Origin of the sequence: Streptomyces vilmorinianum (genome assembly GCF_005517195.1) — a bacterium.
Lineage (GTDB): Bacteria > Actinomycetota > Actinomycetes > Streptomycetales > Streptomycetaceae > Streptomyces > Streptomyces vilmorinianum.
The window spans coordinates 956,904-1,007,500 of the sequence record NZ_CP040244.1 but is presented as its reverse complement, the minus strand read 5'-3'; the positions used below and the strand labels follow the sequence as shown (position 1 = coordinate 1,007,500).

Sequence of the window (50,597 nt, the reverse complement as noted above, 5' to 3'; positions counted from 1 at the left end):
TGTTATCCGGTATTAGACCCCGTTTCCAGGGCTTGTCCCAGAGTGAAGGGCAGATTGCCCACGTGTTACTCACCCGTTCGCCACTAATCCACCCCGAAGGGCTTCATCGTTCGACTTGCATGTGTTAAGCACGCCGCCAGCGTTCGTCCTGAGCCAGGATCAAACTCTCCGTGAATGTTTACCGGTTATCCGGTGCACACCACGAGAGCGGAACGACCAGTCGGAATAGGACCAGTCGTTCACAGCGTCCTCGCTGTGTTGTTGCCTACCCGCCGCATGGGCCGGTAGGACTTTCAAAGGAACCTCGCCATCCGAAGATGGACGGGGTATCAACTAATCTGGCGTTGATTTTTGGCACGCTGTTGAGTTCTCAAGGAACGGACGCTTCCTTCGTACTCACCCTCTCGGGCTTTCCTCCGGGCTTTTCCCTTCGGTCTTTCGTGTTTCCAGCTTAGCAGATCCGTTTTCCGTTTCCGCCACCCGCTGGAGCGGGCTGCCGGGCCGTTCTTCGCTTTCGCGTTTCCCTTTCCGGCGATTCCGACTTTATCAGATTCATTTCGGCCGACCTAATCGGTGGCTTCGTGATTCGAATAAGGAATCGGAGTGGCTCCGTGGAAATCAACTTCCCGACCGGAGCGAGAGAGACTCTAGCTGCTGGCCTTCGAACTTGTCCAGTCCGAGGCAACCAGTTGAATCTACCTCCCCACGTCGACCGTGTCAACGGTTTTTGTGGGCGAAGAGGAGACTAGCAGGTCAGCGGGGTGGTCCGCACATCAGGCAGCGGTCGGCTGGGCGGCGCTGCGGTCGGTCTCCTCGACGTCGCCCGTGTCACCCGCTCGGGCGGCGCGGCCGCCCAGGATGTAGACGTAGGCGAGAAATGCCAGTTCAGCTGCGACGCCGATGGTGATGCGGGCCCAGGTCGGGAGGCCCGACGGCGTGACGAAGCCTTCGATGAGGCCCGAGAGGAAGAGGACCAGGGCCAGGCCGATCGCCATTCCCACGGCCGCGCGGCCCTGCTGGGCAAGGGCGGCTCGGCGGGTCATGGGGCCGGGGTCGATGAGGGTCCAGCCGAGGCGGAGGCCGGTGCCGGCGGCGACGAAGACCGCTGTCAGTTCGAGCAGGCCGTGCGGGAGGATCAGGCCCAGAAAGACGTCGAGGCGGCCCGCGGAGGACATGAGGCCGATGCCGACGCCCAGGTTCAGCATGTTGAGGAAGAGGATCCAGAGCACCGGGACGCAGAGGAACGCGCCCAGGACCAGGCACATGGCGGCGGCCTGGGCGTTGTTCGTCCAGACCTGGGCGGCGAAGGAAGCCGCCGGGTGGCTCGAGTAGTACGTCTCGTACTGGCCGCCCGGGCGGGTCATCTCGCGCAGTTCGGCGGGGGCGCCGATCGCGGACTGGACCTCCGGGTGCGTGCCGATCCACCAGCCGATGATCACCGCGAGGAGTGTGGAGAGGACGGCTGTCGGGACCCACCAGTGGCGGGAGCGGTAGACGGCCGCGGGGAAGCCGGCCGTCAGGAAGGCGGCCGCGTCGCGCCAGGAGGAGCGTCGGGTGCCGGTGACCGTGGCGCGGGCGCGGGCGACGAGCTGGGTGAGGCGGGCCGTGAGCATGGGGTCCGGAGCGCTGGACTGGATCAGCGAGAGGTGGGTGGCCGCCCGCTGATAGAGGGCGACGAGTTCGTCGGCCTCGGCGCCGGTGAGCTTGCCGCCTCGGCGCAGGAGGTGGTCGAGGCGGTCCCACTCGGCTCGGTGGGCGGTGACGTAGACGTCGAGGTCCATGATCGGCTGCTGCTCCAGGCACTGGGTGCGTACGGGTCCGTACTACTGCGGCGCGCTGCGGGTCAGCTTGGCAGACTGTCGTACTGAGGGGTCGGGAAGGCCGGAGAAGGGTGGGCGCCGTGAGCGGGGTTGTGACGGGGGACGCGGTCGTACTGGGGTTGCAGCCGGCGCGGCTGCCGAGCCGGGCGCTGGCGCTGTTTCTCGATCTTCTCGTGGTGTGGGCGGCCTACCTGCTGATCTCGATCGGGCTCGTGGTGGCCACGGCTTCACTGGACGAGGCCGCTCAGATGGCGATATCGATCGCCTCCTTCCTGCTGATACTGGTGGGGGCGCCGATCGCGGTGGAGACGCTGTCGCACGGGCGGTCGCTGGGGAAGATGGCCTGCGGGCTGCGGGTGGTGCGGGACGACGGGGGACCGATCCGGTTCCGGCACGCGCTGGTCCGCGGGGCGATGGGGGTCGTGGAGATCCTGATGACGTTCGGGGTCGTCGCCTGTATCGCCTCGCTGGTGTCCGAGCGTGGGCGGCGGATCGGGGACGTGTTCGCGGGGACTCTGGTCGTACGGGAGCGGGTGCCGGCGGCTCGGACCGCGGCCGTGCCTCCTCCCCCGCCGTGGCTCGTGGGACGGTTCGCGGAGCTGGATCTGTCGGCCGTGCCGGACGGGCTGTGGCTGGAGATACGGCAGTACCTGACGCGGATGCGGCAGCTGGACCCGGGCGTGGGGAGGCGGCTCGCGGAGCGGCTGGCCGATGAGCTGGTGGCGCGGACGGGGACGCCCCCGCCCCCGGGGGTGCCCGCGGCGGCGTATCTGGCGGGGGTGGTCGGCGAGCGGCAGGCGCGGGAGGCGCGTCGGGCTTTCGCCGCCTCGGCCGGGCATGGTGGGGGCGAAAGCGGTCCCGGGTTCGTGGCTCCCGCCGTTCAGACCGTGCCGCCCGTCCAGCCCGTGCAGCCGGTGCGGACCGTGCAGCAGGCGCAGCCCGAGCGGGTGGCCGGGCAAGGGGAGTCGCGCGGCGCGCGGACCGGGTTCGCTCCTCCCGCCTAGGGGAAGACGGACGGCGGGGTCTCGAGGGCTTCGAGTTCGATGCCGGGGGCCGAGAGGACCACGTCGCCGGCGATGTGGATCGTGTGCTGCTCCCCCGTGTCCAGTGCGTTGACCTGGTACTCGTCCACGATCAGACGGCCGTTGTCAGTGGGGTGCGCTTCACTGTTCACCAGGGCCCAGGACTGGTCGATCGTGAGGGGGGCGAGGACGGGATCCGTGAAGGCGACGAGCCGGATGCGGGTCGCGGGGGAACCGGGGGTGAGACGCAGCAGTCGCGTGATGGCGACGAGGAACGCCGGTGAGGTGCCGGTGAAGGCATGGGCGCGCACATTGCCTTCCGTGGCATGGGTGCCGGTGGGGTCCGTACGGACCCAGGTGACGCCGTCGAGTGCGGCGCCGCGGACCTGCCAGCTCGCGGCGTGGAGTTCGAGACGGATGGGGCGGCCGAGTTCGTCGATGGCCAGGTCGACGGAGCCGGCGTGCTCGCCGGAGGGGGTGGTGATCTGTGAGACGTAGCGCCAGCCGGAGGGGCCGGGCGCGCAGTTGAAGTGCTCTTCACCGAGGGGGGTGTGATCGTGCGGATCATGGAGCGAATAGCGGCCGCGGGGCATGGGTCCTCGGGGTGCTCTTTGGGGCGGTAGGTCCGCGTGCGGGCCTGACGGACGAGGCAGGCCCCCGACACGGGGGTGCGGGGGCCTGCCTTATTCCTCTACGGGTCGCGGGGACGGGCGTGCGTCAGTGCACGGGCGCCGTCCGGTCTCGCGATCAGTAGCGGTAGTGGTCCGGCTTGTACGGACCCTCGACGTCGACGCCGATGTACGCCGCCTGCTCGGGACGCAGGGTCGTGAGCTTCACACCCAGCGCGTCGAGGTGGAGACGGGCCACCTTCTCGTCCAGGTGCTTGGGCAGCACGTACACATCGGTCGGGTACTGCTCCGGCTTCGTGAACAGCTCGATCTGGGCCAGAGTCTGGTCCGCGAACGAGTTCGACATCACGAAGGACGGATGCCCCGTCGCATTGCCCAGGTTCAGCAGCCGGCCCTCCGACAGCACGATGACCACCTTGCCGTCGGCGAAGGTCCAGGTGTGCACCTGCGGCTTCACCTCGTCCTTCACGACCCCCGGGATCCGCGCCAGGCCCGCCATGTCGATCTCGTTGTCGAAGTGACCGATGTTCCCCACGATCGCCTGGTGCTTCATCCTGGCGATGTCCGACGCCATGATGATGTCCTTGTTCCCGGTCGTCGTGATGAAGATGTCGGCCGTCTCCACGACATCGTCCAGCGTCGCGACCTGGTAGCCGTCCATCGCCGCCTGCAGCGCACAGATCGGGTCGATCTCGGTGACGATCACACGCGCGCCCTGGCCACGCAGCGACTCCGCACAGCCCTTGCCGACATCGCCGTACCCGAACACGACCGCCGTCTTCCCACCGATCAGGACGTCCGTGGCACGGTTGATGCCGTCGATCAACGAGTGACGGCAGCCGTACTTGTTGTCGAACTTCGACTTCGTCACGGCGTCGTTCACATTGATCGCCGGGAAGAGGAGGGAGCCGGCCTGCTGCATCTCGTAAAGGCGGTGGACACCGGTGGTGGTCTCCTCCGTCACGCCGCGGATCTCGGACGCGAGCTGGGTCCACTTCTGCGGGTTCTCGCCGAGGGTGCGGTTGAGGAGGCGGAGGATGTGGCCGTACTCCTCGCTGTCCGCGGTGGACGGGTCCGGGGCGGAGCCGGCCTTCTCGAACTCGACGCCCTTGTGGACCAGGAGCGTGGCGTCACCGCCGTCGTCCAGGATCATGTTCGGGCCGCCGGTGGGCGTGTTCGGCCAGGTCAGCGCCTGCTCCGTGCACCACCAGTACTCCTCCAGGGTCTCGCCCTTCCAAGCGAAGACCGGGACGCCCTGCGGGTTCTCGGGGGTGCCGTTCGGGCCGACGGCGATGGCCGCGGCGGCGTGGTCCTGGGTGGAGAAGATGTTGCAGGAGGCCCAGCGGACCTCGGCGCCGAGGGCGACGAGCGTCTCGATGAGGACGGCGGTCTGCACGGTCATGTGCAGCGAGCCGGTGATCCGGGCGCCGGCGAGCGGCTGCTGGTCGGCGTACTCGCGGCGGATCGACATCAGGCCGGGCATCTCGTGCTCGGCGAGGGTGATCTCCTTGCGGCCGAAGACGGCCAGGGAGAGGTCGGCGACCTTGAAGTCCTGCTGGTGGGCGGCAGTCGTCATGACTGAGCTGCTCCTCGTGGATCGGGTTCGAGGGTCGGTTGGGCGCCTGACACCGCGACCTGGGGTAGCGCGGGCACACGAATGCCCGGGTACTCCCGCGGTGCAGTCGTCGGAGGCCCTCTCTCCCTCGGCCGGTCCGTGGGACCGCCCGACCGCCATCAGCAGCGACGTCTGGCTGGTCACGAATCTACACCGATCAGTGCGGCGAAGGACACGATGCCGGGGCAACGCACAGGGGCCCGGGGTCGTCGTGACCCCGGGCCCCTGATCGCCCACGTTGCTGTGAAGCGTGTCAGTGGCTCGCGCCGCCCGGGGACTTGGCCGGGTCGACGCCCGCCGCGGCCGCCGTCTCGCTGTAGATGTCCGGCTCCAGGTAGATGACCCGGGCGATCGGGACGGCGGCGCGGATGCGGTCCTCGGCCGCGTTGATGGCGCTCGCGACCTTGGCGGCCGTGTCCTCGTGGGGGACGGCGACCTTGGCGGCGACGAGGAGCTCCTCCGGGCCGAGGTGGAGCGTACGCATGTGGATGAGGCGGGTGACGGTCTCGCCGTCGACCATCGCCTCCTCGATCTTCTTCACCTCGTCGATGCCCGCGGACTCGCCGAGGAGCAGCGACTTCGTCTCGGCGGCGAGGACGATCGCGATGAGGACGAGCAGGACACCGATGCAGACGGTGCCGATGCCGTCCCAGACGCCGTTGCCGGTGAGGAGCGCGATGCCGACACCGCCGAGGGCGAGGACCAGGCCGACGAGGGCGCCGAGGTCCTCCAGGAGGACGACCGGGAGCTCCGGGGCCTTGGCGTGGCGGACGAACTCCTTCCAGGACTTCGTTCCGCGGATCTCGTTCGACTCCTTGATGGCCGTACGGAACGAGAACGTCTCGGCGATGATCGCGAAGACGAGGACGCCCACCGGCCAGTACCAGGCCTCGATCTCGTGGGGGTCCTTGATCTTCTCGTAGCCCTCGAAGATGGCGAACATGCCACCGACGGAGAAGAGCACGATGGAGACGAGGAAGGCGTAGATGTACCGCTCGCGGCCGTAGCCGAAGGGGTGCTGCGGGGTCGCCTCGCGCTGGGCCTTCTTGCCGCCGAGGAGCAGCAGTCCCTGGTTGCCGGAGTCGGCGAGCGAGTGGACGCTCTCGGCCAGCATCGAGGACGAACCGCTGAAGAGGAACGCCACGAACTTGGCTACCGCGATCGCGAGGTTCGCGGCGAGTGCCGCCACGATCGCCTTGGTTCCGCCTGACGCGCTCATGGGTGTACGTGTTCCCTTCGTCGGTGCTCCGGCACGGTTGCCGCCATTCGGCCGGTCATTGTTGCATCAGGCCACGACGGTCGCGCGAAAGACCGTGCCCTCACCGGACAGTTCGGTCGTTTCGCCCGCGGGTACGAACACCGACTCGCCGGGCGCGAGGGTCGTTTCGCCCGCCTTCGGGCGGCCCGCGACGGCGAGCAGGATCTGCGGGGTGGTCGCGGTGACGTCGGTGGGGGCCGCGCCCTGGGCCCGTACGAAGCGGGAGAGTCGGAACTCGTCGATGGGGGTGTCGTAGACCTCCTCGCCCGACGGGGACGCCTCGGGGCGCAGGACGGCCGGCTCGGTCGGCTCGAAGCGGACGATCCGCAGCAGCTCGGGGACGTCGACGTGCTTGGGCGTCAGTCCGCAGCGCAGCACGTTGTCGGAGTTGGCCATGATCTCGACGCCGAGGCCGTCGATGTAGGCGTGCGGGACACCCGCGCCGAGGAAGAGGGCTTCGCCCGGCTGGAGTTGGACGGGGTTGAGCAGCATGGCGGCGATGACGCCGGGGTCGCTGGGGTAGTGGTGGGCGAGGCCGGCGTAGACGGCGTGGGCGCCGCTCAGGCGGGCGGCGGCGGCCGCGGCCTCGGCGACGGTGTGCGCCATCTCCTCGCGGTCGGCGGACAGCAGGGCCGTCAGGACCTCGCGCAGCGCGGCCTCTTCGGGGTGGGCGTGCAGCAGGTCGACGTACGGCTTGAGGGAGTCGACGCCGAGCGCGGCGATGACGTCGGCGGCCTCGACGGGGTCGCGGAAGCCACAGAGCCCGTTGAACGGCGTGAGGGCGCAGATCAGTTCGGGCTTGTGGTTGGCGTCCTTGTAGTTGCGGTGGCCCGCGTCGATCGGGACTCCGGCCGCCTCCTCGGCGGCGAATCCGGCCTTCGCCTGGGCGAGGTCCGGGTGGACCTGGAGGGAGAGCGGGGCGCCGGCGGCGAGCAGTTTGAGGAGGAAGGGCAGGTGCGGGCCGAACTTCTCGACGGCCGCCGCGCCCAGTTCGCGTACGGGATCGGCGTCGACGACCTCGTTGAGCGGTCCGCGCTCCGTGCGGGAGGGGGCGCCGGGGTGGGCGCCCATCCACATCTCGGCCTGGGGCTCACCCGTGGGGGTGGTGCCGAGCAGTTCCGGGATGGCCGTCGTGGAGCCCCAGGCGTAGGGGCGGACGGTGTTGACGAGGCGGTCCATGGAGCCTTCCAGCTTTCCTGTGCGGAGACGGGGTTGGGGGCGTCGTGGGACGTGGCGGCGTCATGACGTGCGTGGCGCGGGGGTGGGGCTGGGGTTGAGGCTGGGGCTGGGGCTGGGGGTGAGGCTGGGGCTGGGGCTGGGGCGTCAGGGGGACGCCGGGGGTGGGGCGATCCCGGTCGAGGCCAGGGAGAGGTAGACGGCGGCGAAGTCGGTGACGGCGAGGAGCTCGGCCAGGGTCTCCAGGAGCTCGTTGCCCTCCTCCGGCTCCACCTCGCTGATGGCCGTGCCGTGGCTGAGGGCCAGTTCGCGGGCGGCGGGGGCGGCGGTCAGGGTGCCGACGTCGACGGGACGGTCGCGCAGCAGCACGACCCGGGCGCGCAGGGCCTGCTGCTCCTCCACCCGGTCGCGGAAGAAGTCGTCGGGGTCGGCGCCGGCCGCGTAGTCGCCGGCGAGGAGGACGCCGTGGGCGGGCAGGGCCTCGGGCAGTTCGGCGGCGAGCGCGGGCAGTCCGGCCAGCTCGGCCAGTACGGCGGCGAACCGGCGGCCGGCCGGGCCTGCGGCTTCGCCCTCGGTCCAGATCAGCGGCAGCGAGTCGGCGAGTTCGGCGGCGAGCGTCTTGGCCGGGTTGCTGTACGTGGCGATGGCCGGGCCGCAGCGTTCGGCCGTACGGTCCAGGCGGTCGGCGACCTTCTCCAGGGTCTCGGACGGCGCTTCGAGGAGGCCGACCCGGTCGAGGAGCACGAGGAGCGGGGTGAACAGGGCCCACAGGTCGCCGGGGCTGGCGGCGAGGGACTCGGCGTACTCCTCGGGGCTCTCGTGCGGCGCGGTCGCCATGGGCACGAGCAGTCCGCGGGGGCCGCTGACGGTCTCGGCGAGCGGGGAGGCCTTGGGGGCGATGGCGACGACCGTGAGGCCGCGGCGGTAGGCCTGCTCCGCGAGGAGGGCGAGACCGGGCTCGGAGCCGTCGGTGGTGAGGATCAGGAGCAGATCCACGGAGCCGGCCCAGCCGGGGAGGGCCCAGCGCAGGGCGCCCGCCGCTGGGGCGACGCCGGTGGGCTGGAGGCGGATGACGGGGGCGGAGGCGCCGGCCAGGGCGCCGACCAGGTCGGCGACGCCGAAGGCGGCGGTGCCGGGGCCGGCGACGAGGACGGTGCGGGGGCGGCCCTCGGGGCTGAGCTCCGAGATTCCGGCTTCGGCGGCGTGGCGTGCCGCGGTCCGTACCCGTGCGCCTGCCTCTGCGGCGCCCCGGAGGAGGCCGCGGCGGTCGGCGAGGGCGAGGGCGTCCGGTGCGTCGAGGAGGGTCTCGTCGAGCATGTGGCGGTGCCTCCGGGGTGGGGAGGGGGTGCGGTACGTGCGGCGTTGGGGCTCGGTGAGCGCCCGGCCTTCGGCCGGGCTTGTTGTTCCCACCCGCACCACCTGTGCAGATGAGAGCACAGAGGTGCGGGTCTACCTGTGGGTGCTGCTCGCCGTCGGCGGCTGCGGGCCGCTTCAGTTCGGGCGGCGGGCCTCGTCGACCAGGAGGACCGGGATGCCGTCGCGGACCGGGTAGGCGAGGCCGCAGTCGGCGCTCGTGCAGATCAGTTCGGGGGTCTCGGCCGCGGTGCGGTCGTTCAGCGGCGCGTGGCAGGCCGGGCAGGCCAGGATCTCCAGGAGGCCGGCTTCGAGCGGCATGAGGTGTCCCTTCGAACAAACGATGATGATGCTGCCCTTTGGGCCAGGTCAGCCTACCGCCGGGGGACGGGGCGCGCGGCTCGGCGCCCGCCCCGTTCCCCCGGCGAGGGACATTGGCCGGGCCGCGGTCAGTCCGTCGCGCGGACCAGGGCCAGGGCCTCGTCGCGGATCTTGGCCATGGTGGCCTCCTCGCGGGCCTCCACGTTCAGGCGCAGCAGCGGCTCGGTGTTGGAGGGGCGCAGGTTGAACCACCAGTCGTCCGCCGCCACCGTCAGGCCGTCCAGCTCGTCGAGGGTGACGCCGTCCTGACCGGCGTAGGCCGCCTTGACGGCCGCCATACGGCCGGCCTGGTCGGCGACCGTGGAGTTGATCTCGCCGGAGGCGGCGTAGCGGTCGTACACCGAGACCAGCTCCGACAGCGTGCCGTCCTGGCCGCCGAGGGCGGCGAGGACGTGGAGCGCGGCGAGCATGCCCGTATCGGCGTTCCAGAAGTCCTTGAAGTAGTAGTGCGCCGAGTGCTCGCCGCCGAAGATCGCGCCCGTCTTCGCCATCTCCTCCTTGATGAAGGAGTGACCGACGCGGGTGCGGACCGGCGTGCCGCCGTTCTCGCGCACGACCTCGGGGACGGACCAGGAGGTGATCAGGTTGTGGATGATCGTGCCGCCGGGGGTCTTCGCGAGCTCGCGCGCGGCGACGAGCGCCGTGATCGCGGACGGGGAGACGGCCTCGCCGCGCTCGTCGACGACGAAGCAGCGGTCGGCGTCTCCGTCGAAGGCGAGGCCGAGGTCGGCGCCCTCGGCGCGGACGCGGGCCTGGAGGTCGACGATGTTCTTCGGGTCGAGGGGGTTGGCCTCGTGGTTCGGGAAGGTGCCGTCGAGCTCGAAGTACATCGGTACGAGGTCCAGGGGGAGGCCCTCGAAGACGGTGGGGACGGTGTGGCCGCCCATGCCGTTGCCCGCGTCCACGACGACCTTCAGGGGGCGGATCGCGGTGAGGTCGACCAGCGCCTTCAGGTGCGCGGCGTAGTCGTCGAGGGTGTCCTGCTCGGTGATCGTGCCGGGGGTCGCGGCCGCCTCGGGCGCGCCCTGCTCCGACCACCGCTCGGCCAGCGCGCGAATCTCGGAGAGGCCGGTGTCCTGGCCGACGGGGGCGGCGCCCGCGCGGCACATCTTGATGCCGTTGTACTGGGCGGGGTTGTGCGAGGCGGTGAACATCGCGCCGGGCAGGTTCAGCCGGCCGGAGGCGAAGTACAGCTGGTCCGTCGAGCAGAGCCCGATCAGGGTGACGTCTGCGCCGAGGCGGGCCGCGCCACGGGAGAAGGCGGCCGACAGGCCTGGGGACGAGGGCCGCATGTCGTGACCGACGACGATCGCCTGTGCGCCTGTCACCTGGACGAACGCCGCACCGAACAGCTCGGCGAGCGTCTCGTCCCACTGGTCCGGCACCACCCCGCGGACGTCGTACGCCTTGACGATCTGAGACAGATCAGCAGCCACGGAACAACCCTCCTGAATACGCAATCCTGGGCACGCGTGTGCGGCGCGTGTACGGAGGCCCAACCTACCCGGGGCCCCTCGACGCGGGGCAGAGCGCCTTGGTCCGTGAGACGGCCCGGAAGCCCGTGAGACGGCCCGGAAAGGCTCAGGAGTCGGGGGTCACGAGCCGAGGAGGCTCAGGAGTCGGGGAGACTCAGGAGCCGAGGGATCAGGAGCCGAGGGATCAGGAGCCGAGGGACCAGGAGTCGCGGAGGCTCAGGAGTCCGGGGAGCGCAGGACGCGCAGATGTCCGCGGCGTCCGACCTCCATCGGATCGCCTCCGCGGCCGCCGCCGCCCTTGCCGCCGGCCTCGGCCGCGCGCTCCTGGGGGCGTGCCGCCTCCCGTACCGCGTTGGCGAGGGCTTCGAGGTCGTCGCCGCTGGGGCGGGACGGGGCCGAGGGATCGGAGAGCCGCACGACCTCCCAGCCGCGCGGGGCGGTGAGGCGCTCGCTGTGTTCGGCACACAGGTCGTAGCAGTGGGGCTCGGCGTAGGTGGCGAGCGGGCCGAGGACCGCAGTCGAGTCGGCATAGACGTACGTCAGTGTCGCGACGGCAGGGCGGCCGCACGCGGTGCGCGAACAGCGACGTACAGGGCTCACGACGTTGGACGGTACCGCACTCTTGAGCGGGCCGCGACGACTCTCCACCAGGTCACTCCACCGTGTCGCGGTGTGACGTCGGCCACGTGCCCCTTCCCGACGCCTGTCCTGACCTGCGCGGAAGGAGGGGACGGGCGGTGGGGACAGCCGCCGATCCGGACAACGTCCGGATCGAATCCGGTCAACCACGGCCAGATGGCCGATCGCGGGAGCCTATGGAATCGAGCCCGCGCTTGGCCGGAATGTTCAACTATCGACAGACCGGGGGCGGGCGACACCGTGGTGGCACGTGTGCGCCACGGTCGGCGGGCACCGAGGAGAGTTACGCTGCGTCAGTGATGGACAGTCCTGTGCCGCCGAGCCCCTCGTCCCGACCGGCCGAGCCCCACGGGGCGGAGTCCCGTCCGACTCCGGTGGAGCCTCGGACGCGCCGCCGCGACCGCCACGGCCGGGGTATGCGCGGGCCGGTGGCCCCGCCGCAGGTGCCCTTGTCCGCGAGCCGGGCGGATACGTTCCGGGATCTCGTCCTGGACTCGGTGGAGCGCCTGGAGCGCCGCTGGCCGCAGCTGGCGGACGTCGAGTTCATGGTGCTCGACGTGCCGCCGTCGGTGCCGGGCGAGTCGGTGCCGCTGGGCGGGGCCGCGCCCGCGGCGAAGGACGGGCCGGCGAGGGTCGTCGTCTACCGGCGGCCCGTCGAGATCCGCTCGAAGAGCCGCGACGAACGGGCGCTGCTCGTCCACGAGGTCGTGGTGGAGCAGGTGGCGGAGCTGCTGGGCCTCTCCCCCGAGTCGGTCGATCCCCGGTACGGACAGGACTGACCTCCGTACGAACAGGGGGCCCGGCGCTCAGTCGTCCAGGACCGAGAGGTCCTGCCTCGCCGCCGGGACCTCGACCGTGCCCCGGTCGTCGGCCAGGGTCTGGACCGTGAACATGGGGATGCCGTCCCGCGGGAGAGCCAGCGTGCGGGCCGCGTGGACGGGGCCGCCCGAGACCGGCTCGACCGTGAGGGCGTAGGAGCCCTTCAGTCCGCCCGGGACCAGCTGGGTCACCTCCATGGTCGTCCCCGCCTTGACCGTGACGGTCTTGGAGACCGGCGTGCCACCGCCGGTACCGGCCGAGGCGGTGACCTTGACCTCGGCCGCCGCGCCCGGGGCGGTCAGCGAGAGGATCGTGCCGGCCGCGCGGTTGTCGGCGACGGTGGCGCGGGCCGTGATCGCCGCGGTCGCCGGGATGAAGGCGACCTCCTGCTGCTCCCCCTTGCCGCGCACCACGCGCAGGGCGGCGACGAACGGGGCGGACTTCTTGGGGTCCGACGGGGTGAGCAGCAGGGAACCCGCCTCGCCCCGGGTGAGGTCCGGCAGGTCGACGGCCGCGGTCATGCCCGACTTCACGTGCAGGGACTGCGCGCTCGCCGGGACGATCGTGCCGGACTCGCCGACCAGCTGGATCTTCAGCTCGGCGTCGTTCTCGCCCGGTGCGTACGCCACGAGGCGCACCGAGGTCGCGTCGGCAGGGATGCCGGGCAGCACGGCGGTGCCGGCCGGGTCGGCGGAGGCGGGGAGCCAGTCGCTGCCGATCTTGTCGTCGGCGGCGCCGATGACGGCGCCGACGCGCCCGCTGCGGGTCGTCACATGGGCGGTCACGTCGGCCGTCGGGGCCTCGCCGGTGAGCGTGGAGAGCAGGACCGGGACGCTGGAGTGGGCCGGGACGGGGATGCCCTCGGTCAGCTGCGACGGGAGCTCGCCCTCGGGGCCGTAGAGCTCGATGTCGGCGACGGCGGCGGTGTCGTCCGGGTTGGTGAGGTGGACGTAGTCCTGGCGCTCCTTGGCCGTGGAGGCGGCCGGGAACCAGAAGTCCGTGTCGGGCGCGGTGCAGGTGACGCCGAGCAGGCCGCGCGCGCCGCCCGCCGGGACGACGCTGGTCTGCTGGACCGTCCAGCCGGGGGCGAGGGCGCCGGTCGCCGAGCCGGTCAGGGCCGGGGCGGCGCCGCCGTTGGCCTCGGCGGAGACGGGCTTGCCGGGCTGGGTGACGGTGGCCGGGGCCTTGGCGGCCGCGGGCTTCTTGGCTGGCGTACCGCCGGGGGTGGCGGCGAGCGGGGCGGGCTTGAGCTCGGCCTTGGCGGCGGCGGGGGTGGCGGTACCGGAGTCGGTGGCCGCGCTCTTCCCGCCCGGTGTGTACGAGGTGTAGGCCGTCTCGGCCACCTCGGAGGTGCTCGGCGCCGGGCACAGCAGGCTGGAGCGCTCCACCGGCAGCTTCACGGGGGCCTTGGCGCCGGCGGACACGGAGCCGTCCGGCGCGGTCAGGGCGGCGAAGCCGGTCACGGCGGCAAGGGCGGTGGCGACCGCGATCAGGGAGAGGGTGGTGCGCTTCACTGGTTGCTGCTCCCGTCGGGACGCTGCTCGGTCTCGTAGCCGTACGTGTACGGGTCGTACTGCTGCGGGTCGTACTGCGGCTGCTGCCCGTCGTGCCCGTCGTACTGCGGCTGTTCGTAGGCCGGCTGGTCGTAGCCCTGCTGCTGGTACGGGTCGTACTGCTGCGGGTCGTATTGCGGCTGCTGCCCGTCGTACTGCTGCTGGTACGGGTCGGCCTGGTACTCGGGGTAGTAGCCCTGCTGGGCGTACTGCTCCTGCGTGTACTGCTCCTGCGCGTGCTGCTGTTGCTGCGCGTACGCCGGGTCGTACTGGCCGTCCCAGTCCGCCGCCGCGTACGGCTGCTCCTCGGGGACCGGCACCGGCTGCGGCTGCTCGTCGTCCACGGCGTCGACGACATCGACGGCGGCAGCGGCCTCCGCCTCCGCGGCGGCGCGCAGGCGGCGTGCCCGGCGGCCGTCGCCCTCCATCGCCTGGGCGGGGATGGCGATCTCCTCCTCGGGCAGGTCGTCGTCGATCTCGCGGCGCCGCCCGGGCAGGGCGAGGACGAGCAGGACGACGGCGAGGCCGACCTGGGTCCAGATCCACACGGTGTGGGTGAGCGGCTCGTCGTACGTGAGGTCGAGGCGGCCGCCCTCGGCGGGGAGCTCGAAGCCCTGGGCCCAGCCGTCGACGGTGGTCTTCTTCAGTTCCTTGCCGTCGAGGGTGGCCGTCCACCCTTCGTCGGCTCGGTCGGCGATGCGCAGGACGCGGCCGGCGGGGCCGGACGGGATCTTCGTGTGCGCCTCGACGGGGCCGGCGGCGACGAGGACCGGCTCGACCGCCGCGTCGGCGGTCTTCGCCGCCGGGACGATGGTGACCCGGGCGACCGCGCGCTCGCGGTCCACGCTCCAGAGCGCGCTGCCGTCGAGCTGGCTGAGGCGGCTGAGGCCCGGGGTGGCGTCGAGGACGCGGCTCATCTGGCGCGGTGCCCCGTCGCGTACGAGGACGTAGCGGATCGCGAAGCCGCTGAGTTCCTGGGTCTGGTCGGCGCCCGAGCCGGCCACCAGGTGCGCGACGACCTTGTCGAGACGCGGGTCGCTGTCGGCCGCCGCGGTCAGTTCGGCGTCGCCGAGGCGGCCGCCGGAGCCGCGGACCAGGGTGTAGGCGACCTCGCCGGGCGAGGTGCCGCCGAGAACGAGGGTGCGGGGCTGGTCGGGGTTGCCGCTCTCCTCGGCGACGAATGCCGGGACCTGGACCGGGTCGCGCCGGGTCAGCGGTCCGTCGGCGCCGCCGATCATCCAGCCGGCGGCGGCCACGACCGGGCCGAGGGCGGCGGCGAGCGCGATGAGCGCGGCGACGGGCTGGCGCCAGCCGAAGCCGTGGGCGGCGACGCGGGTGCGTCCGCCCTCGGCGCCGATCATGCCGGCGGCGAGCAGGGCCGCGCCGTAGACGAGGGTGGCGGGTCCGGCCCAGCCGGTGCCGCCAGCGCCGTTGGACATCACGGCGAACAGGAGCCCGGCGAGGGCGGCGGCCCAGGCGACGCGGACGGCGAACTGCCGCTCCTCGCGCACCAGCGCGGCCAGGGCGGCGAGCACGATGCCGATGAGGAGGAGGCCGCCGGTGGTCCCGGGGCCGCCGGGGCTGATCCCGAGCAGGTCGAGGGCGGAGGCCGTGCCCGTACGGATGTCGAGCCCGGCCTCGCGCAGGAAGGCGGAGGGGCTGGTCAGCAGGGAGAGCGACCAGGGGGCGAGGACGAGGATCGGGGTGCCGACGGTGGCGATGAAGCGCAGTCCGTACGCCGTGATGTCGTCGCGGCGCAGGACGAGCACGGCGATGCCGAGGACGACGGCGAGCGGCCAGACGATCGGGGTGAACGCCGTCGCGAAGGTGAGCAGGAAGGTGTACGCCCAGGTGGCGCGCCAGCTGCCACGGGCCTGTTCCTGGGCGGTGAAGCCGTGGGCGGCGACGGCCGCGCGGGCGATGAGCGGGAGCAGGATCGCGAGGACGGCGGTGCCGAGGCGGCCAGCGGCGAGCGCTCCGGTGGCGGCGGGCAGGAACGCGTAGGCGATGGCGCCCCAGGCGCGCAGGAGCCGGGACTCGACGATCGGGCGGGCGGCGAAGTAGGCGGTGAAGCCGGCCAGCGGGACCGAGCAGACGAGCAGCACGGTGAGCGCGAAGGAGGTGGAGCCGAGGAAGAGCGCGGAGAGTCCGGCCAGGACGGCGAGGTAGGGCGGTGCGGTCTGGGTGCCGCCGGTGCCGAGGGCGTGCCAGGTGTCCGCGTACCGTCCCCACAGCTCCGAGACGGAGTCGGGGGCGGGCAGCAGGGCGCCGCCGGCGAGCGATCCGCCGCCGAAGAGGCCGCGGCAGGCCACGACGGAGATGACCAGGAGCAGGGCGAAGAGGATCGGTCCGGGCTTGCGGGCGATCTTCTTCAGCCGGGCGAACTGCTCGATCTCCAGGAAGTCGGCGTCGTCGCCGCCGGGGCCGGATTCGACGACTCCGTGGCGCGAGCCGCCGGAATCGGCGTCGGAGCCGCCGAAGTTCGCGACGACCTGCTCGGCGGTGGCGCGGATGGTGGCGCCGGGCGGCGGGAACAGCGGGCGCAGTTCGCTCGCGGCGACGGCGGCGTTCCTGCGGCGCTTGCGCGCGGCGAGGATCTTCTCGGGGCGCAGCAGGGTGGCGAAGAGGCCCATGACCTCGTCGACGGCCTGGCCGGGGACCTTGCCGACGAGGTAGGCGAGGGTGCGCAGCAGGGTGCCGAGGGTCAGCCGGACCAGTACGTACGGGAGGGTCGCGGCGCGGCTGTTGGCGAGCAGCGTGTAGACCGCGCCGGCCTTGTCGACGCGGTGCGGGTTGGCCACGGAGCGGCCGGCGCAGTCGACGGTGCGGCGTTCGCGGGCGGAGGCCTCGGCGTGGCGCAGGACGGCGTCGGGGGCGACGAGGACGCGGTGGCCGGCGGAGTGGGCGCGCCAGCACAGGTCGACGTCGTCGCGCATCAGGGGCAGGCGGCGGTCGAAGCCGCCGAGCTCCTCGAAGACGTCGCGGCGGATCAGCATGCCGGCGGAGGACACGGAGAGGACGGAGCGGACCTGGTCGTGCTGGCCCTGGTCCTGTTCGCGGCGGTCGAGGCCGGTCCAGCGGCGGCCACTGCGGGCGATGGAGACGCCCGCTTCGAGCAGTTGCCTGCGGTCGTACCAGCCGCGGAGCTTGGGGCCGACGACGGCGGCGTACGCGTCCGAGTCGGCGACGCGCAGGAGCTCGGCGAGGGCGTCGGGTTCGGGTGCGCAGTCGTCGTGGAGCAGCCAGAGCCACTGCACGGGCTCGCCGTGCGGGAGTTCGGGCAGGTCGTAGGCGTCGTCGCGCCAGGTCCTGCTGACCGGGTCCCAGCCGCTGGGCCGCTTCAGATAGGTGAGCTCCTCGGGTCCGAGCACGGGGGCGGTGCGGGCGGCCTCCTCGACGGCGGCGCCGAAGCCCGTGCGGCGGGCGAGGTGGAGCACCCGGTCGGCGCCGATCGCTTCGGCGAGCAGCTGTGCGGAGTCGTCGGCGCTGCCGGTGTCGGCGGCGATCACGTTCTGCACAGGGCGTTCCTGGGCGAGCAGCCCGGCGAGGGCGTCCGGCAGCCACCGGGCGCCGTCGTGGGCGACGAGCACGGCGGTGACGACGTGTCGCGGAAACTCAGGAGTTGAGGACATCGAGGTACGGGCCCTCCGGCCGGGGGTCGCCCGCGGGGGGCGTGGGTACGTCTCGGACGGGGCCCCACACTAACGGCTGTCAAGAAAATGGTCCGCCGCCTGTGGACAGAGCACAGGCGGCGGACCGTTCGTGGTGCGTGGGTGTGAGCGGATGTGCGCGGTGTCCGCGCGGGTGTGCGCGCGGTTCGGGCGGGAGGGCGCCGGTCAGACCGCGGCCTTCTTCAGGCGGCGGCGTTCGCGCTCCGACAGACCGCCCCAGATGCCGAATCGTTCGTCGTTCTGCAGGGCGTACTCAAGGCATTCGGAACGGACCTCACAGGCGAGACAGACCTTCTTGGCCTCGCGGGTCGAGCCGCCCTTCTCGGGGAAGAAGGACTCGGGATCGGTCTGGGCGCACAGCGCGCGCTCCTGCCAGCCGAGTTCCTCGTCCGCGTCCTCGACCAGCAGTTCCTGGAACAACTCGGTCATGTGCGCCCCTCGTCTGTCTTCGCGTCCCCGTGATGTTGCCGTTACCGATATCGGCCGAACGACACGAGTGAAATTACAAGTTCGTGCTCTGTGCGAGTCAAGCCGGAATCTGCTATTGGGCCCGGTATTCACTCTGCGGAACCAAGGCTATGCGGAAAGTGTTCAAATCACCAAAAACCTGACACATGCCACTGGCCTGGCCACACCGCACCCCCCTCACGGAGGGAGACGTCCCAGACATGGATCTTGTTGCGATCCAGCCACGGAAGCGATCCGGATCACAGTCCGATCACGGGACCTCAGTCGCGTTTACGGGCACGGATGTTGCGCCATGTCTCCTGCTCGACAGCTGCACAAACCTTTCTCCGGGCGCTGTAACCGGATGAGGTGAAACATTACCGCCATATCGGGCATTGGGTTGACAGTCGGGTGGCTCGCCCGTCACCGTTGATTCCATGCCAGCGACCTCAGCGCCCTCCGCGACCCACATCCGTGGGTACCGCCGCGCTGTCCAGGCCCGCTGTTGCTGTTGCTGTTCCAGCTGTTGATGCCCCAGAGCTCCAGCGCCTTCTTTCCCCTTGCGACATCCCTGCACTGCTTCTGTTTCTGCTGAGGAACCACCGCACCCATGAACAGCGACAGCGACCTTCAGATCGCCGGCGACATCCTCGAGGTCCAGCACCTCCTGCAGCCCGCCCGTGAGCACCCCGCCACCGTGGCCGAGTTCGCCGGCCTCGCCCGCTCCATCGCCGCCGACCGCGCGCAGTGGGCCCCGTACGTCGAGTACGACGCCACCACCCGCTGGTACCACCGGCTGCGCACCGGCCCCGGCTACGAGGTCTGGCTGCTGTCCTGGGTGCCCGGCCAGGGCAGCGGGCCGCACGACCACGGCCCCTCCTCCGGCGTACTGACCGTCCTCGAAGGCGAACTGACGGAGCGTACGAACCGGGGCGCACGGACGCTCGCGGGAGGCGCGCAGCGCGTGTTCGCGCCGGGGTACGTCCACGAGGTCGTCAACGACTCCCTCGAACCGGCGGTCAGCCTGCACGTGTACTACCCGGGCCTGACCGAGATGCCGATGCACGAGTCCCTGCGGGCACAGTGCGCCCCGATCGCCCCCGGTGTCGTACTCGCCTGACAGACTGATCCACATGCGCATTGTGGTTCTGGCCGGTGGCATCGGTGGTGCCCGCTTCCTTCGCGGCCTCAAGCAGGCCGCGCCGGACGCGGAGATCACGGTCGTCGGCAACACCGGTGACGACATCCATCTCTTCGGGCTGAAGGTCTGCCCGGACCTCGACACGGTGATGTACACCCTCGGCGGTGGCATCAACGAGGAGCAGGGCTGGGGCCGTGAGGACGAGTCCTTCACGGTGAAGGAGGAGCTCGCGGCGTACGGCGTGGGGCCGGAGTGGTTCGGCCTCGGCGACCGCGACTTCGCGACCCACATCGTCCGTACGCAGATGCTCGGCGCGGGCTACCCCCTGAGCGCGGTCACCGAGGCGCTGTGCGCCCGTTGGCAGCCGGGCGTGCGGCTCATCCCGATGTCCGACGACCGCGTCGAGACGCATGTCGCCATCGAGGTGGACGGCGAGTCCAGGGCGGTGCACTTCCAGGAGTACTGGGTGAGACTGCGGGCGTCCGTGGACGCGCAGGCCGTCGTGGCGGTCGGCGCGGAGGCCGCGAAGCCCGCGCCCGGCGTCCTGGAGGCCATCGCGGCGGCGGATGTCATCCTCTTCCCGCCGTCGAACCCGGTCGTGTCGGTCGGCACGATCCTGGCGGTGCCGGGCATCCGCGAGGCGATCGCGAACGCGGACGTGCCGGTGGTCGGCCTCTCCCCCATCGTCGGCGACGCGCCCGTGCGGGGCATGGCCGACAAGGTCCTCGCGGCGGTGGGCGTGGAGTCCACGGCCGCGGCGGTGGCCCGGCACTACGGCTCGGGTCTGCTCGACGGCTGGCTGGTCGACACGGTCGACGCGGGCACGGTCGCGGAGGTCGAGACGGCGGGGATCCGCTGCCGCGCGGTGCCGCTGATGATGACGGACCTGGACGCGACGGCCGCGATGGCGCGCGAGGCGCTGGCGCTGGCGGAGGAGGTCCGGGGATGAGGGGTCCCGCGGAGGCCGGAGCGGCCTCGGGGGCGGCTCCGGCGGGGGGCGCCGCGGCGCCGTCCGGCTACCGGGTGTGGGCGCTCGCCGGGCTGCCGGAGGTGAAGCCCGGGGACGATCTCGCCAAGCTGATCGCCTCCGTGTCGCCGGAGCTGGAGGACGGGGACGTCCTGCTCGTCACCTCCAAGATCGTGAGCAAGGCGGAGGGGCGGGTGATCGCCGCCGACGACCGTGAGGAGGCGATCGACGCCGAGACGGTACGGGTGGTGGCGCGGCGCGGCACCCTGCGGATCGTCGAGAACCGGCAGGGTCTGGTCATGGCCGCCGCCGGGGTCGACGCCTCCAACACCCCCGCCGGGACGGTTCTGTTGCTCCCCTTCGACCCGGACGTCTCGGCCCGGGCGATACGGGAGGGGCTGCGGGACGTGCTCGGCGTCGACGTCGGTGTCGTCGTCACGGACACCTTCGGGCGCCCCTGGCGCAGCGGGCTGACCGATGTGGCCATCGGCGCGTCCGGCGTGCGCGTGCTGGACGACCTGCGCGGCGGCACGGACGCGTACGGCAATCCGCTCAGCGCGACCGTCGTCGCCACCGCCGACGAACTCGCCGCGGCGGGCGACCTGGTGAAGGGCAAGGCGCACGGCCTGCCCGTCGCGGTCGTCCGCGGGCTGCCGCATGTGGTGGACGGCTCCGCCGAGGAGGGCGCCCGGGCGCTGGTCCGCGGCGCGGCCGACGACATGTTCCGGCTCGGCACCTCGGAGGCGGTACGGGAGGCGGTGACCCTGCGGCGTACCGTCCGGGAGTTCACCGACGCGCCCGTGGACCCGGGCGCGGTACGGCGTGCCGTCGCCGCGGCCGTCACGGCCCCCGCCCCGCACCACACGACGCCGTGGCGGTTCGTGCTGCTCGAGTCGCCGGAGTCGCGGCTGCGGCTCCTCGACGCCATGCGGGACGCGTGGATCGCGGACCTGCGGCGGGACGGCAAGTCGGAGGAGTCGATCGCGAAGCGCGTGCGGCGCGGGGATGTGCTGCGCAACGCGCCCTACCTGGTGGTGCCGTGCCTCGTGATGGACGGCTCGCACCACTACGGCGACGCGCGCCGGGACGCCGCCGAGCGCGAGATGTTCGTGGTCGCGGCCGGGGCCGGCGTGCAGAACTTCCTGGTGGCGCTGGCGGGCGAGCGGCTCGGCTCGGCGTGGGTGTCCTCGACGATGTTCTGCCGTGATGTCGTACGGGACGTCCTGGAGCTGCCGGAGAACTGGGACCCGATGGGCGCGGTGGCGGTGGGACACGCGGCGGCGCCGCCGAAGGAGCGGCCGGCGCGGCAGGCGGGGCACTTCATCGAAGTGCGGTGAGCCGGGGGCCTGGCCGCTAGAGCGCCGCGATGTCGCCCGGTGTCATGCGGGGCGCGCGGCGGGGTGGGGTCCGGCCGCTGAGGAGGATGAGGCGGGCCGCGCGGTGGCGCTGGCCCGCGTACGGGGACAGCAGGTCGAGCATGGCCGCGTCGTCGGTGGTGCGGTCGCCCGCGAGGGCGTAACCGACGATGCCGGGGAGGTGGTAGTCGCCGACGGTGACGGCGTCGGGGGCGCCGTTGCTGCGCTGGATCGTCTCCGCCGAGGTCCAGGGGCCGATGCCGGGGATCAACTCCAGGCGCTGCTGGGCCTGTTCCGGTTCCATGGCCGCGGCCTCCTCCATGCGGCGGGCGACCTTGGCCGCGCGCAGGATCGTGGCGGCTCGCTTGTTGTCGACGCCGGCCCGGTGCCACTCCCAGGAGGGGATGAGCGACCACGTACGCGCGTCGGGCATCACGTGGAGGCGGTGGCCGTCGGGGCCGGGGGCGGGCTCGCCGTACTTCCGTACGAGCAGACGCCACGCGCGGTACGCCTCGTCCGTCGTGACCTTCTGCTCCAGGATCGAGGGGATCAGCGACTCCATGACGAGGCCGGTCCGGGTGAGGCGGAGGCCGGGGCGTCGGCGGTGGGTCACGGCGAGGAGGCGGTGGCGCGGGGTGAAGGCGTCCGGGTCGTCCTCGGCGCCGAGGAGCTGGGGCAGCCGGTCCAGGAGCCAGTCCGCGCCGGGCCCCCAGGCCTCGGCCTCGGCGACGCCGTGGCGGAGGGCGACCCTGAGCGTGCCGGGGCCCGCGGGGGTGCGGGTGGCGCGCCAGACGGAGCCGTCGGGGGTCGTACGGAACGTGGGGTCGGCGGGGCCGCGGCGCAGGGGGCCGAGGGTGAGGCCGAGGTCGGTCGGGGCGGCGGGGGTCCAGCGGCGGGTGACGCCGGAGGCGGTGCGGGGCTCGGGCCGCGCGGCGGGTACGGGGACGTGGCCGCCGCGCACGGTGGTGCGGGTCACGGGGGTGCGGGGAGCGAAGCGGCCGGCCATGGGTACGAGCGTAACGGGGTGCGCCCGGCCTCCGGCCGGGCTTGTGGTTCCCACCCGCACCACCCGTGCAGCTGAGAGCACAGCTGAGAGCACAGAGGTGCGGGTCTTCCCGTGGGTGGCGACGCGCCGTCGGCGACTGCCGCCCCCGGTCGAGGGGGGCGGGCAGAGCTACTGGTCCGACGAGAAGCGGACCGCGCCCGCTGGGAGGTGGGTGTCGCACCAGATCCTGATGCCGGCGCGGAGTTCGTTGTCCGGGCCCACGTGGGCGCCGTCGCCGATGACCGCGTCCGTCAGGACCGTGCGCGCGCCGATGTGGGCGCCCGCGCCGATGAGGGAGTCGGTGATGACCGCGCCCGGTTCGACCACCGCGCCCGCGTGGAGCGTCGAGCCCGTGATCCGGGCGCCCTCGCCGACCACGGCGCCCGCGCCGACGACCGTGCCGCCCGTGAGCTTGGCGTCCGGGGCGACACGGGCCGTCGGCAGGACCAGGCGGTCGCCGCAACGGCCCGGGACCGCCGGGGACGGGGCGCGGCCCAGGACCAGGTCGGCGGAGCCGCGGACGAAGGCCTGGGGCGTGCCGAGGTCGAGCCAGTACGTGGAGTCGACCAGGCCCTGCAGATGCGCGCCGGTCGCGAGGAGCTCGGGGAAGGTCTCCCGCTCGACCGAGACGGGGCGGCCCACAGGAATCGTGTCGATGACCGAGCGGCGGAAGACGTAGGCCCCCGCGTTGATCTGGTCGGTGACGATCTCCTCCGGGGTCTGCGGCTTCTCCAGGAAGGCCGTGACCCGGCCGGTCGGGTCCGTCGGGACCAGGCCGAAGGCCCGCGGGTCCTCGACCCGGGTGAGGTGGAGCGAGACGTCCGCCCCCGAGGAGGCGTGCGTGGCGACCAGGGCCTGGATGTCCAGGCCGGTCAGGATGTCGCCGTTGAAGACGAGCACCGGGTCGTCCGGGCCCGAGTGGAGGCGCGAGGCGACGTTCCGGATCGCGCCGCCCGTGCCGAGCGGCTCCTCCTCGGTGACGTACTCCAGGCTGAGCCCGAGCGACGAGCCGTCCCCGAAGTGCGGTTCGAAGACCTCGGCCAGGTACGAGGTGGCGAGCACCACGTGCTCGACACCCGCGGCCCTGGCCCGCGCCAGCTGGTGCGTCAGGAACGGAACACCCGCCGCCGGAACCATCGGCTTCGGCGTGTTCACCGTCAGGGGCCGCAGCCGTGTGCCCTTGCCACCGACCAGGAGGATCGCTTCTGTCACCTGTCGTCTCTGCTTCCTGTCCGGGGCCGGTCTCATCGCTCGTCATCGCTCGTCCGTGCGATGTGACCGGTCAGTTTATGCAGATGGTCAGGCCGGTCATGTCATCACCGCCGCCCCTGGTACTTCGCCGACGCCGTCCTGGTGGCGCCGAGCTTGCCGTAGAGGCGCGCTCCGGGGCATGCCGTGGCGAATCCGTCACGGTGCCCCGCGATGGTGTTGAACGTGACCTTCTTGCCCTTCTTGTACTTTCCGCCGGCCGAGGTCAGCGTCGTCTTCCCCTTCGGATTTCCCCCGTGCAGCCCCAGCTTCCATGCCGTCAGCCGCGCGATGGCGTTGGTCACCGCGGCGGGCGGGGTCGTCGAACCATAGGTGCCGAGGACCGCGATGCCCATGCTGTTGGTGTTGAAACCGAGCGTGTGCGCACCGAGCACCGGCTTGGCCACGCCCCCGGCGCGGCCTTCGTAGATGTTTCCGCATTTGTCGACGGCGAAGTTGTAGCCGAAGTCACGCCAGCCGCTGCTCTTGACGTGGTAGCGGTAGATACTGCGAAGGACGAAGGGGGCCTGGCGGCAGGTGTAGTTGTTGCCGGTGGCGCTGTGGTGGACGAAGGCCGCCTTGACCGCCTTGGTGTAGACGAAGCGCTTCTCCCGCAGCTTCTCGTCCGCCCCCCAGCCCTTGCGGGTGATGATCTTCGGGCGGGGTCCGATGTACGGCTTCGCGGCGGCACGCGCCGCCTCGACGACCGATGCCTGGTGTGCTGCCGTGCGCGAGGCCGTACGCGCCATGGGGTCGGCGGCCGGTTCCGGTTCCGGTTCCGGGCCCGGGTCGACGAGTTCGAGGCGGAGCCCGCCGGGAAGCGGGGCCTGGGCGGGGTGGTGGTCCTCGGCAGCGTGGTGGTCCTCGCCGAGCTGGTGGTCCTCGCCGAGTTGGTGGTCCTCGCCGACGCGGTGGTCCTCCGCCGGCCGCTGCTGCTGCGGCTGTACGCGGATCTCGACGCCGTCCGAGTCGCCGACCCACAGCGGCGCGGTGGACCCGCGGACCGCGTGCGAGGCGGCCTCCGGGGTGCCGGGGTCGGCGCCGTGCTCGTCGTTGTGGACCTCCACGTCCTGCCACTGCGACCAGGCCGTGCTCCCGGCGGCCCGGGTGCGGACCTGGACGCTGCCGTGCAGCGGGACCCGACCGTCGTCCCAGACGACGCCGACGAGCGAGAAGGGTCTGACGTCCCGTCGGGTCAGGCCCTGCGCCGCCGTGGCGGCGCCGACGGTCCGTCGCGCGGTCCCGAGCGGACCGAGCGGCAGGGACTGGGTGGACCCGGCGACGTCCGCCTCCGCGGATGGCAGCGCGGGCGGCACCGCGGATGGCAACGCTGGAGGCACGGCGGGCACACCCGGCTGAAGCGACGCCGCCGGGGTCGCGAGGGACAACGGCAGGGCGAGCGCCGCCGCGCAGGTCACGGCGATCGAGGAGGCAAGGTAGGCACGCATGAGGCGATCGTCCGTATCCCCGGCCCGTTCCGCTCGGCGGGATCCCGCACGGAAACTGACGGCCCGTCGGGCCGACCGGTGGACGGCGTCACCGGTACGGCGGGTCCCCCGCACCCCTCCCGCGTACCCTTGCCCGCGTGAACGCCAGCGACCGCACCCCCGCCGACCTGCTGCGATCCGCGCTCGCCGCGGACCCCGCGCGCCCCTTGGTCACCTTCTACGACGACGCCACCGGTGAGCGCGTCGAATTGTCCGTGGCCACCTTCGCCAATTGGGTGGCCAAGACCGCCAATCTCCTCCAGGGCGAGCTCTCCGCCTCCCCCGGCGACCGGCTCGCGCTGCTGCTGCCCGCGCACTGGCAGACAGCCGTGTGGCTGCTCGCCTGTTCTTCCGTCGGGGTGACCGCCGAGCTCGGCGGCGACCCCGCGCACGCCGACTACGTCGTCGCGGGCCCCGACACACTGGAGGCGGGGCTCGCCTGCTCCGGAGACCGGATCGCGCTCTCCCTCGCCCCGTTGGGCCGCCGCTTCCCGGCCCCGCCCGCCGGGTACGCGGACTACGCGGTCGAAGTGCCGAGCCAGGGCGACCGGTTCGCCCCGTTCGTCCCGGTCGATGCCGACTCCCCGGCCCTCCTGGTCGACGGTACGGAGCTGACGGGTGCCCAGCTCGTCGGGCGGGCCCGCGCGGACGCCGAGGCGCTCGGCCTCGCGCCGGGGGCGCGCCTGCTGTCCGGGCGTGCGTACGACACCTGGGACGGGGTCTCCGCCGGGCTGTACGCGCCGCTGGCGGCCGGGGCCTCCGTCGTCCTGTGCCGGAACCTGGACCAACTGGCTCCCGACGCGCTCGAGAAGCGGGTGGAGAGCGAGCGGGTCACCGTGACCGCCGTATGACACCCCGCTGAGGATCCACCCGTATGGCGCACCGACTCGCCGAGTCCCCGGGTCCGGGCGTCAACTCCGGTACATGATCGGCGGGTACGCACCCCTCCGCACCCTTGCCGCACAACCAAGCGCCGGGTTCGGCCGTCTACGTCTGCGAGCGGCGGCCCCGGCGCGCCGCCGACGCCGTGAAGGATGGACTCAGACGTGACGGACCGTGCCGACGAGACGCCCAGCACCGACGGAGAGTCCGTCACCGCGGAGGGCGAGCCCCGGCGCAGGCGTCACTGGCTGCGCTGGACGGCGCTCGGGGTCTCGGTGGTCGTGCTCGGCGCGGCGGGTGCCGGCTGGTGGTTCTACCGCAAGCTGGACAACAACATCACCACGGACACCGGCGCCGCCGAGGAGCTGCTGAAGTACGAGAAGGAGCGCCCCACGGCCGCCGCGCTGGGGGCGCAGAACATCCTGCTCATCGGCTCCGACACCCGTTCGGGCGCCGGGAACACCAAGTACGGCCAGGACAAGGGCACCCAGCGCTCCGACACCACGATCCTGCTGCACATCTCGGCGGGGCGGTCGAGCGCGACGGCGGTCTCGCTGCCGCGTGACCTGATGGTGGACATGCCCACCTGCCGGAAACCGGACGGAACGCGCACACGCGAACAATTCGCCCAGTTCAACTCGGCCTTCGAGATCGGCGGCACGGCGTGCACGATCCGCACGGTCGAGCGGCTGACCGGGATCAGGATCGACCACCACATGGTGATCGACTTCCGGGGCTTCAAGAAGATGGTCGACGCCGTGGACGGGGTGGAGATCTGCCTCAAGGAGCCGATCGACGACGCCGACGCCCATCTGAAGCTGCCGGCCGGGCGCCAGACGCTCCACGGCGAGCAGGCGCTGGGCTTCGTACGGGCCCGCAAGTCGCTCGGCAACGGGAGCGACACGGAACGCATGGACCGCCAGCAGCAGTTCCTGGGCGCCCTCGTCAACAAGGTGCAGAGCAACGGCGTCCTGCTGAATCCGGCCCGGCTGTACCCGGTCCTGGACGCGGCGACCAAGTCGATCACGACCGACCCGGGGCTCGCCTCGCTGCGGGACCTGTACGGCCTGGCGCGGTCGATGCGGGCCATCCCCACGGAGAAGGTGCAGTTCCTGACCGTGCCGCGGCGGCCGTACTCGTACAACGCGAACCGGGACGAACTCGTACAACCAGAAGCAAGTCAGCTCTTCAAGCAGCTGCGTGAGGACAAGCCCGTCACCGTCACACCCGGCAGCGAGGCCTCGACGCCGACACCGACGGCGACACCGGCCCCCACGCCGACGGACACGGACAGTGACGGGAAGCCGGACGACGCGGGCTCGCCGAGTCCGATGCCGACACCGACCTTCACGGGGCGAAACGCGGCGGACGGAGTGTGTACCTAGGGGAGGGTGAGTAAAGGACAGTCCAAGGGGAGGCCTGTGCTCGATGAGGTTTGGGCAAATTGCCCGGTTGTAAGGGGCGTGGAATTTGTCACGGACGTCGCCCCACGCTGAACTGGGCGGATAGTGTGACGCGATCCGGTGCTCCCGACCGCGTGGTCGCGCACTCAAACGGATCGAACGACCGAGCGCCCGCCGGGGGAGGCGCCTCGCGTGGCACCGACGGAGGATTCAAGTAACCGTGGACGCGCACAGCCGTGGACGGGCGGATGAGATCGACCCCGCCGACCAGTGGGTCCTCAACCCGCAGACGGGCAACTACGAACTGCGACTGAACCACTCCGCTGGGCAGTCACCGTCCCACCCGCGCAGCGCCGCCACCCCCGGCCCGAGATCCGCGGAGGGCGGCCGCGCGGCCCAGCGCTCCCGTACCGCCACCGAGGCGCCCGTACCCGGTCAGCGCCGCCGCCGCGCCCCCGAGGGCCCGGGCGGCGGGCAGCCGCCCGTGAGCCGGCGCAAGCGCAAGCCCGCGAAGTCCAGGAAGAAGAAGGTCCTGCTCTGGACCGGCGGAACGTTGGCCCTCGTCCTCGTCGCCGGCGCGGTCGGCACGTACGTCCTCTACGACCAGCTGAACGACAACATCACGACGGTCGACGTGGCCGGCGCGGGCAGCGGCGGCTTCAAGAAGGACCAGGCGATCAACATCCTCGTCATCGGCACGGACAAGCGGACCGGCGAGGGCAACGGCGGGTACGGCGACAAGAGCAGCGTCGGCCACGCCGACACGACGATCCTCTTCCATGTCTCCAAGGACCGTACGAACGCCACCGCCATGTCCATCCCCCGGGACCTGATGACGGAGATCCCGGCCTGTGAGACCAAGCAGGCGGACGGCGACGTCCAGACGATTCCCGGCACGTCCCAGGACCGCTTCAACAACAGCCTCGGCCAGTCCGGCCGCGACCCGGGCTGCACCATGCGTACGGTCAAGAAGCTGACGGGACTGACCGTCGACCACTTCATGATGGCCGACTTCAACGCGGTCAAGGAGCTGAGCACGGCCGTCGGCGGGGTCAAGGTCTGCGTGGAGAAGGCCGTCAACGACAAGAAGTCCCATCTGAAGCTGCCGGCCGGAGAGTCCACGGTCCAGGGTGAGCAGGCCCTCGCCTTCGTCCGTACCCGCTCCAGCTTCGGCAACAAGAGCGACCTCGACCGGATCAAGATCCAGCAGCAGTTCCTGAGCTCGATGATCCGCCAGATGAAGTCCAACGAAACCCTGACGAGTCCGGGCAAGCTCCTCGACCTCGCCACGGCGGCGACGAAGGCGCTGACCGTCGACACCGGCATAGGAAGCATCAAGAAGCTCTCGGCACTGGCCGAGGAGCTCGCCAAGATCGACACGAAGAACATCACGTTCGCCACGCTTCCGGTCATCGACAACCCGGACGAGCCCACGCCGATCACGGTCGTTCCCGACCCGGTCAAGGCCCCGCAGCTCTTCGCGATGCTGCAGTCCGACACCTCGCTCACCGAGGTGAAGAAGAAGGAGCAGGACGCCAAGAACGCCCAGGCGCAGGCGCAGGCCGCCCTGCTGAAGGGCGCCCGCTCCACCGCGCGCGAGGTGCGGGTCGACGTCTACAACGGCAGCGGCATCCAGGGCGCGGCACAGTCGACGATCAACTGGCTGCAGAACGAGCAGGGTGTGACGAGGTCGACGAACAAGAGCAACGCCCCTGAGAAGGCGGCCAAGACCACGCTCACCTACGCACCGAACCAGGCCGACCAGGCCCGCAAGCTCGCGGACCTGATGGGTCTGCCGGCCACGGCACTCAAGCCGGGCACGCAGGACGCCGGGGAGCGCGAGCCCATGACGCTCGTCCTCGGATCCGACTTCAAGGGCGCGGGGGTGCCCATCACCGGTCCGGCAAAGGCGCCGGAGGGTGCTCAGACCGCAGACAAGCAGGTTTGTGCCGCGTGATCCGAGAACACCGGGTCACGGGGCACGCTTGAGATGAGGGGACCAGGGGTGGGACAGAGCAGCGTGCGTAGGGAGGGGACGCGTGAACGCGTGCCGCACGCCCGCGATTTGGGCTGGGACGAGAGTCTCTACGGTGGCCAGGACGCGGGTGCCGGGACCAGGACCGAGGACCGCGGCGCCGGCGGGGGCGGTGGCGCCGGCGGTGGCGAGGCCAGTACGAGTCACCGGCGCAAAGGGCCGCGCAGGCGTGCCAGGAAGAGCGGCAAACGCAAGATATTCCGCTGGGTCGCCGCGACCCTGTCCCTGCTGATACTCGGGACGGCCGGCGCCGGATACCTGTACTACAAGCACCTCAACGACCAGCTCCGCGGCGGCAGCCGCGCCGGCGGCGAGAGCGGCGTGAAGAAGGCCGCGCCGAACGCGCTCGGCGACACCCCGCTCAACATCCTGCTGATCGGCTCGGACAGCCGCGCCGACGACAAGAACGTGGCGCTCGGCGGCGGAAAGAACCTCCGGGACAGTCCGCCGCTCGCGGACGTGCAGATGCTTCTGCACATCTCGGCCGACCGGAAGAACGCCAACATCGTCTCCATCCCGCGCGACACGATCGTCAAGATCCCGGAGTGCAAGGGCCCCGACGGCGAGACCTACGCGGCCACCACCACCAAGCCGATCAACGAGACGCTGGGGCGGGGCGGTCCGGGCTGCACGCTGACCACCTGGGAGTCGATCACCGGGGTCTACATCGACCACTGGATGATGATCGACTTCGCGGGAGTGGTCGCGATGGCGGACGAGGTCGGCGGCGTCCCGGTCTGTGTGAAGACCGGTGTCCACGACAAGCCCACCAGGACGGTACCGGGCGGCTCGGGCCTGAAGCTGCCCCAGGGCACCACCGAGATCAAGGGCAAGCAGGCGCTCCAGTGGCTGCGCACCCGGCACGCGTTCGGCAACGACCAGAACCGCGCCAAGGCCCAGCACATGTACATGAACGGCATGATGGAGAAGCTCCAGAAGCAGAACGCCTGGACGGACACCGGCCGGCTGACGGGTCTGGCCGAGACGGCCACGAAGGCCCTGACGGTCTCCGACGAGATCAAGTCGGTGGCCAAGCTCTTCGATCTGTCGATGCAGCTCAAGAACGTGAAGCTCGACCGTCTCACGACGGCGACGGTCCCCACCACGGAGTGGTCCCAGAACAAGGACAAGCTCGTGATGGTGGAGCAGTCCGCCGACAAGATGTGGGCGATGCTCCGCGACGACGTCGCCTTCGACAAGAACGGCGACGCGGCCGGCGCCAAGCCGACCGCGTCCGCGTCCGCCTCCGCGAAGCCCAAGGGCCCGGTCGCCGAGACTCCGGCCACCCTCGGCGTCACGGTGATCAACGGCACGAACGGGAACAACGAAAGTGCCGTAGAGGGCCGGGCCCGCTCCATGGCCGAGACCCTGCAGGTCAAGGGCTTCACGCGGGCCGAGGCCTCGCGGAGCGCCGAGCCGCGCAAGGACACCGTGGTCAAGTACCCGAAGGCGGACGGCGATCAGGGCAAGGCGAACGCCCTGTCGGTGGCCAAGGCCCTCGGTCTGCCCGACTCCGCGGTCCGGGCCGACGCCGAAGCGCAGAGCATCACTCTCGTCATCGGTGCGGACTGGCGTGAGGGCGACACGTACAAGAAGCCGAAGACCGAGGCGGGCGACCTGCCGGAGGGCGCAAGCGACAAGGTCGATTGCATGGACATCTACTCCGTGTACCGGTGGGACGGGAAGAGCTGACGCTCCCCCGCACACGACGACGGCCGGGCCCCTCGCAGGGGCCCGGCCGTCGCCGTACGCGTACCCGTAGGCGTACGGGAAGGGTCAGACCTTCTCGGTCCTCACCGCCGGGCGCTTGCTCGCGATGACCTTCTTCGCGAGCGCGCGCGGGCTCGTCAGGAAGCCGTAGCCCCAGGACATGTGCATCGTCGCGAGGGCAACCGGGATCCGGAGGCGGGCCTTCAGGGGGAGGCCCCTGCCCGCCGGGAGCGAGCCCGCGGTGATCGCCGCCAGATAGCCGGCCGGGATCACGAAGCCGAGCGGGGTGAGCACCGCGCCCACGACCAGGCCGGCCGCGATCGCGCAGACGGCGGTCGGCGGCGCGAGGTAGCGGAGGTTGATGGAGCCCTGGTGGTAGCGGGCCACCACATGGCGCCAACGGCCGTAGTCCTTGTACTGCTTCGCCAGGGCGCGCACGTTCGGCCGCGGCCGGTACTGGACGCGCAGCTCGGGCGAGAACCAGATCAGGCCGCCCGCCTCGCGGATACGGAAGTTCAGCTCCCAGTCCTGGGCGCGGATGAACTCCACGTTGTAGCCGTCCTGCTGCTCCAGGGCCTCGCGGCGGAAGACACCCAGATACACGGTCTCGGCCGGGCCGGCCTCACCACCGGTGTGGAAGGCGGCGTTTCCGACGCCGATCTTCGAGGTCATCGCGGCGGCGACCGCGTGCTCCCAGTCGTTCTCGCCCTCGGCGTGCATGACGCCGCCGACGTTCTGCGCGCCGGTCTCCTCCAGGAGGCGGACGGCGGTCGCGATGTAGTTCGGCGAGAGCATGCCGTGGCCGTCGACCCGTACCACGATCGGGTGGCGGGAGGCCTTGATCGCCGCGTTGAGGGCGGCGGGCGTGCGGCCCGTGGGGTTGGGCACGGTGTGGACCCGCGGGTCTTCTCGTACGAGCTCGGCGGCGATCTCGTCGGTGCGGTCCGTGGAGGGGCCCAGCGCGATCACCACCTCCATCTCGCCGTCGTACTCCTGCTCGAGGATGTGACGGACCGAGTTGCGCAGGTGCCGCTCCTCATTGAGGACCGGCATGATCACGGAGACGGGGGGCGTGGCGTTCATCGTCGGCCACGTTACCGCGAACGGGGGACACGAAGCGCGTCACGGGGATCGGTGCACCCTTGCGCTGATCGTATGGGCCTACGGTGCTCACGGTTCCCCTTGTCACACCCGCGGAGGTGTCCCCCGGTGCCCACACCGCCCCGCACGCCCCGTCCCCGACCGGCAGCCCGTCCCGTACCGGCCCGCCGCGTCAGACGGGCCGAGCGGCCGCGGTGGGGCATGCGGACGGCGACGGCCCTGTCCGTGCTGGTCCTGGGCGCGGGCGGAATCGGCCACGCGGTGGTCACCAGTCTGGACACCGGGATCACCCGGGTCGACCCGTTCAAGGACATGAAGAACCGTCCCCAGGCCGGGCACGGCATGAACGTGCTGGTCGTGGGCACGGACGGGCGGGACAAGATCACCGCGGAGGAGCGGAAGGCGTACCGGCTCGGCGGTGAGCCCTGTCACTGCACCGACACCGTGATGCTGGTGCACATCAGCCAGGACCGGGAGCGGGCGAGTGTGGTGAGCCTGCCCCGCGACTCGTACGCCGAGATGCCCGAGCACGTGGACGAGACGACCGGCGAGCGGCACCAGGCGCACCCGGTGAAGCTGAACGCCGCGTACGCCGAGGGCGGGCCCGGGCTGACGGTGCGGACCGTGGAGAGCATGACCGGCGTCAAGATCGACCACTATCTGGAGGTCGACTTCACCAGCTTCATGCGGACGGTCGACGCGGTCGGCGGGGTGCAGATCTGTACGACACGGCCGATGAAGGACGCGTACACCGGGCTCGACCTGGCGGCCGGGACGCATGAGCTGACCGGCGGGCAGGCGCTGCAGTACGTGCGCTCGCGCCATGTCGACGGGGCGGCCGACATCGGCCGGATCCAGCGCCAGCAGCGCTTCCTGGCCGCGCTGATCCACCGGGCGACCAGCAGCGGGGTGCTGCTCAACCCGGTGCGGTTCCGCGCGGTCGCCACGACGATGCTGAGCTCGGTGCGGGCCGACCGCGGCTTCGGTACGGAGCAGATGCTGGCCCTCGCCAAGGCGATGCGGGGCTTCACGCCGGCGTCCTCGGAGTTCGTCTCCGTGCCGCTCGGGGACCTGAGCTTCCCGGTGAAGGGCATCGGCTCGACGGTGAAGTGGGACGCGCCCAAGGCGCAGAAGCTCTTCCAGTCCCTGCGCGACGACCAGCCGCTCGCCCCGCACCGGGCGGCGGCGAAGGGCCGGCCGCAGACGGCGGTGGTCGACGTCGCGCCGAAGACGATCCGGGTGCAGGTCTACAACGGGACGCGGACGGACGGTCTGGGCCGCAAGGTGGACGACGCGCTGCGGGCGACGGGCTTCGACACGACCCGGGCGCCGCGCACCGGGGACGGCCCGGAGCGGGTGCGCACGCTGGTGGAGTACGACCCGGGCTGGGACCGCTCCGCGAAGTCGCTCGCGGCGGCGCTGCCGGGGGCGGAGCTGAGGGCGGTGCCGGGGCGGGGCGGGACGATGCGGGTGGTTGTGGGCGCGGAGTACAAGGGGGTTGTGCCCGTGCGGGCGGCGGAGACTTCGAACGGGCCGTTCGAGACGGTCACCGGGGACCAGGTGGTGTGTCCGTAGGCACCGGGCCTCGGGGTGCGGGGGACACGGAGCGGACGCGCCCGCAGGGGCGCCGTTCCGTTGTGCCCACGACGGGGCCGGCGAGGTCAGTCCTCGTAGCCCTCGGCCGCGCGGCGCTCGCGCAGGTCCTTGATCGCGCGGCGGCGGGCCAGGCGGTGGGTGCGGCGGATCTGGGCCTCCTGGTAGCGGCGCTTGTCCTGCTCGGTCTCCGGGAGCACCGGCGGGACCGGGCGCGGCTTGCCGTCGGCGTCGACCGCCGCGAAGACCAGGTAGGCGGAGCCGACCTGCTGGGCGGGGGTGGACTCGTTCCAGCGCTCGGCCATGACCCGGACGCCGACCTCCATGGAGGACCGCCCGGTCCAGTTGACCTGCGCCTTCACATGCAGCAGATCCCCGATCCTGACCGGCTCCAGGAACACCATCTCGTCCATGGACGCCGTCACCGCCGGCCCGCCGGAGTGCCGGCCCGCGACAGCGCCCGCCACGTCGTCCACCAGCTTCATGATCACGCCGCCGTGCACCGTACCGAGGAGGTTGGTGTCGTGGCTCGTCATGATGTGGCTGAGGGTGGTGCGGGACGCTGAGGTGGGCTTGCCCGGGATATCGCCCTGATCTGTCATGCCCTCCACCTTATGCCGGGTCCCGGGCACGTCCTCTTTGCATCAGCTTGGCAACAGCGCCGGCCCGATTCCCCACCCGGCCTGTCGGCCCGTGGGGCGTGACCTGCACACTGGTCCGCATGAATGACTGGCCCGATGGCCGCGGATACGGCCGTGGCAGCGAGAACCCGCAGCCCGAAGGCGCTCGCCGCATGCGCCACGTCCAGCGTCCACAGGTCCCGCAGCAGCCGCCTCGGTACGACCAGGGTTACAACCCGAACTTCACGCAGCAGCAGGCCTCCGGGTACGACAGCGGCTACAGCACCGGCCAGGTCTACGGCGCCCCGCAGGGCGGCGGCCACGGGACCGTGCCCCCGCAGTACGCCCCGCCGCAGCCCGGGCGCCCCGCGCCCGACTGGCGCCGCCGCATCAAGATCGGCTCGATCGTGCTCGTCGTGGCGGTCCTCGGCTGGAGCGTCGGCACGTACGCCTGGGCGAGCTCCCAGATGCGTAACGAGGTCGATCTGGGCAAGGTCATCGAGCGGCCGGCCGAGGGCGACTGCACGACGTATCTGATCGTCGGCTCGGACAGCCGTGAGGGCATGTCGGCCGAGGAGAAGAAGAAGCTGCACACCGGTTCCGCCGAGGGCAAGCGGACGGACTCGATGATGATCCTCGCGGCCTGCTCCAGCGGGAACACCATGGTCTCGCTGCCCCGCGACTCCTGGGTCACGATCCCGTCCTTCGTCGGCTCGGAGTCGGGGAAGAAGTACGGGGCGCGTGGCGGCTCCAAGCTGAACGCCGCGTACGCGATGGACGGCCCGGAGCTCCTGGTCCGCACGGTCGAGTACAACACCGGGCTGCGCATCGACCACTACGCGGAGATCGGCTTCGCCGGCTTCGCGAACATCGTGGACGCGCTCGGCGGTGTCGAGCTGAACATCGAGAAGGGCTTCAAGGACAAGAAGTCCGGCGCCGACTTCCAGGCGGGCGAGCAGACCCTGAACGGCGAGCAGGCGCTCGCGTTCGTCCGTACCCGGTACGCGTTCGCCGAGTCGGACCTCGCGCGGACGAAGAACCAGCAGAAGTTCCTCTCCGCCCTGGCCAACCAGGCGGCGACCCCGGGCACGATCCTCAACCCGTTCAAGCTGTACCCGACGCTGGGCGCCGGTCTGGACACGCTGATCGTCGACAAGGACATGTCGCTGTACGACCTCGGCAAGATGTTCTTCGCGATGAAGGGCATCAGCGGCGGTGACGGGAAGTCGATGAACATCCCGATCGCGGGCAGCGCGCCGCAGGGCTCGCTGAAGTGGGACATGCCGAAGGTGAAGCAGCTGGTGCAGCAGATCCAGAACGACGAGAAGGTCACGGTCACGTCGGACCGCTGAGCCTGCGCCTGCGCCTGCGCCTGCGCCTGTCGTACGTGAAGGGACCCGCCGGTCGGAAGATCCGAACCGGCGGGTCCCTTCGCGTCATCCGGCGAGCGGCCGCAGGAACCGCTGCCGGCCCTGCTCGTCCTGGACGACGATGAAGCCGGCCGCCTTGAGCCGCTGGGTGATCCGCCCGCGCCGCAGGTCGTTGATCCGGAACGCGACCGTCAGGAACGCGGCGAGCAGCCCGCCGCCGATCAGCGCGGCGAGCCACTTCCCGTCGATCAGCAGCACGAGGACGAGGAGGACGAGTCCGGCCCAGGCGACCGCGGGCTGGGCGCCGTTCGCCGCCCTGGCCAGCACGTCGTACGCGATCCGGTCCTTCGCGTGCGCGACCGCCCGCTCCTCCCCGGGCCGCGGCGTCATGGTGCCCGGCTTCAGGGTGGGCACGGCGCCGCCGTTGCCGGCCTGCGGGAACGCGGCGAGCGTGGCGGCCTCGCGGGCGCGCGCCTCGGGGCTCGGGTCGCGGTACATCCGTACGACCACGGTCTGCCGGCGCGGGCCCTGGCGGGAGGCCTCGCCGTACTGGAAGCCGTACTGCTCCAGGAGGTGCACCTGCACCGCGAGCGTCCCGATCCTGCCCATGTGGTGCCGCAGCTCGATGGCGTCCTGCGTGGCGACCTGCCGCAGCAGTGCGGCCACCTGTCGATCGTTTGCCATGCCCTGTCCCGCCCCTTGTTCGCGTGTGCGCGTGTGCCCGTGTGCGCGTTGATGCGGCAGGGAGCGTAACGAGAGGGAGGGGCGGACCGGAATCCGCCCCTCCCTTAAGTCCCTGCGGGTTCGGTCCTGCGGGTTCGGTCCTGCGGGTTCGGTCCTGCGGGCCTGCCTACGGGAGGTTGCGGGCCATGACGATGCGCTGGACCTGGTTGGTGCCTTCGTAGATCTGGGTGATCTTGGCGTCGCGCATCATGCGCTCGACGGGGTAGTCGCGGGTGTAGCCGTAGCCGCCCAGGAGCTGGACGGCGTCGGTGGTGACCTCCATGGCGACGTCGGAGGCGAAGCACTTGGCCGCGGCGCCGAAGAAGGTCAGGTCGCCGTCCACGCGCTCGGACTTGGCGGCGGCGGCGTAGGTGAGCTGGCGGGCGGCCTCGAGCTTCATGGCCATGTCGGCCAGCATGAACTGCACGCCCTGGAAGTCGGCGATCGGCTTGCCGAACTGCTTGCGCTCCTTGACGTAGCCCTTGGCGTAGTCCAGGGCGCCCTGGGCGATGCCGAGGGCCTGCGCGGCGATGGTGATACGGGTGTGGTCCAGGGTCTTCATCGCGGTGGCGAACCCGGTGCCCTCCGCGCCGATCATCCGGTCGGCCGGGATACGCACGTTGTCGAGGTAGACCTCACGCGTCGGGGAGCCCTTGATGCCGAGCTTCTTCTCCGGCGCGCCGAAGGACACGCCCTCGTCGCCCTTCTCCACCACGAACGCGCTGATGCCCTTGGAGCGCTTGTCGGGGTCGGTGACGGCCATCACCGTGTAGAACTCCGACACACCGGCGTTGGTGATCCACCGCTTCACACCGTTGAGCACCCAGAAGTCGCCGTCGCGCACCGCGCGGGTCTTCATCCCGGCCGCGTCCGAACCGGCGTCCGGCTCCGACAGGCAGTACGAGAACATCGCCTCGCCCTTGGCCAGCGGGCCCAGGTACTTCTTCTTCAGCTCCTCCGAGCCGGACAGGATCACCGGCAGCGAGCCCAGCTTGTTCACGGCCGGGATCAGCGAGGACGAACCGCACGCGCGGGCGACCTCCTCGATCACGATCACCGTCGCCAGCGCGTCCGCGCCCGCACCGCCGTAGGACTCCGGCACGTGGACCGCGTGCAGATCGGCCGCGACCAGCGCGTCCAGCGCCTCCTGCGGGAAACGGGCCTCCTCGTCGACCGCCGCGGCGAACGGCGTGATCTTCGCCTCCGCCAGCGCACGGACCGTCTCCCGGAGCATCTCGTGCTCCTCGGACGGGCGATACAGGTCGAAATCAGCGACTGTGTTCTTCCCCGCTGGCGCCACGATCTCTCACTCCCACGTCTGCTAACTACCGTTAAGTAACCCAAATGGTAGGGCGTGGCCGAGCCACCGGCCAGGCCCCGACTATGCTCGGGCAGGCATTTCCCGTCCCGTACGCACAGGGAGTCCTCTATGGCCCTCAAGATCTCCGTGATCGGCACCGGCTACCTCGGCGCCACGCACGCAGCGGCCATGGCGGAGCTCGGCTTCGAGGTCCTCGGACTCGACGTCGTGCCCGAGAAGATCGAGATGCTGGCCTCGGGACGGGTGCCGATGTACGAGCCCGGGCTCGAGGAGCTGCTCTCCCGGCACATCGCCGGGATCGAGGGGTCGACGGGCCGGCTGCGGTTCACCACCTCCTGGGAGGAGGTCGGCGCCTTCGGCGATGTGCACTTCGTCTGCGTGAACACTCCGCAGAAGCACGGCGAGTACGCGTGTGACATGTCGTACGTGGACGCGGCCTTCACCTCGCTCGCGGGCGTGGTGCGGTCGGGCGCGCTCGTCGTCGGCAAGTCGACCGTGCCGGTCGGCTCGGCCGAGCGGCTGGCGGAGCTGCTGCCGGACGGGGTCGAGCTGGCCTGGAACCCGGAGTTCCTGCGGGAGGGCTTCGCCGTGCAGGACACGCTGCACCCGGACCGGGTGGTGGCGGGTGTGCGCAGCGAGCGGGCGGAGAAGACGCTGCGCGAGGTGTACGCCGGGCCGATCGGGGACGGTTCGCCGTTCGTGGTGACGGACTTCCCGACGGCGGAGCTGGTGAAGGCCGCCGCGAACTCCTTCCTCGCGACCAAGATCTCCTTCATCAACGCGATGGCGGAGGTCTGCGAGGCGGCGGGCGGCGACGTCGCGAAGCTCGCGGAGGCGATCGGCTACGACGAGCGGATCGGGGCGAAGTTCCTGCGGGCCGGGATCGGCTTCGGGGGCGGGTGCCTGCCGAAGGACATCCGGGCGTTCATGGCGCGGGCGGGCGAGCTGGGCGCGGACCAGGCGCTGACGTTCCTGCGGGAGATCGACTCCATCAACATGCGGCGGCGCGGCCAGATGGTCGAGATGGCGCGGGAGGCGCTCGGCGGCGGTTCGTTCCTGGGCAAGCGGGTGGCGGTGCTGGGTGCGACGTTCAAGCCGGACTCGGACGACGTACGGGACTCGCCGGCGCTGAACGTGGCGGGCCAGATCCACCTCCAGGGCGGTCAGGTGACCGTGTACGACCCGAAGGGCATGGAGAACGCGCGCCGGCTCTTCCCGACGCTGGCGTACGCGGAATCGGCGCTGGAGGCGGTACGCGGGGCGGACGTGGTGCTGCACCTGACGGAGTGGCGCGAGTTCCGCGAGGCCCTGGACCCGGCGGAGCTGGCGGAGGTGGCGGGCGCGCGGGTGATCCTGGACGGCCGCAACGCGCTGGACGGGGCGCGGTGGCGTGAGGCGGGCTGGGTGTACCGGGCGATGGGGCGTCCGCGGGCGTAGTGACTGGCGGGGGCGGTTTCCCCCACCCCGCCCCTTCCCGAAACCCTGCCGGGGGCTGGTGGGGGTAGAGGTCGATCCGGGGGCTGCGCCCCCGTCCCCCTCCGGGGCGGCAGCTTCGCGCCGCGCGGACGGGCAGGGGCACCGCGCCCGTAGCCCGCGGAGACGGCGGGCTCGCGCCGCGAGGAGGGGGCGGGTGGGTTTGTGGCCCCGGGCCCCGCCGAAGCGGCAACCGCGCACCGAGAGAACGGGCGGCCACACCTGAGGAGCAGTCAGCCCCGCCGACGCGGCAGCTTCGCGCCGCCGGCAACGCGCGGCCGCAGTCCGCGGAGGCGGAGGCTCGCGCCGTGAGGAGCGGGTGGGTGGGTTTGTGGCACCAGGCTCCGACGACGTGGCAGCCGCGCACCGTGTGGCGCCTGACAGGAGCAGTTGGCCGCCGTCGGGGCGGCGGCTTCCCGTGGCCCCCGCCCCGGGGGCGGGGGGGGCTCGGGTGGAGGGTTGCTTGTCGTCAGGCTGCTCGGCGGTGGCGGGTGGTGCGGGAGAGGAATTCTGTTTCGCGGAGGGCTCGGGTCGGGTTGGTGTGGGCGAGGGCGACCAGGTCCGGGGCCGGCCAGGCGCGGTGGAGGAGTTCGGCGACGAGGGGGGCGTAGCCGTCGGGCGGGGACGTCGTGTGGGAGAGGCCCACGCAGTGCGGGCCCGCCAGCGTGCGGACACGGTCGAAGGCGTCGGCCGTCGTCTGTACGTCGTCGGTCACCGGGAGCATGCAGACGCCGCCGTTCTCGCCGAGCAGGCGCAGGACGTCGTCCGGCAGCTCCTGCGGGTCCGCGCGGGTCAGCAGGACCGGGGCCCTGGTGAGTGCGAGGGTCCGGCGGATGGTTTCCGGGTCGGCCCCGGCGAGGTCCACGATCAGGCCGAGCCGGTTCATCTCCCGTACCGCCTCGCGGGCGAAGCCGTCGAAGCGGGTGAGGTTGACGGCCCGTACCCCGAGCGCGTGGTACGCCCTGAGCGCGGCGAGCGAGCCGCCGAGCGCCGACCAGCTCACCGGGCCCAGAAGCACCGCGACCCGCCCGCAGTTGACGGCGTGCGCCATCTCCGCGGTGCTGTGCGCGAGGCGCAGGTCCTCCGGGCACGCGGCCACGAGGGCGTGGATCGCGTCGATCCGGCGCAGGGTGCCGATCACGCCCTCGTCGGGATCGACGCGCAGGGACCAGAGCTGTGCCCCGGCCTCCGCCGCCCGCACCGGCGGAAGGTCGTCCGGGTCGAACACCCGGGGTGGTTCCGTGTGCCCCTCGACGACGGCCTGCGCCGCGAGCAGGGCCCGAGCACGGGTCAACTCATCGAGGGGCCGTGGTTGTTCAGGGGTGTCGAGCTCACCGGAAGCAGCGCCGGCCCGCGCGACGGAGAAGGGGTGGTGATCATCAAGATCTGCCATGGTGTAACTCCGAACTGAACGAGGCAGTACCGTCCACCGTGGCAGCCTCCCCCTCCTCCGGCACGGCGGGATGAGCCGTTCGGGTGAGCGCCCCCGTCAACTCAGTTACGCGTCAAGGGAGTCGATCGTCGCGTTCGGCACCGGCCTCGTCTCCCGCAGCTCCCTCGACACCGCCTCCGCGTCCCGCAGCACCCGCACCGCGTTCGACCACGTCAGCTTGGCGAGGTCGGCGTGCGACCAGCCGCGCGTCAGCAGCTCAGCGATCAGGTTCGGGTAGCCCGCGACATCGTCCAGACCGGCCGGCGTGAACGCCGTACCGTCGTAGTCGCCGCCGATGCCGATGTGCTCGATGCCGGCGACCTCGCGCATGTGGTCGAGGTGGTCGGCCACGGTCGCCGCCGTCGCGATCGGGCGCGGGTTCTCGGCCTCGAAGGCGCGGTGGAGCTTCATCGCCTCAGGGGTCGTGTCGAGGTGGTCGAAGCCGTGCGCCCGGAGGTTGTCGTCAGCCCGCGCCGTCCACTCCACGGCCGCGGGCAGGATGAACTTCGGCACGAACGTCGCCATCGCCACGCCGCCGTTCCCCGGCAGCCGCCCGAGCACGTCGTCGGGGATGTTCCGCGGGTGGTCGCAGACCGCGCGCGACGAGGAGTGCGAGAAGATCACCGGCGCGGCGGAGGTGTCGAGCGCGTCCCGCATCGTCGTCGCGGCCACGTGCGAGAGGTCGACGAGCATGCCGAGCCGGTTCATCTCCCGTACGACCTCACGGCCGAAGGCGGAGAGCCCGCCGACGCCGGGCTCGTCGGTCGCCGAGTCCGCCCACGCGTTGTTGTCGTTGTGGGTGAGCGTCATGTAGCGCACGCCCAGCGTGTGCAGCGCGCGCAGGGTGGCGAGGGAGTTGTTGATGGAGTGGCCGCCCTCGGCGCCCTTGAGGGAGGCGATACGGCCCTCCCGCCGCGCCGACTCCATGTCGTCCGCGGTCAGGGCCGGCGCCAACTCCCCCGCGTACCGCGCGAGAAGCTGGTCGACGATGTCGATCTGCTCCAGGGTGGCGCTGACGGCGTCGTCGCCGGTCAGCCGCGAGGGGACGTACACCGACCAGAACTGGGCGCCGACCCCGCCCGCGCGCAGCCGGGCGAGGTCGGTGTGGAGGTGTGCGGACTGGTCGGCGGCGATGTCCATCCGGTCCAGGTCGTAACGGACGTGCCGCCGCAGCGCCCACGGGAGGTCGTTGTGCCCGTCGACGACCGGGTGCGCGGAGAGGAGTTCGATCGCCTCCGCCAGCCGCTCGGACGGCACCGGCCGCTCGGACGGCTCGCGCCGCTCGGACGCCTCGGGCCGCTCGGGCGTGCTCATTTGGCGAAGCCGAACGACCCCGAACCCTCGACCTTGGCCCGCAGCCGCTTGCCCTTCTCCGTCGCCTGGTCGTTCAGCTCCTGCTGGAACTCCCGCATCCGGCCGAGCAGTTCGGGGTCGTGGGCGGCGAGGATCCGGGCCGCGAGCAGACCGGCGTTGCGGGCGCCCGCGACGGAGACCGTGGCCACCGGCACACCCGCCGGCATCTGCACGATGGACAGGAGCGAGTCCATGCCGTCGAGGTACTTCAGCGGCACCGGGACGCCGATGACGGGCAGCGGGGTGACCGAGGCGAGCATGCCCGGCAGATGGGCGGCGCCGCCCGCGCCCGCGATGAGCGCCTTGATCCCGCGGTCGGCGGCCTGCTCGCCGTACGCGATCATCTCGCGCGGCATCCGGTGTGCGGAGAGGACGTTCACCTCGTACGGGATCTCGAACTCGTCGAGGGCCTGCGCGGCGGCCTCCATGACGGACCAGTCCGAGTCGGACCCCATCGCGATGCCAATGAGCGGATTACTCAACGATCGTTCCTCGCAGATAGCCGGCGGCGTGACGGGCGCGCTCCAGCACGTCGTCGAGGTCGTCGCCGTAGGTGTTGACGTGCCCCACCTTGCGGCCGGGCTTCACGTCCTTGCCGTACATATGGATCTTGAGCTGCGGGTCGCGGGCCATGCAGTGCAGGTACGCGTAGTACATGTCCGGGTAGTCCCCACCCAGCACATTGCACATGACCGTCCACGTGGCGCGCGGGCGCGGGTCGCCCAGCGGCAGGTCCAGGACGGCCCGGACGTGGTTGGCGAACTGCGAGGTGATCGCGCCGTCCTGGGTCCAGTGGCCGGAGTTGTGCGGACGCATGGCGAGCTCGTTGACCAGGATCCGGCCGTCGGCCGTCTCGAAGAGCTCCACGGCCAGATGGCCGACGACGTCGAGCTCCTTCGCGATCCGCAGCGCCAGCTCCTGCGCCTGCCCCGCCAGCTCGTCCGACAGGTTCGGCGCGGGTGCGATCACCGTGTCGCAGACGCCGTCGACCTGCTGGGACTCGACGACCGGGTACGCGACGGCCTGGCCGTGCGGGGAGCGGACGATGTTCGCGGCGAGCTCGCGCGTGAAGTCGACCTTCTCCTCGGCCAGGACCGGGACGCCCGCCAGGAACGGGTCGCGCGCGTCCTCCTCCGTACGGACGAACCAGACGCCCTTGCCGTCGTAGCCGCCGCGCACGGTCTTGAGGATGATCGGGAAGCCGCCCACCTCCGCCGCGAAGGCCGCCGCGTCCGCCGGATCGGCGACGATGCGGTGGCGCGGGCTCGGCACGCCGATCTCGTCGAGCTTCGCGCGCATCACCCCCTTGTCCTGGGCGTGCACCAGGGCGTCGAGCCCGGGACGGATGACGATGCCGTCATCCGTCAGGGCGCGCAGATGCTCCGCGGGGACGTGTTCGTGATCGAAGGTGATCACGTCGCAGCCGCGCGCGAAGTCACGCAGCGTAGCCAGGTCGCGATAGTCGCCGATGACGACCTCGCTCACCACCTGGGCCGCCGAGTCCTGCGGGGTGTCACTGAGCAGCTTGAACTTGATGCCGAGGGGGATACCCGCCTCGTGGGTCATACGGGCGAGCTGACCGCCACCGACCATGCCGACTACCGGGAACGTCACCCTCTTAGGGTATCCGCACCATGCGCGGAGCCTCCGCCGCCTGTGCTTTACGACAGCTGGACGGGGTTTTTCCATGGTTTGCAATGTCCCCGGGCGGGTCACTGATGGGCTGGTTAGCATGGCTTGGTTGACGAAGTTGACGAAACCGAACGGACGGGGCTGAGCAATCACCATGAGTGAACGAAGCGCACTACGTGTGCGGCTTGACCGGCTCACGCGTGAGTTCGCCAAGTTCGGTGCTGTCGGTGGTCTGGGCCTTCTGGTGGACCTCGGGGTCTTCAACCTGGTCCGCCATCTCACGGACGTGCCCGTCGTCAGGGCGTCCATCTTCGCCACCGTCGTCGCGATCGGCTTCAACTATCTGGGCTTCCGGTACTTCACCTACCGGGACCGCGACAAGAGCAGCCGGACGAAGGAGCTGACGCTCTTCCTGCTGTTCAGCGCCGCGGGCCTGGTGATCCAGAACGGCATCCTGTACGCGGCGACGTACGGGTTCGGCTGGGACACCCCGCTGCAGAGCAACTTCTTCAAGTTCTTCGGGATCGGCGTCGCGACGCTGTTCCGGTTCTGGTCGTACCGGACCTGGGTGTTCCGGACGCTGCCGGCGCGGGAGGCCGTACAGACCGCGGAATCGTTCCTGGAGCAGGCGCCGAAGCAGGCGACCAGGAGGCAGCCGGACCGCGTGTGAGCTCAGGGGGCGCCCCCTAGCGGACCGGGCGTTCCTCGTCCCTACGGCTCCGGACCTCGCGGCTCAGGAAGAGCGCGAAGACCGGGGGATGCTGCTGGAGCAGCTCCAGACGGCCGCCGTCCGCCTCCGCGAGGTCCCGGGCGACGGCCAGGCCGATCCCGGTGGAGCTGCGGCCGCTGACCGCCCGCTCGAAGATCCGCGCGCCGAGGTCGGCGGGGACACCCGGGCCCTCGTCGGTGACCTCGATCACGGACTGGTTGCCGGTGACGCGGGTGCGCACGGCGACGGTGCCACCGCCGTGCATCAGCGAGTTCTCGATCAGCGCGGCGAGGACCTGGGCCACGGCCCCCGGCGTCCCGACCGCGCGCATGCCCTGCTTGCCCGAGTGGACGATGGCCCGGCCCGCGCTGCGGTAGGCGGGGCGCCACTCCTCGAGCTGCTGCTTGACGACCTCGTCGAGGTCGAAGGCGATGGCGGAGCCCGAGCGGGGGTCGCGGGAGTTCGTGAGCAGCCGCTGCACGACGTCGGTGAGCCGCTCGACCTGCGTGAGCGCGATCGTCGCCTCCTCCTTGACCGTGTCGAGGTCGTCGGCGACGGCCACCTCCTCCAGGCGCATGGAGAGCGCGGTGAGGGGCGTACGGAGCTGGTGCGAGGCGTCGGCGGCGAGCCGGCGCTCGGCGGTGAGCATCCGGGCGATCCGCTCGGCCGAGGCGTCCAGGACGTCCGCGACCCGGTCCAGCTCGGGCACCCCGTACCGCTTGTGGCGCGGACGCGGATCCCCGGAGCCGAGGCGTTCCGCGGTCTCGGCGAGGTCCGTGAGGGGGGAGGCCAGCTTGTTCGCCTGCCGTACGGCGAGCAGGACGGCGGCGACGACGGCGAGCAGGGCCACGGCCCCGATGATCAGGAGCGTGCGGCCGACCTCGGAGGTGATCGTGGACCGGGACTCCTCGACGGTGACGGTCTCACCGCGCTCGCCTTCGGCGATGCCGCGGATGACGCTGCCCTCGGGGCGGGTGCCGATCTCGATGGGGGCGCGGCCGGGGATCTCGATGAGGGCGTACCGCTTGGCGCCGCTCTGCTCGGCGAGGATGTCCGGGTTGACGGGCTCGCCGCCGAAGAGCCGGCTGTCGACGATGGAGACGAGGCGGAGGGCCTCGGAGTCCACGCTCTCCTGGGCGCTGCTGGAGATGGTCCGCGTCTCGACGATGACGAGGGAGACCCCGAACACGGCGATGACGACGAGGACGACGGCGAGCGTGGAGTTGATGAGACGGCGACGCACGGGGGCCCTCCGGGGCGGGCGGGGTACGGGGTACGGCGGTACTGCCCCGAGCGTACGGCGCGGGCACGCCCTTCCCGCCCCACCCCCGTTGTGGGCATTCGTCCCGCTGGGGCGGGACGGGTGGGCACACGGGACGGCGCGCCCTTGCCGGGCCCAGGCTCCCCGTGCCTGCGGTGCCCACGGGTGCGGCGCCGTCGTGGGTTGTGCCCACCCGTCCCGCCCAGCGGGACGACTGCCCACAACCCCGGGAGGGGTGAGGGTGGGCACCACCCCGGCGGAACGCCTGCCCACAACCCCGGGAGGGGTGAGGGTGGGCACCGCCCCGCGGAACGAATGCCCACAACCCGGGGAGGGGGAGGGGGCGCCCGGCACGGGCGGGGGTCAGCTTTTTTCGAAGCGGAAGCCGACTCCGCGGACCGTCGCGATGTAGCGCGGGTTCGCCGCGTCGTCGCCGAGCTTCTTGCGGAGCCAGGAGATGTGCATGTCCAGGGTCTTGGTCGACGACCACCACGTGGTGTCCCAGACCTCGCGCATCAGCTGGTCGCGGGTGACGACCCGGCCCGCGTCGCGGACGAGGACCCGGAGGAGGTCGAACTCCTTCGCCGTGAGCTGCAGCTCCTCGTCGCCCATCCAGGCACGGTGGGACTCGACGTCGATCCGGACGCCGTGCGTCGCGGGCGCGACGGCCGGCTCGGTGGCGCCGCGCCGGAGCAGGGCCCGGACGCGGGCGAGGAGCTCGGCGAGGCGGAACGGCTTGGTCACGTAGTCGTCGGCCCCGGCGTCGAGCCCGACGACCGTGTCGACCTCGTCCGCGCGGGCCGTCAGGACCAGGATCGGGACCGTGTGCCCCTCGGAGCGCAGCCGGCGGGCGACCTCCAGGCCGTCCATGCCGGGCAGCCCCAGGTCGAGCACGACGAGATCGACTCCGCCCTGGAGTCCGGTGTCGAGGGCGGTCGGCCCGTCCTCGCGCACCTCGACCTCGTACCCCTCCCGCCGCAGGGCGCGGGCCAGCGGTTCCGAGATGGATGCGTCGTCCTCGGCGAGCAGTACACGGGTCATGGGGTGATGGTAGTCCGCACGGCCGACACCCCGGGGCGTGATCCGGAGGGTCCCCGCACCCCCTGCGGATCATGGTGGCCAACCTTCACATGACCTTCGAATAGGGTGTGTTGGTTCCTTGATCACCTGTGATCCATCTCTCAAGTCCTTCCATATCCGGCACTGTCGTGTCGTATGGTGGCGTGACGTCTGTTGCGGTATTCGGGGACCTTTGACGCGCTTCGCGCGACAAGGGTCTCTTCTGCTGCGCAAGGTCGGCGTGGCCGACTTGAGGACGGTGAACGACCTGTGGGCCGGGTTCCGTGACGCGATGCCGTGTCGCGGGGCGTGGATCCCGGCGGGGTGCGACCGCTCCCGCCGGTGCCGGCCTCCCCCACCGGGCGCACCACGCTCACAAGGCGCGCGTCCCGACAGAACAAGGATCGACATGGCGTCCAGCCTGACGACGGCTTCGACCGGAACTCCGGGTTACCAGAAGACGTTCCTCGGCCACCCCCGCGGCCTGACCACCCTCTTCTTCACCGAGATGTGGGAGCGCTTCTCCTACTACGGGATGCGGGCCCTGCTGGTGTACTACCTGGTCTCCGGCGGCGCAGACGCCGCCGTGGGCAGCCAGGGCGGCGGCCTGGCGATGAAGGCCGCCACGGCCACGGCCATCTACTCCGTGTACGTGTCGATGGTCTACCTGATGGCGATGCCGGGTGGCTGGTTCGGCGACCGCGTCTGGGGCGCTCGCAAGACCGTCACCATCGCCGGTTTCGTGATCATGGCCGGTCACGTCTCGCTGGCGCTGCCCGGCACGGCGATGTTCTTCGTCGGCCTCGCGCTGGTGGCCGTCGGCTCGGGTCTGCTGAAGGCCAACATCTCGACGATGGTGGGTCACCTCTACGACGGTCCCGAGGACCCGCGTCGTGACGGCGGCTTCACGCTCTTCTACATCGGCATCAACCTCGGCGCCTTCGTCGCTCCGCTCCTCATCGGGACGATCGGCAAGGAAGTCAACTGGCACCTCGGCTTCGCGCTCGCCGCGGTGGGCATGGGCCTGGGTCTCGCCGTCTTCCTGACCTTCGCCAAGAGCCTCAACCCGAAGAGCAGCGAGGTCCCGAACCCGCTCTCCGCCGACGAGCGCAAGGCGATCATCACCAAGATCGCTCTCGTTGTCGCCCTCGTGGCCGTCTTCTACGGCATCGTCGTCGCCCTCGGCCTGTACACGCTGAACTGGGCCCTGGTCCCGCTCACTCTCGCCGGTCTGCTCATCCCGATCGCCGTCCTGGCCCGCATCAAGCGCGACAAGGACCTCGACTCGTCCGAGCAGTCGAAGGTGAACGGCTACATCTGGTTCTTCGTGGCCGCCGCGATCTTCTGGATGATCTACGACCAGGGTGGCTCGACCCTGTCCCTGTTCGCGGACGGCAAGACCGCCGACACCGTCTTCGGCCTCGGCTTCTCCGCCACCTGGTACCAGTCCCTGAACCCGCTCTTCGTCATGGCGCTGGCCCCGGTCTTCGCCTGGCTGTGGCTGTGGCTGGCCCGTAAGAACCAGGAGCCGAACACCATCGTGAAGTTCGCGATGGGTCTGGTCCTCGTCGGTGCGTCCTTCTTCGTCTTCATCGTCCCGATGAACATGTCGGGCGACGGCACCATGGTCTCCCCGATGTGGCTGGTCTCGATCTACATGATCCAGACCATCGGTGAGCTCTGCCTCTCCCCCGTCGGCCTCTCCGTCACCACGAAGATGGCGCCGAAGAAGTACGCCTCCCAGATGATGGGTGTCTGGTTCCTCGCCGTCACCGCCGGTGACTGCACCACGGGTCTGCTCTCCATCGCGGGTGTGGACCTGAACGGAACCGGCATCATCGCGATGCAGGCGACGCTCGCCGCCGCGGCCGGCTTCGCGATCTACATGTACCGCAAGAAGGTCCAGGCACTCATGGGCGACGTCCACTGACGTTCACGTCCCGCGTCCCGCGTCCCGCGTACGGAGGGCCGCCGCACCTGTGTCGGTGCGGCGGCCCTCCGTCGTTCCGGGGTGTCTACCTCCTGAGCCGCGCCCACGGCGTGAACGTGAACACCGCGCCGCCCAGCAGGATCACCGTGCCGGCGACCAGGGCGAGCGCGCGCAGGGCGCCGTCGTCCTCGGCGCCGGTCTCGGCGAGTCCGCCGCCGGAGCTCGACGAAGCGCCGCTGGAGGTGCCACCGGCCGTGGATCCGCCCGCCGCGCCGCCCTCCTGCTTGGTCGTGTCGAGCTCCAGGGAGGCCTGGACGGTGCCCTTGACCTGGCAGGGGATCACGATCGGCGAGCCGCCGAGCGAGACGTTGATGGTCAGGGTGCCGGGGCTGAGTGTCGACTTGCCGGTCGCGCCGGGCTTGTACGTGCCCTTCATGTCCGGCAGGTCGACCGGCTTGCCCTGCTCCAGCGGGGCGGCGTTCGCCGGGCCCTCGACCTTGACCGTGCCGCTGTCGGCGCCGCCGAGCTTGACCGCCATGGAGGGCTTGAGCGCCCCGGCGGGGAGCGGGGCGGGGCTGTCCATGACGCCCTTGGCGGTCTTGACCGTAAGGTCGTAGCCGCCCCCGTTCTTCTGGGCGTTGATGGTCACCTTGGACGTGATGTTCGCCGGGCCCGGCGACTGGCAGGAGAACTGGACCGCGACCTCCTTGCCCATGAAGTCGGTCTGCCCGCCCCCGCCGCCCGAAGTGCCACCGGAGGTCGAACCACCGGACGTGGACGTCGAGCCACCGGAGGTCGAACCGCCGGACGTCGAACCGCCGGACGTGGACGTCGAGCCGCCCGACGAGCCGCCCCCGCCGTCCGTCACCTTGATGGTCGCCCCGACCGCGACCGTCTCCTTCGGCGAGCACTTCGTGTCCGTCGACATCGGCTTCGAGACGTTGATGTTGTACTTGTCCGGCGTCAGCGTGATCTCGCCGGCCTTCTCCAGCTTCAGCTTGCCCTTCATGTCCGGCAGGACCATCGGGCTGTTCTTCGGGATCGGCGGATTCTGCCGCGGTCCCTCCATGTTCAGCGTGCCGCTCGCCGCGCCGCCGACCTTGATGACGCCGGTGGGCTTGACCGTGTCCTTCTCCAGGTCGATCACGTCGGGGTTCTTGGACGCGGCCTCGACCGTCTTCCAGACGACCTCGACCTCGTCGCCGACCTTCGCCTCCGCCGGCGCCGTGATCCGCACCTGGGTGGTGCCCTGCACGGGCGGCATCCCGGAGATGGCCGGCGGAATGCACTCGGTCTTGAACGAGACCTCGGCGGCCTGAGCGGGGCTGGCGGCCAGCATGATCCCCGCGCCGCCGAGCATCAGCGCGACTCCTGCCGCGCTCATCCTCCGTTGCGTGCTCACTGGTGTCCCTTCGTCGTCGGGCTGATCTCTGACGGTGCGGACGGTGCGGAGTCCGGGGTGAACCACGGCAGGGCCGTGGTCGTGGTGGCGGTGGTGCTTTCGTCCCGCTCGGGGGCGGGGCCGGGTTCGGGCGTACGTACGAGAGCGCGGCGGCGGCGATGTCCGGCGCGGGAGCGGGCGGCGGTTCCGGGCCGGACCCGGTCCACCACCGCCATGCCGATACGGAAGAGGGCGGCCGGGACGACCACGGCGAGCAGCAGCCAGAAGAGCGTCACGCCCCAGGGGCGGCCGACGCCCCACGGCTGGTCGACCAGGACCTTGCCGGCGTACTTCACCGACACCTCGTAGTCGCCGTGCGCACCCGCCGACAGCTCGACGGGCAGTCTGATCTGGGCCTTTCTGCCGGGCTCGATCGTGCCGCGCCACTGGCGCTCCTCGTACCGCGGCGAGAAGACGCCATGGCTCGTGCCGACCTGGAAGACCGGGT

41 protein-coding genes and 1 rRNA gene (2 of these 42 cut by a window edge) are annotated in these 50,597 nt (G+C 71.3%); 14 read left to right on the top strand and 28 right to left on the bottom strand.

The window, feature by feature from the left end; translation table 11 throughout:
* Positions 1 to 175: ribosomal RNA gene (locus FDM97_RS04840) — 16S ribosomal RNA — on the bottom strand (it extends 1,351 nt beyond the left edge of the window).
* 598 nt (positions 176 to 773) lie between these two features.
* Positions 774 to 1,781 (bottom strand): stage II sporulation protein M, encoded by a 1,008-nt coding sequence (locus tag FDM97_RS04835; RefSeq protein ID WP_137989023.1) that lies wholly within the window; start codon positions 1,779 to 1,781, stop codon positions 774 to 776.
* A gap of 119 nt (positions 1,782 to 1,900) precedes the next feature.
* Here FDM97_RS04835 and FDM97_RS04830 point away from each other — a divergent pair, with 119 nt between their 5' ends.
* Positions 1,901 to 2,824: an RDD family protein gene (locus FDM97_RS04830; RefSeq protein WP_175439037.1), complete on the top strand. Its 924-nt coding sequence runs from the start codon at positions 1,901 to 1,903 to the stop codon at positions 2,822 to 2,824.
* On the opposite strand, the gene FDM97_RS04825 is transcribed toward FDM97_RS04830, so the two are convergent.
* The 8 genes from FDM97_RS04825 to FDM97_RS04790 all read right to left on the bottom strand — a co-directional run bounded on the left by FDM97_RS04825 (position 2,821) and on the right by FDM97_RS04790 (position 11,377).
* Positions 2,821 to 3,435, bottom strand: coding sequence for a hypothetical protein (locus FDM97_RS04825; protein WP_137989022.1), 615 nt, complete (start codon positions 3,433 to 3,435; stop codon positions 2,821 to 2,823). The two genes, FDM97_RS04830 and FDM97_RS04825, sit on opposite strands and share 4 nt — an antisense overlap.
* A 154-nt stretch (positions 3,436 to 3,589) precedes the next feature.
* Complete coding sequence (gene ahcY, locus FDM97_RS04820; RefSeq protein WP_137989021.1) at positions 3,590 to 5,047, bottom strand: adenosylhomocysteinase; 1,458 nt, start codon at positions 5,045 to 5,047, stop codon at positions 3,590 to 3,592.
* A gap of 292 nt (positions 5,048 to 5,339) precedes the next feature.
* On the bottom strand, positions 5,340 to 6,305 hold the full coding sequence (locus tag FDM97_RS04815; RefSeq protein ID WP_137989020.1) for a cation diffusion facilitator family transporter: 966 nt from the start codon (positions 6,303 to 6,305) through the stop codon (positions 5,340 to 5,342).
* Positions 6,306 to 6,371: 66 nt separating this feature from the next.
* On the bottom strand, positions 6,372 to 7,523 hold the full coding sequence (manA, locus tag FDM97_RS04810; protein WP_137989019.1) for a mannose-6-phosphate isomerase, class I: 1,152 nt from the start codon (positions 7,521 to 7,523) through the stop codon (positions 6,372 to 6,374).
* Positions 7,524 to 7,667: 144 nt separating this feature from the next.
* Positions 7,668 to 8,837 (bottom strand): SIS domain-containing protein, encoded by a 1,170-nt coding sequence (locus FDM97_RS04805; protein ID WP_137989018.1) that lies wholly within the window; start codon positions 8,835 to 8,837, stop codon positions 7,668 to 7,670.
* A gap of 174 nt (positions 8,838 to 9,011) precedes the next feature.
* Complete coding sequence (locus tag FDM97_RS04800; protein WP_137989017.1) at positions 9,012 to 9,194, bottom strand: Trm112 family protein; 183 nt, start codon at positions 9,192 to 9,194, stop codon at positions 9,012 to 9,014.
* A 128-nt stretch (positions 9,195 to 9,322) separates the two neighbouring features.
* A complete protein-coding gene (locus tag FDM97_RS04795; RefSeq protein ID WP_137989016.1) occupies positions 9,323 to 10,690 on the bottom strand; it encodes a phosphomannomutase/phosphoglucomutase in 1,368 nt (455 codons plus the stop codon).
* A 255-nt stretch (positions 10,691 to 10,945) separates the two neighbouring features.
* Complete coding sequence (locus FDM97_RS04790; protein ID WP_137989015.1) at positions 10,946 to 11,377, bottom strand: DUF3499 domain-containing protein; 432 nt, start codon at positions 11,375 to 11,377, stop codon at positions 10,946 to 10,948.
* Positions 11,378 to 11,667: 290 nt separating this feature from the next.
* On the opposite strand from FDM97_RS04790, the gene FDM97_RS04785 reads away from it, so the two are divergent.
* A complete protein-coding gene (locus FDM97_RS04785; RefSeq protein WP_137994659.1) occupies positions 11,668 to 12,147 on the top strand; it encodes a metallopeptidase family protein in 480 nt (159 codons plus the stop codon).
* A 27-nt stretch (positions 12,148 to 12,174) separates the two neighbouring features.
* Here FDM97_RS04785 and FDM97_RS04780 read toward each other — a convergent pair whose 3' ends face one another.
* From FDM97_RS04780 to FDM97_RS04770, 3 genes are all read right to left on the bottom strand, one after another.
* Positions 12,175 to 13,701 carry a DUF5719 family protein gene (locus FDM97_RS04780; RefSeq protein WP_137989014.1) on the bottom strand — a complete coding sequence of 509 codons (1,527 nt, stop codon included), beginning with the start codon at positions 13,699 to 13,701 and terminating at the stop codon, positions 12,175 to 12,177.
* Positions 13,698 to 17,372, bottom strand: a complete 3,675-nt coding sequence (locus FDM97_RS04775) for a glycosyltransferase family 2 protein (protein WP_137989013.1) — start codon at positions 17,370 to 17,372, stop codon at positions 13,698 to 13,700. The genes FDM97_RS04780 and FDM97_RS04775 overlap by 4 nt, the downstream gene beginning before the upstream one ends.
* 204 nt (positions 17,373 to 17,576) lie before the next feature.
* Entirely contained in the window at positions 17,577 to 17,840 is a 264-nt protein-coding gene (locus tag FDM97_RS04770) for a WhiB family transcriptional regulator (RefSeq protein ID WP_015033978.1), read from the bottom strand.
* 628 nt (positions 17,841 to 18,468) lie between these two features.
* On the opposite strand from FDM97_RS04770, the gene FDM97_RS04760 reads away from it, so the two are divergent.
* The 3 genes from FDM97_RS04760 to FDM97_RS04750 are packed head-to-tail and all read left to right on the top strand — an operon-like array spanning position 18,469 to position 21,303.
* Positions 18,469 to 18,978 (top strand): cysteine dioxygenase, encoded by a 510-nt coding sequence (locus tag FDM97_RS04760; protein WP_137989012.1) that lies wholly within the window; start codon positions 18,469 to 18,471, stop codon positions 18,976 to 18,978.
* Positions 18,979 to 18,991: 13 nt separating this feature from the next.
* Positions 18,992 to 19,948, top strand: a complete 957-nt coding sequence (gene cofD, locus FDM97_RS04755) for a 2-phospho-L-lactate transferase (protein ID WP_137989011.1) — start codon at positions 18,992 to 18,994, stop codon at positions 19,946 to 19,948.
* A complete protein-coding gene (locus tag FDM97_RS04750) occupies positions 19,945 to 21,303 on the top strand; it encodes a coenzyme F420-0:L-glutamate ligase (protein ID WP_137989010.1) in 1,359 nt (452 codons plus the stop codon). Before cofD ends, FDM97_RS04750 begins: the two co-directional genes overlap by 4 nt.
* Before the next feature lie 16 nt (positions 21,304 to 21,319).
* Here FDM97_RS04750 and FDM97_RS04745 read toward each other — a convergent pair whose 3' ends face one another.
* The 3 genes from FDM97_RS04745 to FDM97_RS04735 form a co-directional block, all read right to left on the bottom strand.
* Positions 21,320 to 22,327: a DNA-3-methyladenine glycosylase family protein gene (locus FDM97_RS04745; protein ID WP_137989009.1), complete on the bottom strand. Its 1,008-nt coding sequence runs from the start codon at positions 22,325 to 22,327 to the stop codon at positions 21,320 to 21,322.
* 168 nt (positions 22,328 to 22,495) lie between these two features.
* On the bottom strand, positions 22,496 to 23,578 hold the full coding sequence (gene manB / locus FDM97_RS04740; protein WP_137989008.1) for a mannose-1-phosphate guanylyltransferase: 1,083 nt from the start codon (positions 23,576 to 23,578) through the stop codon (positions 22,496 to 22,498).
* A gap of 104 nt (positions 23,579 to 23,682) precedes the next feature.
* A complete protein-coding gene (locus FDM97_RS04735) occupies positions 23,683 to 25,062 on the bottom strand; it encodes a peptidoglycan recognition protein family protein (RefSeq protein ID WP_137989007.1) in 1,380 nt (459 codons plus the stop codon).
* A gap of 137 nt (positions 25,063 to 25,199) precedes the next feature.
* On the opposite strand from FDM97_RS04735, the gene FDM97_RS04730 reads away from it, so the two are divergent.
* The 4 genes from FDM97_RS04730 (at position 25,200) to FDM97_RS04715 (ending at position 31,113) form a co-directional block, all read left to right on the top strand.
* The gene (locus FDM97_RS04730; RefSeq protein WP_137989006.1) at positions 25,200 to 25,952 is read left to right on the top strand and encodes a TIGR03089 family protein; all 753 of its coding nucleotides are present in this window, start codon (positions 25,200 to 25,202) and stop codon (positions 25,950 to 25,952) included.
* A gap of 183 nt (positions 25,953 to 26,135) precedes the next feature.
* Positions 26,136 to 27,368 (top strand): LCP family protein, encoded by a 1,233-nt coding sequence (locus FDM97_RS04725; protein ID WP_137989005.1) that lies wholly within the window; start codon positions 26,136 to 26,138, stop codon positions 27,366 to 27,368.
* Between the two features lie 238 nt (positions 27,369 to 27,606).
* Positions 27,607 to 29,343: an LCP family protein gene (locus tag FDM97_RS04720; protein ID WP_137989004.1), complete on the top strand. Its 1,737-nt coding sequence runs from the start codon at positions 27,607 to 27,609 to the stop codon at positions 29,341 to 29,343.
* 33 nt (positions 29,344 to 29,376) lie between these two features.
* On the top strand, positions 29,377 to 31,113 hold the full coding sequence (locus tag FDM97_RS04715) for an LCP family protein (RefSeq protein WP_137989003.1): 1,737 nt from the start codon (positions 29,377 to 29,379) through the stop codon (positions 31,111 to 31,113).
* Positions 31,114 to 31,197: 84 nt separating this feature from the next.
* Here FDM97_RS04715 and FDM97_RS04710 read toward each other — a convergent pair whose 3' ends face one another.
* Positions 31,198 to 32,214, bottom strand: coding sequence for a glycosyltransferase family 2 protein (locus FDM97_RS04710; protein WP_137989002.1), 1,017 nt, complete (start codon positions 32,212 to 32,214; stop codon positions 31,198 to 31,200).
* Positions 32,215 to 32,340: 126 nt separating this feature from the next.
* Here FDM97_RS04710 and FDM97_RS04705 point away from each other — a divergent pair, with 126 nt between their 5' ends.
* On the top strand, positions 32,341 to 33,807 hold the full coding sequence (locus FDM97_RS04705) for an LCP family protein (RefSeq protein WP_463408237.1): 1,467 nt from the start codon (positions 32,341 to 32,343) through the stop codon (positions 33,805 to 33,807).
* Positions 33,808 to 33,893: 86 nt separating this feature from the next.
* On the opposite strand, the gene FDM97_RS04700 is transcribed toward FDM97_RS04705, so the two are convergent.
* Positions 33,894 to 34,427 carry an acyl-CoA thioesterase gene (locus FDM97_RS04700; RefSeq protein WP_137989000.1) on the bottom strand — a complete coding sequence of 178 codons (534 nt, stop codon included), beginning with the start codon at positions 34,425 to 34,427 and terminating at the stop codon, positions 33,894 to 33,896.
* A 119-nt stretch (positions 34,428 to 34,546) separates the two neighbouring features.
* Between FDM97_RS04700 and FDM97_RS04695 the strand changes: the two genes are divergently transcribed.
* Positions 34,547 to 35,797 carry an LCP family protein gene (locus FDM97_RS04695; protein WP_175439035.1) on the top strand — a complete coding sequence of 417 codons (1,251 nt, stop codon included), beginning with the start codon at positions 34,547 to 34,549 and terminating at the stop codon, positions 35,795 to 35,797.
* Positions 35,798 to 35,881: 84 nt separating this feature from the next.
* Here FDM97_RS04695 and FDM97_RS04690 read toward each other — a convergent pair whose 3' ends face one another.
* Together FDM97_RS04690 and FDM97_RS04685 are read right to left on the bottom strand one after the other, a co-directional pair.
* Positions 35,882 to 36,499: a hypothetical protein gene (locus tag FDM97_RS04690; RefSeq protein WP_137988999.1), complete on the bottom strand. Its 618-nt coding sequence runs from the start codon at positions 36,497 to 36,499 to the stop codon at positions 35,882 to 35,884.
* 166 nt (positions 36,500 to 36,665) lie between these two features.
* Positions 36,666 to 37,838 carry an acyl-CoA dehydrogenase family protein gene (locus tag FDM97_RS04685; protein ID WP_284440280.1) on the bottom strand — a complete coding sequence of 391 codons (1,173 nt, stop codon included), beginning with the start codon at positions 37,836 to 37,838 and terminating at the stop codon, positions 36,666 to 36,668.
* A gap of 129 nt (positions 37,839 to 37,967) precedes the next feature.
* On the opposite strand from FDM97_RS04685, the gene FDM97_RS04680 reads away from it, so the two are divergent.
* Positions 37,968 to 39,296: a UDP-glucose dehydrogenase family protein gene (locus tag FDM97_RS04680; RefSeq protein WP_137988997.1), complete on the top strand. Its 1,329-nt coding sequence runs from the start codon at positions 37,968 to 37,970 to the stop codon at positions 39,294 to 39,296.
* A 505-nt stretch (positions 39,297 to 39,801) separates the two neighbouring features.
* On the opposite strand, the gene FDM97_RS04675 is transcribed toward FDM97_RS04680, so the two are convergent.
* The 4 genes from FDM97_RS04675 to FDM97_RS04660 all read right to left on the bottom strand — a co-directional run bounded on the left by FDM97_RS04675 (position 39,802) and on the right by FDM97_RS04660 (position 43,806).
* Positions 39,802 to 40,725: a membrane dipeptidase gene (locus FDM97_RS04675; RefSeq protein ID WP_137988996.1), complete on the bottom strand. Its 924-nt coding sequence runs from the start codon at positions 40,723 to 40,725 to the stop codon at positions 39,802 to 39,804.
* Between the two features lie 105 nt (positions 40,726 to 40,830).
* Entirely contained in the window at positions 40,831 to 42,078 is a 1,248-nt protein-coding gene (locus FDM97_RS04670; protein ID WP_137988995.1) for a dipeptidase, read from the bottom strand.
* On the bottom strand, positions 42,075 to 42,572 hold the full coding sequence (gene purE / locus FDM97_RS04665; protein ID WP_137994657.1) for a 5-(carboxyamino)imidazole ribonucleotide mutase: 498 nt from the start codon (positions 42,570 to 42,572) through the stop codon (positions 42,075 to 42,077). The genes FDM97_RS04670 and purE overlap by 4 nt, the downstream gene beginning before the upstream one ends.
* A gap of 19 nt (positions 42,573 to 42,591) precedes the next feature.
* Positions 42,592 to 43,806, bottom strand: a complete 1,215-nt coding sequence (locus FDM97_RS04660; RefSeq protein ID WP_137988994.1) for a 5-(carboxyamino)imidazole ribonucleotide synthase — start codon at positions 43,804 to 43,806, stop codon at positions 42,592 to 42,594.
* A 97-nt stretch (positions 43,807 to 43,903) separates the two neighbouring features.
* Between FDM97_RS04660 and FDM97_RS04655 the strand changes: the two genes are divergently transcribed.
* A complete protein-coding gene (locus FDM97_RS04655; RefSeq protein WP_137988993.1) occupies positions 43,904 to 44,419 on the top strand; it encodes a GtrA family protein in 516 nt (171 codons plus the stop codon).
* Positions 44,420 to 44,435: 16 nt separating this feature from the next.
* Here the strand turns inward: FDM97_RS04655 and FDM97_RS04650 are convergent, their stop codons facing one another.
* Together FDM97_RS04650 and FDM97_RS04645 are read right to left on the bottom strand one after the other, a co-directional pair.
* Positions 44,436 to 45,701 carry an ATP-binding protein gene (locus FDM97_RS04650; RefSeq protein WP_137988992.1) on the bottom strand — a complete coding sequence of 422 codons (1,266 nt, stop codon included), beginning with the start codon at positions 45,699 to 45,701 and terminating at the stop codon, positions 44,436 to 44,438.
* Between the two features lie 381 nt (positions 45,702 to 46,082).
* Complete coding sequence (locus FDM97_RS04645; protein WP_137988991.1) at positions 46,083 to 46,760, bottom strand: response regulator transcription factor; 678 nt, start codon at positions 46,758 to 46,760, stop codon at positions 46,083 to 46,085.
* Positions 46,761 to 47,187: 427 nt separating this feature from the next.
* Between FDM97_RS04645 and FDM97_RS04640 the strand changes: the two genes are divergently transcribed.
* A complete protein-coding gene (locus FDM97_RS04640) occupies positions 47,188 to 48,708 on the top strand; it encodes a peptide MFS transporter (RefSeq protein WP_137988990.1) in 1,521 nt (506 codons plus the stop codon).
* Positions 48,709 to 48,793: 85 nt separating this feature from the next.
* Here FDM97_RS04640 and FDM97_RS04635 read toward each other — a convergent pair whose 3' ends face one another.
* Together FDM97_RS04635 and FDM97_RS04630 are read right to left on the bottom strand one after the other, a co-directional pair.
* Positions 48,794 to 50,092 (bottom strand): hypothetical protein, encoded by a 1,299-nt coding sequence (locus tag FDM97_RS04635; RefSeq protein WP_137988989.1) that lies wholly within the window; start codon positions 50,090 to 50,092, stop codon positions 48,794 to 48,796.
* Between the two features lie 14 nt (positions 50,093 to 50,106).
* On the bottom strand, positions 50,107 to 50,597 hold the end of the coding sequence (locus tag FDM97_RS04630) for a hypothetical protein (protein ID WP_254705502.1). Its footprint extends 820 nt past the window's final position; the window shows 491 of its 1,311 coding nt (coding positions 821–1,311); the start codon falls outside the window, past its right edge; the stop codon is at positions 50,107 to 50,109.

Coding starts and splice junctions, on each gene's coding strand:
- FDM97_RS04835 (WP_137989023.1), bottom strand. CDS start 1,781: ATGGACCTCGACGTCTACGTCACCGCCCACCGAGCCGAGTGGGACCGC.
- FDM97_RS04825 (WP_137989022.1), bottom strand. CDS start 3,435: ATGCCCCGCGGCCGCTATTCGCTCCATGATCCGCACGATCACACCCCC.
- ahcY (WP_137989021.1), bottom strand. CDS start 5,047: ATGACGACTGCCGCCCACCAGCAGGACTTCAAGGTCGCCGACCTCTCC.
- FDM97_RS04815 (WP_137989020.1), bottom strand. CDS start 6,305: ATGAGCGCGTCAGGCGGAACCAAGGCGATCGTGGCGGCACTCGCCGCG.
- manA (WP_137989019.1), bottom strand. CDS start 7,523: ATGGACCGCCTCGTCAACACCGTCCGCCCCTACGCCTGGGGCTCCACG.
- FDM97_RS04805 (WP_137989018.1), bottom strand. CDS start 8,837: ATGCTCGACGAGACCCTCCTCGACGCACCGGACGCCCTCGCCCTCGCC.
- FDM97_RS04800 (WP_137989017.1), bottom strand. CDS start 9,194: ATGCCGCTCGAAGCCGGCCTCCTGGAGATCCTGGCCTGCCCGGCCTGC.
- FDM97_RS04785 (WP_137994659.1), top strand. CDS start 11,668: ATGGACAGTCCTGTGCCGCCGAGCCCCTCGTCCCGACCGGCCGAGCCC.
- FDM97_RS04775 (WP_137989013.1), bottom strand. CDS start 17,372: ATGTCCTCAACTCCTGAGTTTCCGCGACACGTCGTCACCGCCGTGCTC.
- FDM97_RS04770 (WP_015033978.1), bottom strand. CDS start 17,840: ATGACCGAGTTGTTCCAGGAACTGCTGGTCGAGGACGCGGACGAGGAA.
- FDM97_RS04760 (WP_137989012.1), top strand. CDS start 18,469: ATGAACAGCGACAGCGACCTTCAGATCGCCGGCGACATCCTCGAGGTC.
- cofD (WP_137989011.1), top strand. CDS start 18,992: ATGCGCATTGTGGTTCTGGCCGGTGGCATCGGTGGTGCCCGCTTCCTT.
- FDM97_RS04750 (WP_137989010.1), top strand. CDS start 19,945: ATGAGGGGTCCCGCGGAGGCCGGAGCGGCCTCGGGGGCGGCTCCGGCG.
- FDM97_RS04745 (WP_137989009.1), bottom strand. CDS start 22,327: ATGGCCGGCCGCTTCGCTCCCCGCACCCCCGTGACCCGCACCACCGTG.
- FDM97_RS04735 (WP_137989007.1), bottom strand. CDS start 25,062: ATGCGTGCCTACCTTGCCTCCTCGATCGCCGTGACCTGCGCGGCGGCG.
- FDM97_RS04725 (WP_137989005.1), top strand. CDS start 26,136: ATGGACTCAGACGTGACGGACCGTGCCGACGAGACGCCCAGCACCGAC.
- FDM97_RS04715 (WP_137989003.1), top strand. CDS start 29,377: ATGAGGGGACCAGGGGTGGGACAGAGCAGCGTGCGTAGGGAGGGGACG.
- FDM97_RS04710 (WP_137989002.1), bottom strand. CDS start 32,214: ATGAACGCCACGCCCCCCGTCTCCGTGATCATGCCGGTCCTCAATGAG.
- FDM97_RS04700 (WP_137989000.1), bottom strand. CDS start 34,427: ATGACAGATCAGGGCGATATCCCGGGCAAGCCCACCTCAGCGTCCCGC.
- FDM97_RS04695 (WP_175439035.1), top strand. CDS start 34,547: ATGAATGACTGGCCCGATGGCCGCGGATACGGCCGTGGCAGCGAGAAC.
- FDM97_RS04690 (WP_137988999.1), bottom strand. CDS start 36,499: ATGGCAAACGATCGACAGGTGGCCGCACTGCTGCGGCAGGTCGCCACG.
- FDM97_RS04680 (WP_137988997.1), top strand. CDS start 37,968: ATGGCCCTCAAGATCTCCGTGATCGGCACCGGCTACCTCGGCGCCACG.
- FDM97_RS04675 (WP_137988996.1), bottom strand. CDS start 40,725: ATGGCAGATCTTGATGATCACCACCCCTTCTCCGTCGCGCGGGCCGGC.
- FDM97_RS04670 (WP_137988995.1), bottom strand. CDS start 42,078: ATGAGCACGCCCGAGCGGCCCGAGGCGTCCGAGCGGCGCGAGCCGTCC.
- purE (WP_137994657.1), bottom strand. CDS start 42,572: ATGGGGTCCGACTCGGACTGGTCCGTCATGGAGGCCGCCGCGCAGGCC.
- FDM97_RS04660 (WP_137988994.1), bottom strand. CDS start 43,806: ATGGAAAAACCCCGTCCAGCTGTCGTAAAGCACAGGCGGCGGAGGCTC.
- FDM97_RS04655 (WP_137988993.1), top strand. CDS start 43,904: ATGAGTGAACGAAGCGCACTACGTGTGCGGCTTGACCGGCTCACGCGT.
- FDM97_RS04645 (WP_137988991.1), bottom strand. CDS start 46,760: ATGACCCGTGTACTGCTCGCCGAGGACGACGCATCCATCTCGGAACCG.
- FDM97_RS04640 (WP_137988990.1), top strand. CDS start 47,188: ATGGCGTCCAGCCTGACGACGGCTTCGACCGGAACTCCGGGTTACCAG.
- FDM97_RS04635 (WP_137988989.1), bottom strand. CDS start 50,092: ATGAGCGCGGCAGGAGTCGCGCTGATGCTCGGCGGCGCGGGGATCATG.